Source organism: Acinetobacter sp. YH01020 (assembly GCF_013420275.1).
Lineage (GTDB): Bacteria > Pseudomonadota > Gammaproteobacteria > Pseudomonadales > Moraxellaceae > Acinetobacter > Acinetobacter amyesii.
On sequence record NZ_VOYN01000012.1, the window covers coordinates 1 to 57671 of the forward strand.

General features: G+C 40.3%; 48 protein-coding genes, 2 tRNA genes and 1 pseudogene (1 of these 51 running past the window's edge). 20 read left to right on the forward strand and 31 right to left on the reverse strand.

Translation table 11 applies throughout. The features are described 5' to 3' along the window. The first annotated feature begins 38 nt into the window (after positions 1-38). From tnpA to rsmD, 3 genes are all read left to right on the forward strand, one after another. Positions 39-437: an IS200/IS605 family transposase gene (gene tnpA / locus FTT85_RS06670; protein WP_180164054.1), complete on the forward strand. Its 399-nt coding sequence runs from the start codon at positions 39-41 to the stop codon at positions 435-437. A gap of 164 nt (positions 438-601) precedes the next feature. Further along, positions 602-2644 carry a penicillin-binding protein 2 gene (mrdA, locus tag FTT85_RS06675; protein ID WP_180183175.1) on the forward strand — a complete coding sequence of 681 codons (2043 nt, stop codon included), beginning with the start codon at positions 602-604 and terminating at the stop codon, positions 2642-2644. Positions 2645-2647: 3 nt separating this feature from the next. Further along, entirely contained in the window at positions 2648-3199 is a 552-nt protein-coding gene (rsmD, locus tag FTT85_RS06680; RefSeq protein WP_168378319.1) for a 16S rRNA (guanine(966)-N(2))-methyltransferase RsmD, read from the forward strand. A gap of 56 nt (positions 3200-3255) precedes the next feature. On the opposite strand, the gene FTT85_RS06685 is transcribed toward rsmD, so the two are convergent. Then, positions 3256-3753, reverse strand: a complete 498-nt coding sequence (locus FTT85_RS06685; RefSeq protein WP_180063480.1) for a hypothetical protein — start codon at positions 3751-3753, stop codon at positions 3256-3258. Between the two features lie 199 nt (positions 3754-3952). Between FTT85_RS06685 and FTT85_RS06690 the strand changes: the two genes are divergently transcribed. Both FTT85_RS06690 and FTT85_RS06695 read left to right on the forward strand, forming a co-directional pair. Further along, on the forward strand, positions 3953-4690 hold the full coding sequence (locus FTT85_RS06690; protein WP_180183176.1) for a sulfite exporter TauE/SafE family protein: 738 nt from the start codon (positions 3953-3955) through the stop codon (positions 4688-4690). A gap of 190 nt (positions 4691-4880) precedes the next feature. Beyond that, the gene (locus FTT85_RS06695) at positions 4881-5210 is read left to right on the forward strand and encodes a hypothetical protein (protein WP_078189873.1); all 330 of its coding nucleotides are present in this window, start codon (positions 4881-4883) and stop codon (positions 5208-5210) included. Positions 5211-5304: 94 nt separating this feature from the next. Here FTT85_RS06695 and FTT85_RS06700 read toward each other — a convergent pair whose 3' ends face one another. Further along, positions 5305-5883, reverse strand: a complete 579-nt coding sequence (locus FTT85_RS06700; protein ID WP_180183177.1) for a 1-acyl-sn-glycerol-3-phosphate acyltransferase — start codon at positions 5881-5883, stop codon at positions 5305-5307. A gap of 280 nt (positions 5884-6163) precedes the next feature. Here FTT85_RS06700 and FTT85_RS06705 point away from each other — a divergent pair, with 280 nt between their 5' ends. Beyond that, entirely contained in the window at positions 6164-6646 is a 483-nt protein-coding gene (locus FTT85_RS06705; protein WP_180183178.1) for a copper resistance protein NlpE, read from the forward strand. Between the two features lie 95 nt (positions 6647-6741). Here FTT85_RS06705 and FTT85_RS18685 read toward each other — a convergent pair whose 3' ends face one another. Next, a complete protein-coding gene (locus FTT85_RS18685) occupies positions 6742-8706 on the reverse strand; it encodes a YadA C-terminal domain-containing protein (RefSeq protein WP_257232105.1) in 1965 nt (654 codons plus the stop codon). A gap of 512 nt (positions 8707-9218) precedes the next feature. On the opposite strand from FTT85_RS18685, the gene FTT85_RS06715 reads away from it, so the two are divergent. Further along, entirely contained in the window at positions 9219-9593 is a 375-nt protein-coding gene (locus FTT85_RS06715; protein ID WP_111885656.1) for a hypothetical protein, read from the forward strand. A 427-nt stretch (positions 9594-10020) separates the two neighbouring features. Here the strand turns inward: FTT85_RS06715 and groL are convergent, their stop codons facing one another. The 4 genes from groL to FTT85_RS06735 form a co-directional block, all read right to left on the reverse strand. After that, complete coding sequence (gene groL / locus FTT85_RS06720) at positions 10021-11655, reverse strand: chaperonin GroEL (RefSeq protein ID WP_180063476.1); 1635 nt, start codon at positions 11653-11655, stop codon at positions 10021-10023. Positions 11656-11728: 73 nt separating this feature from the next. Then, entirely contained in the window at positions 11729-12019 is a 291-nt protein-coding gene (groES, locus tag FTT85_RS06725; protein ID WP_180183179.1) for a co-chaperone GroES, read from the reverse strand. Between the two features lie 183 nt (positions 12020-12202). Then, positions 12203-12988 carry a metallophosphoesterase gene (locus FTT85_RS06730; RefSeq protein WP_180026656.1) on the reverse strand — a complete coding sequence of 262 codons (786 nt, stop codon included), beginning with the start codon at positions 12986-12988 and terminating at the stop codon, positions 12203-12205. After that, positions 12969-13907 carry a diacylglycerol kinase family protein gene (locus FTT85_RS06735; RefSeq protein ID WP_180049104.1) on the reverse strand — a complete coding sequence of 313 codons (939 nt, stop codon included), beginning with the start codon at positions 13905-13907 and terminating at the stop codon, positions 12969-12971. The genes FTT85_RS06730 and FTT85_RS06735 overlap by 20 nt, the downstream gene beginning before the upstream one ends. A 412-nt stretch (positions 13908-14319) precedes the next feature. Between FTT85_RS06735 and FTT85_RS06740 the strand changes: the two genes are divergently transcribed. Next, positions 14320-16152, forward strand: coding sequence for a phosphoenolpyruvate carboxykinase (GTP) (locus tag FTT85_RS06740; protein WP_180007483.1), 1833 nt, complete (start codon positions 14320-14322; stop codon positions 16150-16152). A gap of 80 nt (positions 16153-16232) precedes the next feature. Here the strand turns inward: FTT85_RS06740 and glpD are convergent, their stop codons facing one another. After that, positions 16233-17750, reverse strand: a complete 1518-nt coding sequence (gene glpD / locus FTT85_RS06745) for a glycerol-3-phosphate dehydrogenase (RefSeq protein ID WP_180183180.1) — start codon at positions 17748-17750, stop codon at positions 16233-16235. A gap of 342 nt (positions 17751-18092) precedes the next feature. Here glpD and FTT85_RS06750 point away from each other — a divergent pair. The 3 genes and pseudogenes from FTT85_RS06750 to FTT85_RS06760 all read left to right on the forward strand — a co-directional run bounded on the left by FTT85_RS06750 (position 18093) and on the right by FTT85_RS06760 (position 21645). Then, positions 18093-19411: pseudogene (locus tag FTT85_RS06750) on the forward strand (MFS transporter). 287 nt (positions 19412-19698) lie between these two features. After that, positions 19699-21018 (forward strand): MFS transporter, encoded by a 1320-nt coding sequence (locus tag FTT85_RS06755; protein WP_180041673.1) that lies wholly within the window; start codon positions 19699-19701, stop codon positions 21016-21018. Between the two features lie 198 nt (positions 21019-21216). Beyond that, positions 21217-21645: a hypothetical protein gene (locus FTT85_RS06760; RefSeq protein WP_180183187.1), complete on the forward strand. Its 429-nt coding sequence runs from the start codon at positions 21217-21219 to the stop codon at positions 21643-21645. Between the two features lie 65 nt (positions 21646-21710). Here the strand turns inward: FTT85_RS06760 and FTT85_RS06765 are convergent, their stop codons facing one another. Continuing rightward, on the reverse strand, positions 21711-22379 hold the full coding sequence (locus FTT85_RS06765; protein ID WP_078189884.1) for a methyltransferase: 669 nt from the start codon (positions 22377-22379) through the stop codon (positions 21711-21713). 265 nt (positions 22380-22644) lie between these two features. Next, on the reverse strand, positions 22645-23493 hold the full coding sequence (folD, locus tag FTT85_RS06770; RefSeq protein ID WP_180164065.1) for a bifunctional methylenetetrahydrofolate dehydrogenase/methenyltetrahydrofolate cyclohydrolase FolD: 849 nt from the start codon (positions 23491-23493) through the stop codon (positions 22645-22647). A gap of 152 nt (positions 23494-23645) precedes the next feature. Between folD and FTT85_RS06775 the strand changes: the two genes are divergently transcribed. Next, positions 23646-23719, forward strand: a tRNA-Cys gene (locus FTT85_RS06775). A gap of 10 nt (positions 23720-23729) precedes the next feature. Further along, positions 23730-23815 (forward strand) — tRNA-Leu (locus FTT85_RS06780). 154 nt (positions 23816-23969) lie between these two features. Here the strand turns inward: FTT85_RS06780 and FTT85_RS06785 are convergent. Continuing rightward, the gene (locus FTT85_RS06785) at positions 23970-24962 is read right to left on the reverse strand and encodes an NAD(P)H-quinone oxidoreductase (protein WP_180164067.1); all 993 of its coding nucleotides are present in this window, start codon (positions 24960-24962) and stop codon (positions 23970-23972) included. 131 nt (positions 24963-25093) lie between these two features. On the opposite strand from FTT85_RS06785, the gene FTT85_RS06790 reads away from it, so the two are divergent. Then, positions 25094-25444 (forward strand): co-chaperone YbbN, encoded by a 351-nt coding sequence (locus tag FTT85_RS06790; protein WP_180109426.1) that lies wholly within the window; start codon positions 25094-25096, stop codon positions 25442-25444. Positions 25445-25457: 13 nt separating this feature from the next. Here FTT85_RS06790 and FTT85_RS06795 read toward each other — a convergent pair whose 3' ends face one another. From FTT85_RS06795 to cysD, 6 genes are all read right to left on the reverse strand, one after another. Beyond that, entirely contained in the window at positions 25458-25718 is a 261-nt protein-coding gene (locus tag FTT85_RS06795; RefSeq protein ID WP_180026651.1) for a DUF2798 domain-containing protein, read from the reverse strand. Positions 25719-25731: 13 nt separating this feature from the next. After that, complete coding sequence (locus tag FTT85_RS06800; protein WP_180183181.1) at positions 25732-26049, reverse strand: DUF3861 domain-containing protein; 318 nt, start codon at positions 26047-26049, stop codon at positions 25732-25734. Next, positions 26046-26567 carry a PadR family transcriptional regulator gene (locus FTT85_RS06805; protein ID WP_180183182.1) on the reverse strand — a complete coding sequence of 174 codons (522 nt, stop codon included), beginning with the start codon at positions 26565-26567 and terminating at the stop codon, positions 26046-26048. Before FTT85_RS06805 ends, FTT85_RS06800 begins: the two co-directional genes overlap by 4 nt. 55 nt (positions 26568-26622) lie before the next feature. Further along, positions 26623-27468, reverse strand: a complete 846-nt coding sequence (locus FTT85_RS06810) for a GIY-YIG nuclease family protein (RefSeq protein ID WP_180020673.1) — start codon at positions 27466-27468, stop codon at positions 26623-26625. A 157-nt stretch (positions 27469-27625) separates the two neighbouring features. Further along, positions 27626-29239 carry a sulfate adenylyltransferase subunit CysN gene (gene cysN, locus FTT85_RS06815; RefSeq protein ID WP_180164071.1) on the reverse strand — a complete coding sequence of 538 codons (1614 nt, stop codon included), beginning with the start codon at positions 29237-29239 and terminating at the stop codon, positions 27626-27628. Between the two features lie 166 nt (positions 29240-29405). Next, on the reverse strand, positions 29406-30320 hold the full coding sequence (gene cysD / locus FTT85_RS06820) for a sulfate adenylyltransferase subunit CysD (protein ID WP_106985716.1): 915 nt from the start codon (positions 30318-30320) through the stop codon (positions 29406-29408). Between the two features lie 320 nt (positions 30321-30640). Here cysD and FTT85_RS06825 point away from each other — a divergent pair, with 320 nt between their 5' ends. The 3 genes from FTT85_RS06825 (at position 30641) to FTT85_RS06835 (ending at position 34176) form a co-directional block, all read left to right on the forward strand. Continuing rightward, positions 30641-31183, forward strand: coding sequence for a hypothetical protein (locus tag FTT85_RS06825; protein WP_111884395.1), 543 nt, complete (start codon positions 30641-30643; stop codon positions 31181-31183). 465 nt (positions 31184-31648) lie between these two features. After that, positions 31649-32287, forward strand: a complete 639-nt coding sequence (locus tag FTT85_RS06830) for a YqiJ family protein (RefSeq protein ID WP_180164073.1) — start codon at positions 31649-31651, stop codon at positions 32285-32287. Between the two features lie 176 nt (positions 32288-32463). Beyond that, positions 32464-34176: a flotillin family protein gene (locus tag FTT85_RS06835; RefSeq protein WP_180183183.1), complete on the forward strand. Its 1713-nt coding sequence runs from the start codon at positions 32464-32466 to the stop codon at positions 34174-34176. Between the two features lie 1013 nt (positions 34177-35189). On the opposite strand, the gene sucD is transcribed toward FTT85_RS06835, so the two are convergent. The 9 genes from sucD to sdhC all read right to left on the reverse strand — a co-directional run bounded on the left by sucD (position 35190) and on the right by sdhC (position 47181). After that, complete coding sequence (sucD, locus tag FTT85_RS06840; RefSeq protein WP_168379215.1) at positions 35190-36080, reverse strand: succinate--CoA ligase subunit alpha; 891 nt, start codon at positions 36078-36080, stop codon at positions 35190-35192. 13 nt (positions 36081-36093) lie between these two features. Beyond that, the gene (gene sucC / locus FTT85_RS06845; protein WP_078192988.1) at positions 36094-37260 is read right to left on the reverse strand and encodes an ADP-forming succinate--CoA ligase subunit beta; all 1167 of its coding nucleotides are present in this window, start codon (positions 37258-37260) and stop codon (positions 36094-36096) included. Between the two features lie 181 nt (positions 37261-37441). Continuing rightward, a complete protein-coding gene (gene lpdA / locus FTT85_RS06850; RefSeq protein ID WP_078189903.1) occupies positions 37442-38872 on the reverse strand; it encodes a dihydrolipoyl dehydrogenase in 1431 nt (476 codons plus the stop codon). Positions 38873-38932: 60 nt separating this feature from the next. Next, entirely contained in the window at positions 38933-40150 is a 1218-nt protein-coding gene (gene odhB, locus FTT85_RS06855) for a 2-oxoglutarate dehydrogenase complex dihydrolipoyllysine-residue succinyltransferase (protein ID WP_078192990.1), read from the reverse strand. A 16-nt stretch (positions 40151-40166) separates the two neighbouring features. After that, on the reverse strand, positions 40167-42989 hold the full coding sequence (locus FTT85_RS06860) for a 2-oxoglutarate dehydrogenase E1 component (protein WP_180089273.1): 2823 nt from the start codon (positions 42987-42989) through the stop codon (positions 40167-40169). 795 nt (positions 42990-43784) lie between these two features. Then, complete coding sequence (locus tag FTT85_RS06865) at positions 43785-44492, reverse strand: succinate dehydrogenase iron-sulfur subunit (RefSeq protein WP_078189905.1); 708 nt, start codon at positions 44490-44492, stop codon at positions 43785-43787. A 14-nt stretch (positions 44493-44506) separates the two neighbouring features. Beyond that, positions 44507-46405: a succinate dehydrogenase flavoprotein subunit gene (gene sdhA, locus FTT85_RS06870; protein ID WP_180007470.1), complete on the reverse strand. Its 1899-nt coding sequence runs from the start codon at positions 46403-46405 to the stop codon at positions 44507-44509. 12 nt (positions 46406-46417) lie between these two features. Next, positions 46418-46783 (reverse strand): succinate dehydrogenase, hydrophobic membrane anchor protein, encoded by a 366-nt coding sequence (gene sdhD, locus FTT85_RS06875; protein WP_078189907.1) that lies wholly within the window; start codon positions 46781-46783, stop codon positions 46418-46420. Then, entirely contained in the window at positions 46783-47181 is a 399-nt protein-coding gene (sdhC, locus tag FTT85_RS06880) for a succinate dehydrogenase, cytochrome b556 subunit (RefSeq protein WP_078192993.1), read from the reverse strand. Before sdhC ends, sdhD begins: the two co-directional genes overlap by 1 nt. Positions 47182-48208: 1027 nt before the next feature. Between sdhC and gltA the strand changes: the two genes are divergently transcribed. After that, positions 48209-49486 (forward strand): citrate synthase, encoded by a 1278-nt coding sequence (gltA, locus tag FTT85_RS06885; protein ID WP_078189909.1) that lies wholly within the window; start codon positions 48209-48211, stop codon positions 49484-49486. Positions 49487-49782: 296 nt separating this feature from the next. On the opposite strand, the gene FTT85_RS06890 is transcribed toward gltA, so the two are convergent. From FTT85_RS06890 to FTT85_RS06910, 5 genes are all read right to left on the reverse strand, one after another. Beyond that, entirely contained in the window at positions 49783-51459 is a 1677-nt protein-coding gene (locus FTT85_RS06890; protein ID WP_180164079.1) for an NAD(P)/FAD-dependent oxidoreductase, read from the reverse strand. Then, positions 51456-52322 (reverse strand): SDR family NAD(P)-dependent oxidoreductase, encoded by an 867-nt coding sequence (locus FTT85_RS06895; RefSeq protein ID WP_180164081.1) that lies wholly within the window; start codon positions 52320-52322, stop codon positions 51456-51458. Before FTT85_RS06895 ends, FTT85_RS06890 begins: the two co-directional genes overlap by 4 nt. Positions 52323-52334: 12 nt before the next feature. Then, positions 52335-53291: a metal-dependent hydrolase gene (locus FTT85_RS06900; RefSeq protein WP_180113036.1), complete on the reverse strand. Its 957-nt coding sequence runs from the start codon at positions 53289-53291 to the stop codon at positions 52335-52337. A gap of 237 nt (positions 53292-53528) precedes the next feature. Beyond that, the gene (locus FTT85_RS06905) at positions 53529-54968 is read right to left on the reverse strand and encodes a VWA domain-containing protein (RefSeq protein WP_180183184.1); all 1440 of its coding nucleotides are present in this window, start codon (positions 54966-54968) and stop codon (positions 53529-53531) included. Beyond that, positions 54956-56458, reverse strand: coding sequence for an AAA family ATPase (locus FTT85_RS06910; RefSeq protein WP_180164083.1), 1503 nt, complete (start codon positions 56456-56458; stop codon positions 54956-54958). The genes FTT85_RS06905 and FTT85_RS06910 overlap by 13 nt, the downstream gene beginning before the upstream one ends. 165 nt (positions 56459-56623) lie before the next feature. Between FTT85_RS06910 and FTT85_RS06915 the strand changes: the two genes are divergently transcribed. Together FTT85_RS06915 and FTT85_RS06920 are read left to right on the forward strand one after the other, a co-directional pair. Continuing rightward, on the forward strand, positions 56624-57136 hold the full coding sequence (locus FTT85_RS06915) for a hypothetical protein (RefSeq protein WP_180164085.1): 513 nt from the start codon (positions 56624-56626) through the stop codon (positions 57134-57136). A 375-nt stretch (positions 57137-57511) separates the two neighbouring features. Further along, positions 57512-57671 carry the 5' end (the start) of an NAD+ synthase gene (locus tag FTT85_RS06920; RefSeq protein WP_180164087.1) on the forward strand. It continues 1466 nt past the right edge of the window, so only the first 160 of its 1626 coding nucleotides appear in the window; it begins with the start codon at positions 57512-57514; its stop codon lies off the right edge, out of view.

The window sequence follows — 57671 nt, forward strand, 5'->3', positions numbered from 1 at the left end:
AATATGTGATATATTATCACCGAATAAGCCATTTAACAATGACAGAAATATACAAAAACCGACATTCAGCCTTTAATTTACATGTACATTTAGTATTTATCACTAAGTACAGAAAAAAGATTTTAGGTGAATCACATCACAAATATTTTAATGAGTGTGTATCTGAAATATGTAAAGATTTTGATGCGGAATTAAAGGAATGTAATGGTGAGGCTGATCATATTCACATGCTTATCCAATACCCACCAACAGTTCAACTGAGTAAGTTGGTGAATAATCTAAAATCAGTAACAAGTAGAAGAATGCGGAATGAATTTTTAGATTTACGTGGTAGCTATGCAAAGCCTATTTTGTGGTCACGCTCATATTTTGCAGGGTCGTGTGGTGGTGCGCCTTTGGACATTATTAAAAAATACATTCAAAACCAACAAGGTTAAAACCGTGAAATTCACCTCCACCCTGACTGTCGGGTGGAGTCCTCTTTCACTTTAAGATAGACTGCAATCACAGCAGAGTCTTTTTTATTTATCAAAAAAATGTCAGTTGCGCTAGAATATGCCTCTTCCGTTATTTTAGCTCTCAGTCTTTAAGTCGAACGCGTATGAAGCAGCATTATCCTTTAAAAAATGTCCAGCAAGAAAAGCGGATTTATCGTAATCGCGTGGTGATTTCGATAGGGATTGTCTCCTTCTTTATGCTGTTGCTTGTGGCACGTTATGCATATTTGCAAATCAAGAGTTATGAGACCTTTTCAACTGCTGCAGATCAAAACCGAATTCGACTGCAACCACTTGCACCTTCTCGTGGTTATATCTATGACCGTAATGGCGTGTTATTAGCCGATAATTATCCGGTTTTCTCAGCAACCATGAGCCGTGCGGATGTTGAAGATATCGATGATACGGTAGAGCGCCTAACACCCTTATTAGAGCTTACATCTGAAGATATCGAACGCTTTAAAAGTCGAATTAAAACCTCTAAAAAGACTGAACGTGTTTCGATTAAACTGAATTTAAATGAAAATGATATCGCCCGTTTTAGTGAGGTGAAATATCAATTTCCGGGTGTCAATATAGAGACCCAAATGACTCGCTACTATCCACATGGCGAACTATTTGCCCATGTGATTGGCTACGTGGGTCGTATTAATGACAAAGAACTAAAATCGATTGATAAAGATTTATACGCTGGCTCAAACCTGATCGGTAAAATTGGCGTTGAAAAATCATATGAAGAACTTTTACATGGTATGCCGGGCAATGAGTCGGTTGAAGCCGATGCCTTTGGTAATGTGTTACGCCATTTAGGTCGTAAAGATCCGATTCGTGGTAATGACTTATATTTATCCCTAGATTATGGACTGCAAATGGTCGCTTCAGAGCAGCTTGCAGATCGACGTGGTGCGATTGTTGCGATTGACCCACGTACTGGGGAAATTCTTGCTCTCGTTTCTAGTCCAAGTTTTAACCCTAACTTATTTGTTACCGGGATTAGCAGCAAAGATTATTCTGAACTGCGTGATAGCCTCGATCAGCCATTATATAACCGTGCTGTGCAAGGGGCTTATCCACCGGGTTCAACGATTAAGCCAATGTTTGGTCTAGGTGGTATTCATTATGGTCTAGTGGATTGGAGTACAGCCATTTCCGATCCGGGCTATTTCACGCTTCCGGGTGACAGCCATCGTTTCCGTGACCACAAAAAAACTGGTCATGGCTCAGTTAATTTACACAAAGCTCAAGTCATTTCCTGCGATACCTATTTCTATGTCTTGTCCTATCGTATGGGCATTGAAAAAATGAATACTTGGATGCGTCAGTTTGGCTTCGGTGAAAAAACCGGTGTAGATTTACCAAGTGAAAGTACGGGGCTATATCCAAATCCTGAATGGAAGCTCCGCACACGGAAGTCCAACTGGCTTAAAGGTGAAACGATTTCCGTCAGTATTGGTCAGGGTGCATTTACTGCAACACCATTACAACTGGCGATGGCGACTGCTATTACCGCCAATCAAGGCTCACATGTTACACCTCACGTTTTGCGTGAAAGTAAAGGCGCTAAGGTTCATAAAGTCCATAACGCCCCGAATGGTCGCATTCAATTTAATGGTAAGCCAGATGATTGGATCAAAATGCGTGATGCCATGATTGATGTGGTTCAAACAGGGACAGGTCGTGGTATTCGTACCCCAATGTATCAAATCGCAGGTAAAACAGGGACTGCACAGGTTAAAAGTATTGCTCAAGGTAAACGCTATAACGAGTCCTTATTGACAGAGCGTCAGCTTGACCATGGTTTATTTGTTGGTTTTGCCCCTGCGGAAAAACCTGAAATTGCCATTGCCGTCGTTTGGGAAAATGGTCGTCACGGTGGTTCTGCTGCTCAAATTGCGAAACCGATGTTTGACTACTGGTTATTAACACGTAAAAAGAATCCAATTCGTCCTGCTAGCCATCAAATTAGCGGTGGTCTCATGACTGCGGGTCTAAAACCAAGTGAGTTGCCAAGTGGCTCGAATATTTTATCAGCCGATCCAAATGCGAGCCCAACTGCACAGCAGAATAATAGTGCAACTCAACAACCGAATAGTGCAAATACAACACCTCGTGCTGCCAGTGCCGCACATGCAACCGATGAGGAATAATTCATGAAAAATCAATTAAGAATCATTGGGGGTGAATGGAAACGCCGTCAATTGCCTTTTGCCAGTATTGACGGTTTACGCCCTACACCTGACCGTGTCCGCGAGACATTATTTAACTGGCTCATGTGGGATGTTCAAAATGCCAAAGTCCTCGACCTGTGTACAGGTTCAGGGGCATTATCGTTTGAAGCACTCTCACGTGGTGCAGCAGAAGCCGTTTTAATTGAACCTGATCGCACCCAAGCGAAGTTTCTCATGGACAATTTAGAACTTTTAAGAGTTAGCAAACAACGTGTGCAACTCAAAAACATGACGGCACAACAAGCCATTCCTAACTTGAAAGATCAATTTGATCTGATTTTCTTAGATCCCCCTTATAGTCTTGATTTATGGCAAGAACTTGCTGAATTGGTCGATCCGTGCATTGCAGACAATGGTTTAATTTATATCGAAGCTGACCGTGATCTTGCTCAGTTAAAGCTCCCGAGCAGTTGGCAGCAAATCAAACAAACCAAAGCAGGTACGGTACGTGCAGGCTTATATAAAAAGGCTTAATGTAAATGCACACAAAAAAGGACGTTAATGCGTCCTTTTTTATTACTTGAAAATCATTAAACCTGTGGTCGAAGTGGACGCTGGCTGTTAAATCCACCCGGGGTTTTAGCTTTATCCACGGGCGTTACTTTAGGACGTTGTTGCTGTGGTTTTTGCTGCTGGGGCTTGCTTGTATTGGGTTTAGCTGGCGTCTGAGGCTTTGCGCTTGGACGATGCACATTTGACGGATGCTGAGATGAAGGATTCTGTACATTCGGTTTATGCGCATTTGGTTTATGCACATTCGGTTTATGAGTATCGTCTGGACGGTTATTCGAATTCGATCGTGGTGAGTTTGGTCGATGTTGCGGGCTATTCACTCGACTATATGAACGGTCATAACGCTGACTTGAGTCATAGCGCTGTCCGTATGAACCATCATATTGACCTGAATAACCATATTGATTTGCATAGCCATATCGATTCGATTGGTATCGACCATCATCAAATGGCGCCACGACACACCCTGTAAATGTAACTGCAACCACAGATAGCAAAGCAACTTGTTTAAGCATGTGTAGCACTCCTCTTTGATGAAGAGCATTTTCACTTATCGAAATGAATTTAATTGGAAGTCTGTGTACATCTGCTGTATTTAAATATTCATGTTCTATTCATGATTTGATGTCCAATTTTGCTACATTTACTCAGTCAGCCACATTTATATAGAAAAATTCACTACAATAGCGCCACGTATTTCAAAGCTGTAATTTAATGACTTGGCTGATTTTTATTCTTGGTGCCATCTTTGCGGGATTCGTACAAGGATTAACAGGGTTTGCATTCGCCCTTATCGCAATGTCATTTTGGGTTTGGATACTCCCCCCGCAAATAGCCGCACCCTTGGTGGTCTGCGCTTCAGTTTATAGCCACTTCATCTCATTATCATCAGAACGTAAAAGCATTCCGATCAATAAAAAAATCATTTATCCCTATTTAATTGCAGGAATTTTAGGTGTACCGCTCGGCACCTATTTATTAGACAGCATTAATCCAGATACATTTAAATTGGTTTTGGGCGCTTTTTTAATGTTTTGGTGCCCAATTTTATTTTTTAATCCGAAATTTTCATTCATCCAAAAATCAGGGAAATGGGCGGATTCTAGTATTGGATATATTGCTGGGATCTTGGGTGGTCTCGGTGGCTTTTGTGGCGCATTACCCTCTGCATGGCTCATGCTAAAAAATACACCCAAAGCAGAACAACGCTATATTTTGCGACATTTCAATTTAGCCATTCAGCTCGTCACACTCATTAGCTATCTGCTACAAGGGATCATCCATCGTGAACATCTGACCTATTTAGCCGTGCTTTTGGTGATTATGGCTTTTCCAGTGATTTTTGGTGCCAAACTTTTTTATCGCATTTCAGAACGCCAATTTAAACATATCGTGTTAGGGCTATTATTTTCTTCAGGCTGCTTCTTGGTGACGATGAGTATCTTAAGCTGATGACTCAAAACCAAAAGATATTTATCTAGATGATTCTAGAAAATCGCCTTCTCAGTTAGATATTCACATCTTGTAACAATGACACAGTTCACATTTAAATAAAAATTAGCCAAATGGTAAAAAAGTAATTAATTTTTCTGACGAATATTAATAGAATATTGCACCTCATAATTTTGCTTAAAATAAAACCATGAAAAAGTTCATCCTGCTTGCAGGTGTGACTCTGCTTAGCGGCTGTATGTTTGGCACGTCCAGCGAAATTAAAAAAGCTGAAAAACTACTCTCCCATTTTCAATGCAATAATATTGAAAGTTCACATATGACTCATAGCTCGATTACAAGTTTTCATGAAGAAAAACTGGCATCAAGTAAACAAAAAGTCGTGTCGTATATCGACAGTTATAAAGAAGGCGAAAAATTATTTCGTATCCCGCTCATCGATGTGGTTGACCAGCAATACATTATTTATAAGGCGGCATGTCAAAATCTGGGCGGTATCCATCCCGATTTTAATGATTAATTTCAATATAAAAATCTAAACAGAAGAATCTAAATAGAAGAATCTAAACATAAAAAAGGACAGCCGATGCTGTCCTTTTTTTTGGATTGTTGGATTAGTGATAGCGTGTATCGACACTGAATTTTTCAGGAAATTTGGCATGTATTTGCGCGTAAAAATCCATGATTTCAGCCATATCTTTTTCATAATCGCCTGTAGGATAAACAATTTTACCCACCCCAGTCTTTTTCTGCGTATAGTCCATATAGGCTAAAGCAATCGGCACACCCGCTTGCATAGCAACATGGTAAAAACCAGTTTTCCACTTCTCTTGTTTGGCGCGTGTCCCTTCTGGCGTCACCAACATGACCAATTTTGGATGATGCTTGAACAAGTCAGCCATCAGCTCAACCATACTTTGACGTGCTTCACCATCTTGTTTTGGACGACGATTAATACCAATTCCGCCCATTGCACGTACAAAAGGCCCAAACGGGAATTTCATATAACTGTCTTTAATCGTGATACGAACATTTACCCCTAACGCTTTCAGGGCAAGACGTGCATAAAGTGCATCCCAATTACTGGTATGTGGCGCTGCAATCATGACACATTGGTCGATATTTAAATCCCAATGGTTATCAATTTGCCACCCCATTAAGTTCAGACTTTTTTCCGCTGTTTTTTCAAACACAATTTGCACCGACAGTTTTTTCTATGCCACAGAGTTTAACAACGCAAAATAATTATAAAAGCCTATATTGTTCAGTAATCCACCAATTAATATATAAATGTCCTTTAGCGTTCACTTTTAGGTAAATCACCAATATTTCACTATTTACGAATTTTAAAAATCAAATGTCTGCTTTGATGTATTAACCAAACACACAATTATTAACAGGAATAGGCTATTTTTCTTGAGCAATAAAAGCCACGCTTAGCATTATATTGGGTACGTACGGTGTATAAATCTCATGAAAAAACTAATCCTCGCTCTCTGTATGGTCAGTGCAACCCTAACGGCATGTTCAAAGACCAGCAATGAATCTGAAACTGCGACACCACCAGATAATAACGTCATTGCCAATACCGACGCTGCCTCAGAAAGCCCGATTGCCACAGGTGATAACACCGAAAATGCACTTGATTGGGCGGGTGAATATAAAGGGATCCTGCCCTGTCATGATTGCAAAGGAATTGAAACCGAACTTGAACTTAAACTTGATAAGAGCTATGAACTCAGCCAAGAGTTTTTAGGAAAGCCTGCAAACACTGAAAATAAAGTGAAAGGCAGTTTTAAGTTTTTGCCAGATCAACCTGGGATGATTCAACTTGATGCCCAAGGCGACAATCGAATTTATTTTGTAGGCGAAAACTTTATTGAGCTTCGTGGTGATAAAGGTGAAAAATTGGAAATGCCTGAATTTAATTTCCAGCTCACTAAAAAGCTTGATTAGCGTTTTTATTTAACATTTGTAGTCATATATTAGTCATAAAAAATCCCCGCAAAAGCGGGGATTTTTTGTTTAATCCAAATGTATCAACGGGTTAATTATTTTCCGCCAAATACATAAGAAAGACCTACACGACCACCAACTTCGCTACCGCCAGCGAAACCAAGAGCAGCACTTAGAGAAGTACGGCCATCAGCAAATACGCTTGCAACACCTAAAGCACCAGCAGACTCACCTTCATAGTGACCTACACCACCAAATACTGCGAATTGACCAGCACCGATGTTAGGAATTTGTTGTTGAGCAGCTAATGCAATTGCCACACCACGGTAAGCAGTTTTTTCTACGTCATCAACACGTGAATTTAATTGATCAACACGTGAATTTAAATTAGCAGCAGTAGTATTGAATTGAGTTAAACGAGCGTCAACTTCAACAATTTTAGTGTCTACTTCAGCAACTTTAGCATCGATAGCTTCTGTTGCTCCTGCTACAGCAGTATCAACTGAAGTTTTAATACCATCTACAATACTAACACCGCCAATTTGATAGTCAGCAGCATTGATCACGCCAGTAGTTGTAATGCCACCAGCAGTAATTGTAGTTTTCTCAACTGTTGTTTTACCATCAGCAGTTACAGTTTTGCTAACTTCAGTACCGTACTTGTTTGATTTGTCATCATTAGTACCAATTACACCAGTTGAAACTTGTTGTTTAGTTTCAGAAACTAATTCGCTGCTGTTTTGCTTACCAAATTTTTCTGTATCTGCACCTGTACTAGATGTAACACTTGCATCAATACGATCTTCTTTAGTCGTAACAACTGATTCTTTATAAGTAACATTTTTATTTGTTACAGTATTATGCACAGATGCATTGTTAACTAGACCAGTTGTGAAGTTAGCTGTACCAGTTTTATCGTGCGTACCGACTGCTGGAGTTGCACCTGCGTATGCAACTAACTGATTATTAGCACCGACTTCATACCATTGTGTAGTAAAATCTGTACCTGGTACGTCGTTATATACTTCTACTAATTTTTTACCATCAAAGTTATAACTACGTGTTTTTTGTGATACTGAAGTTTCACCACTACGGCTATTTACAAGCACACTTCCGTCAGTCTGTAATATTCCACTATTTAAATCAGCTAAAGCAATACCATTACCAGTCATCATCACAACATTATTGTTGTCACGAGCACTTACACCATAGATGTTTTTTGCTGGATCTAGGTAAGGATCTGCACCGTTAATACCATTTTTGTAATCGCCAGTATTTGCAATGATACCCGACTGTACATAACGAAGATCATTTGAAACAACGCCGTTAACTCCATCGAATACAGCTTCAACTGGTTGATTATTCGCAGTCGGTGTTACAACGTTACCTTGTGCTTGACCAGCAATTTTACCTGTTTGACCTTGGTAACCGTAAAGTACGTGCTCACCATTGATTACTTTATTTTCATAACCAGTATTAGTTGTGAAATCACTACCTTGTAACTGACCACCACGCTCTAGCGACCAAATTGATTTATCTTGAATTGCTTCAGCACTAATTTGATTATTAGCAACTAATACATTGCTTGCATTTAACGTAAATGTACCAGGTACATATTGTTGTGATTCAACTTGTTGCAAACGGTAGACAGTAGTGCCATCTTTACTTGTATATTTAAATACGTCGTATTTAAAATCAGTTCTACCTGCTTCACCAGTAACTGCCTTTGAACCTAAATCAATACCAACCAATTCATTTGCACGATTGGTTATATCGCTTAGAAGTGGTAAATAGTCAGAAGTAATTTTATTAGTACCTTGTGTATTAGTATTATAAGTAGAAGCTAATTCACTGTGTACTGGAGCATATACTAGGTTTGAATTTGCAATTCTGGCACCAGTACTATCTTCAAAAAAATTATCACTGTTGACAAACTTATTATCGACAAGATTTTCAGTTACTTGAACAGGTTTTGCTTCTTGAACAACGACTGCTGCATTTACGGTTGATACTGCTGCTACTGCTAAGCTTGCTGCTAGAAGTGATTTCTGAAATTTCATACAAATTCCTTCAATTTTTATAAAAAGACTGGTAGACCCTAGGATGATGTTTACCAGCGAAACTTTTACGAATGCGTACTTATCGTCTGGAGAATCCGCAATTCATAGCCAACCGCCCCTGCGGTTCTGTGGCAATAATATACAAAATGAAACATTAATATCAATCAAAATTTGATTTATTTTTAAATAAAAAATACTTCAATTCTTTTTTTTATACAAAAAATACTATAATTTATTGTTTTTTTTGATATTTTTTATATAATACAATTAATATTAAAGAATTATATTTCCTTTAACTTTTACTCTTTAATCAATCAATATTTGATTGCTCGTAAACACGTATCGTTTATCCTCCTTACAAAAAATTACTCTTATTTATCAATAATTAGACGAAAAATGATTGTTATTTATTTGGCTATTTCCTACAATCAACATTTAAAATTTACCGAACTCTTATCGACATTCTGTTACATTTGAGAGTCCTTAATTATTGTAAGCAGAATCAATGAAATATGAGTAATCTACAAGAAAAGTTAGCTTTTAGTGAACGCTTGAAACAGGCACTAATAGATTCAAATCACCCTATTAGCCCAACTTATTTATCAAAAGAGTTTAATCATAGATATGATGGCACTCCTGTTTCAGTGCAATCGGCAAATAATTGGTTATTAGGTAAAGCGATTCCAAATCAAGATAAACTGGCTATTCTTTCTATTTGGCTCAATGTCACTAGCCAGTGGTTACGCTTTGGCGACAACACATTAGGATCATCCAATCTTGAGTCAAATGATCAATCAGAACTTGATTATTTTTTAAAATTTCGGACATTGAATGCGAGTCAAAAACAAATCATCAAAGATTTAATTGACCAATTCATTCAGAGATAGAACTATCCTTATTCAACAATTTTAAATATTTTTTATTTTCAAGTTCGTAAAAATTAATTCTCTCTTCATAGTCACGTATTGTCTTATAAAGCATCTGTAACTCTTTTTTACTCACGAGAATTTTTTCACAATTGGGATCGAATACTTTTGAATGTTTATTCATACATTTTATTCGCTTACCGTCTTGATTTATCATTGCTATTCTTATAAAGAACATGTTGATAAAATCATAAATTAAAATTTTAAATATTCCAATATATAAATCATACAAATCAATAACAATTTCTTATTCTCAATATAAAGAATAAAAATGATCACATGTTTTATATTAATTTACCCCATATTATTCAGATTAACACAAAATTACAACATACATCACAAAAAAAACCCTGCAAAATGCAGGGTTTTTTATTTAGTAGTAATTAGCTTACATCATACCGCCCATGCCACCCATACCGCCCATATCAGGCATAGCAGGTTTGTCTTCTGGGATTTCAGTAATCATACATTCAGTTGTAAGCATTAAGCCCGCAACAGATGCAGCATGCTCAAGCGCAGAACGTGTTACTTTCGCTGGGTCAAGAATACCCATTTCAAGCATATCGCCATACTCTGAAGTTGCAGCGTTATAACCAAAGTTACCTTCACCGTTTTTCACAGCATTGATTACAACTGATGGCTCATCACCAGAGTTTGCAACGATTTGACGAAGCGGCGCTTCAATCGCACGACGTAAAATGTTGATACCAACATTTTGGTCATCGTTAGCACCAGACACACCTTCAAGTGCTTTTGCAGCACGTACAAGTGCAACACCACCACCTGCTACAACACCTTCTTCAACTGCAGCACGAGTTGCATGAAGTGCATCGTCAACGCGATCTTTCTTCTCTTTCATTTCAACTTCAGTTGCAGCGCCGATTTTGATTACAGCAACACCGCCTGCCAATTTAGCAACGCGTTCTTGAAGTTTTTCTTTGTCGTATTCTGAAGTAGATTCTTCAATTTGCGCACGGATTTGAGTTACACGCTCAGCGATTTGGGCAGCATTACCAGCACCATCAACAATCACGGTGTTTTCTTTAGAAACAGTCACTTTATGAGCTGTACCTAAATCTTGAAGAGACGCTTGTTCAAGTGACATGCCTACTTCTTCAGAAATCACAGTTGCGCCAGTTAAAATCGCGATATCTTGAAGCATCGCTTTACGACGATCACCAAAACCAGGTGCTTTAACAGCACAAACTTTGATAATGCCACGCATGTTGTTTACAACAAGAGTTGCAAGTGCTTCACCTTCAACATCTTCAGCAATGATAAGAAGCGGTTTACCTGTTTTAGCAACAGCTTCAAGTACAGCAATTAATTCGCGGATGTTGCTGATTTTTTTATCAACAAGAAGAATGTATGGGTTTTCAAGTTCAGCTGTTAGTGTATCTTGTTTGTTTGCAAAGTAAGGGCTGATGTAACCACGGTCAAACTGCATACCCTCTACAACATCTAGAGAATCTTCAAAGCCTGAACCTTCTTCAACAGTAATTACACCTTCTTTACCGACTTTTTCCATTGCTTGAGCAATAAGTTTACCAACAGTGGTGTCAGAGTTCGCAGAAATAGAACCAACTTGTTCAATCGCTTTAGAGTCAGATGCAGGTTTTGCAGTCGCTTTAATTTCAGCAACTACGGCTTTAACCGCGATGTCGATACCGCGCTTAAGATCCATTGGGTTCATACCCGCAGTTACTGATTTAATCCCTTCATTAAGAATTGCTTGTGCAAGAACAGTTGCAGTTGTTGTACCGTCACCCGCAATATCGTTGGTTTTTGAAGACACTTCACGAACTAGCTGAGCGCCCATGTTTTCAAACTTGTCTTTTAACGTGATTTCTTTAGCAACAGAAACACCATCTTTAGTGATGTGCGGCGCACCGAAAGAACGGTCGATGACAACGTTACGGCCTTTAGGACCTAAAGTCACTTTTACAGCATCTGCAAGTACATTTACACCCGCGATCATTTTTGAACGCGCTGAATCACCAAATTTTACGTCTTTAGCTGACATGTCTAACTCCGAATCTTTTTAAATTTTTTAACAATTTATGATGAATAAAAGGGTCTAAATGCGTGTACGAAACTTAAGCTTCAAGTACCGCTAAGATGTCAGACTCTTTCATAATAAGAAGCTCTTCGCCTGCTACTTTTACTTTTGTACCGGCATAAGTGCCAAACAATACGTTGTCACCAACTTTAACGTCTAATGCACGTACGCCATTGTCAGTTAGTTTGCCATTACCTACAGCGATTACTTCGCCTTGAGCAGGTTGTTCAGCTGCTGAAGTACTTAAAATAAGACCACCAGCAGTTTTAGTTTCCTTTTCAACACGGCGAATCACAACGTTGTCATGCAAAGGACGAATATTGCTCATAGTTAACTCCAGACTAAGTCTATTTACTAGATAAAAGACGATGACATTTTGATTTCCATAAGCCATCGACAAAAAATAATTTAGATGACACTTTTGTGGGGATGGAATAAAACGCTTCAAGGGCAAATTCTAAATTTTTTCATCTTTTTGTATTTTTTTTCTTCAAAATTTAAATTTAAAGGATTAAAGCTCATCCAAAACATGAGTGCTGAGATTTTCTTCAAATATTTTTAACTTTGAATGATAAAAATAATGTCGCACATTCATCTGCTCATCAATGACATTAAAACTGTTGGCAAGGTTCTCATGTAGGCGATATGACGTCGCTGTGCCTGCATGAATATCCCAAACGGGATGATCAACGCCTAAAGCATAAATTTGATTGAGGTCATAGCTGGCTGGAACATGTAAATGTCCATGCAATAAACCATTCAAACCGTGTTGACTCCACTGTTCGAGCGCCAAACGCCCTTGAACAGGACAATCTTTCACACCATGCGGGTCATTGGGCGGCGTATAAAAAGGTTGATGCGCTATGATTAATTTCACTTTATTGGGCGGCGCATGTTTAAGTAACTCGTCGACATAATGTATTTGCTCGAGCGACACATGCCCTCGCGTATGGTAACGACGACGAATACTATTGATCCCAATTAAGTAGAAATGCTCGGTTTCCAGTACATTTTCCATGGCACCAAAAAATAGTTGATAACGTGCAAAAGGACTAAAAACACGGTTCCATAAATGATACAGTGGAATATCATGATTCCCCGGCACAACGATATATGGCAGCTTTAAGCTTTCTAAAAATTGCTTACATGCATAAAACTGACGATAGCGCGCACGTTGGGTCAAGTCTCCACTGGCAACCACGGCCTCGATACGCTGTTCACGACAAAATTGCTGAATAGCGCGCATACACTCTGGCTTTTCAGTGCCAAAATGCAGATCAGACAGATGCAGTATCATGTGGCACCCGTATCTTTAAGGCTTGTTTTTGCACTCGAATTTTAAGCGGTGGTTTCATTTCTACAATCTCACCATCCACAGCAACGGTCATTTTCTTTCGTTGGGTATGTATCGTGACTTCATCAGCAGCAAAACTATACACATCTGGTGCATTGTCGATATTGCCACGGATCAACTGCCATAAAATTTTAAATAAAGTTTTCTTATCACTTTTTGCAACCACCACACCTGCAACTTTACCTGCCTCTGCATCCTTAGCAATTTGCAAATTTAAATCGGCCAATTGCAATTGGTTATTGCCAAAAAAGATCAAAGGCGTTTTGACTGGATAAATATGATGATCGACTTCAATTTCCAATTTCAGCTCTTTACGATCTCGAATCAGTACATCCAAACCCGAGGTATAAGCATGTAATGGGAAACGACCAAACTTTTGATTATAAAACTCTCTTTTTTGTATAAATAAAGGATACAAGCCCAAACTGGCATTGTTTAAATAGATATGTTCGTTGATTTGCGCCACATGCACCTGTCGATTATTGCCTGTCGCAATCACCTGTGCCGCTTGAATTAAATCGAGAGGAATATTGAGTACGCGCGCCACATAATTAAATGTGCCCAAAGGTAAAATCCCCATTGGAATATCGGTATGCATCAAACGGTGAGCAACTGCATTTAAGGTTCCGTCCCCGCCTGCCGCAACGACAACGCCCAAATTATCGGGGTCTTGGTGGCGTGCAAACACCTTGCTCATTAAAGTATCAAAACTGGCTTCTTGCCCAAGCTCAAATGACTGTATTTCGAAATCATGATCGGATAATATCCGCACAAGTTCCTCATAGACTTCATCTTTGTTTGCAGCATGAAATCCTGATTTTTTATTATAAATAATAGATAAAGGCTTGGCTTGTTTAATCACTTTTTATACATCTTGGCCGCTTAGTTTTGTATTTTGTCGAATTTAACAGCAAATAATAGCGCCTTTATGTAAAAATCGAATTACCACCATTTATTTAATCAATAATAATTCTCAAATATCAAATACATGCAACTTTTTGTTTTTATTAAAAATAACTATATAAAATATTGTCCATCACATTAATAAATAAAGTTAAAATTCGCCATAAAATATAGTAAGTTATTGTATTTTATTTATATTTAACTTAAATAGCATTAACTACCAAAAAAAATCTACCACTTCTTTAGTCTTATTTTTTTTATGATTTTATGCTTTAATACAGCCACTTTTTTTCATCTTTTATCTGCATGATGTATCCCATAATGCAGATTATACTTTGTACGGTTAGTACATTTTTGAGATAGGCCTCACCATGACCCAAGTGAACGCACCAGAATTCGTTCGTCACCCTAAGCTCATTGCTTGGGTGGAAGAAATTGCCAAATTAACCAAACCAGCAAAAATCGAATGGTGTGACGGTAGCGCAGAAGAATATCAACGTTATATCGACTTGATGATCGCTAACGGCACTATGCAAGAACTTAACCAAGAAAAACATCCTGGTTCTTACCTTGCTAATTCTGATCCTTCTGACGTTGCTCGTGTTGAAGGTCGTACTTACATCTGTTCTGAAAAACAAGAAGATGCAGGCGCAACAAACAACTGGGAAGCTCCAGCTGAAATGCGTGCTCGTCTGAATGGTTTATTTGACGGTTCAATGAAAGGCCGTACTTTGTACGTAGTTCCTTTCTCTATGGGTCCTTTAGGTTCTCATATTGCTCACATCGGTATCGAACTTACTGATTCTCCTTACGTTGCTGTAAGCATGTCTAAAATGGCTCGTATGGGTAAAGCTGTTTATGACGTACTTGGTACTGACGGTGACTTCATTCCTTGCGTACACACTGTTGGTGCTCCGCTTGAAGAAGGTCAAAAAGACGTTGCTTGGCCTTGCAACCCTGAAAAATACATCGTTCATTACCCAGAAACTCGTGAAATCTGGTCTTACGGTTCTGGTTACGGCGGTAACGCATTGTTGGGTAAAAAATGCCTAGCTTTACGTATTGCATCTTCTATGGGTCGTCAACAAGGTTGGTTAGCTGAACACATGCTCATCCTTGGCGTGACAAACCCACAAGGCGAAAAACACTACATCGCAGCTGCATTCCCTTCTGCGTGTGGTAAAACAAACTTCGCGATGTTGATTCCACCAGCGGGTTACGAAGGTTGGAAAATTGAAACTGTAGGTGACGATATTGCTTGGATCAAACCAGGTGAAGATGGTCGTTTATATGCAATCAACCCTGAAGCTGGTTTCTTCGGTGTAGCACCTGGTACAAATACCAAGACTAACCCGAACTGTATGGCGACTCTTCATAAAGACGTAATCTATACCAACGTTGCTGTAACTGACGAAGGTGAAGTATGGTGGGAAGGTCTGACTAAAGAAGCGCCTGCTAACTTGACTAACTGGAAAGGTCAACCACACACCGGCGAAGAAAAAGCAGCTCATCCAAATGCTCGTTTCACTGTTTCAGCTGGTCAATGTCCTTCTATTGATGCCGACTGGGAAAATCCAGCAGGTGTTCCAATTTCTGCGTTCATCTTCGGTGGTCGTCGTGCAGACACAGTGCCTCTAATTTCAGAAGCATTTGACTGGGTTGACGGTGTTTACAAAGCTGCAACTATGGGCTCTGAAACAACTGCTGCTGCTGTTGGTCAACAAGGTATCGTTCGTCGTGACCCATTCGCAATGCTTCCATTTGCGGGTTACAACATGGCTGACTACTTCTCTCACTGGTTAGAACTTGGTGAAGAAGTTGCTGCTAAAGCTAAAGCTGCTGGCAATAAACTTCCTGGTATCTACAACGTGAACTGGTTCCGTCGTGATGCTGAAGGTAACTTTGTATGGCCTGGTTTCGGTCAAAACATGCGTGTTCTTGAGTGGATCATTGACCGTTGTGAAGGTCGTGCAGACGCTGTTGAAACACCTATCGGCCTTGTTCCAACATACGAACAATTGAACTGGACTGGTTCAGACTTCACTAAAGAGCAATTCGAGCTTGTAACTTCTCAAGATAAAGATCAATGGATCAAAGAACTTGAAAGCCACACTGAATTGTTCAACAAACTTGGTGATCGCTTACCAAAAGCACTTAAAGTACGTCAAGACGAACTTTTAGAAGCTGTAAAAAAATCTGCTTAATCCGCCTTTAATTTCCCTCCTTTAAAAGAGGGATTAAGAAAGATTTAAAAGACCGCCTTGCGCGGTCTTTTTTATATCCACTAAGCCACATCTTGAGCTTTTTGTTTTATTCGTATTGCCATTAAGTATTCATCCAAAACATCAACTTCAGCCGCGCTGAATTGCAAATATAACTTTGTGCGTCTTTGCAAAATATCTTCAGAACTTCTCACCCACTCCTGTTCAACCAAATAATCTACTTCTTGAGCATACAAGCCATGCCCGAAGTTTTGCCCAAGCTCATCAATCGAAGTTAAATGATTTAGCAATATCCAGACACGTGTACCATAAGCATGCGCCCAACGACTTGCTAGACTGCTTGAAACACCTTTAACATTTTGTTGGACTTCAACTATCAACTGCTCGATTGATTCTAAATTTTCCGCACCAGGTAATGCTGTATCAGCAGTCCAAGGCTTGGATCGATGATGAAAAACAGTTTTAAGCTGATCTAGCGCCGCTTCTGCGAGTTTTCGATAGGTGGTGAGCTTGCCACCAAAAATTGATAGCAATGCTGCACCTTCTACATCTGTCAGTGCCAAAGTATAATCTCGCGTGACTGCTGCTGGATTATCTGATTCATCATCACACAGCGGACGCACACCTGAATAGGTTGAAATGATGTCCGTTTGCGTCAATTGAGTTTTAAAGTGATCATTTGACACATCAAGCAAGTAATCGATTTCTTCCTGGCTTATCTTTACTCGATTTGGGTCTGCATGATATTCACGATCTGTCGTGCCGATCAAGGTAAATTGTTCTAAATATGGGATCGCAAAGACAATGCGATGATCATCATTTTGCATAATAAAAGCTTTATCGCCGTCAAAGAGCTTTGGAACAATGATATGGCTACCCTGTATCAGCCGTATACTATAAGGTGACTCTTGCTTTAAACCCTGTTTTATAAAGTCAGCAACCCAAGGACCTGCCGCATTCACCAATACTTTAGCCTGCACATTTTGCAAACCCTTGGCATTTTTCAAACACACCTGCCAAATGCCACCTTTACTATATGCATTTAAACATTCTGTTCGAGTCAGAATCTGTGCACCATGTTCTCGTGCTTGTATTGCATTGAGTACAACCAAGCGTGCATCATCCACAACGCAGTCGGAATATTCAAACCCTCGAGTAAATCTGAGTGCTAAAGGACTAACTTTCACATCAAATTCAATACCATTGGAGCCAGCAAGCTGTTCTCGCTTACCCAAATAATCATAAAAGAATAATCCAGTCCGAATTAGCCAAGCCGGACGTAAGTGCGGTTCATGTGGCATGATAAAACGCATAGGCCGAATAATATGAGGGGCTTTTTTAAGCAGAACTTCGCGTTCTGCAAGCGCTTCACGTACTAAACGAAATTCTTTATGCTCTAAATAGCGAAGACCACCATGAATTAACTTGCTACTTGCAGATGAAGTATGGCTCGCGAGATCGTCTTTTTCGCAAAGCAAAACACTTAAACCACGCCCCGCTGCATCACAAGCAATACCAACACCATTGATTCCACCACCAATGACCACCATGTCATATATTGATTGTTGTTGTGTATTCATCGCTCCCTCCCACTATATCTTTTTATTCAACAATGCTTCGTTTTCTTTGCTTTATTATTTTTCTCATTGATCATCATTTTTTGATCAAGACACCTATTTTGGTCACGATATCCTTACACTGAGTTTTTGTATCCTTTATTAAATGAGAAGTTATATTTTAAATGTACGTTTAAAAGCCTGCTGGCTCAAGTATGAAATCAATCATTTTAAGGCCCAAGCCATTATTCAAAGCAAAATTCATGACAAGTTGTTGATTTGTACACTTTTTAAACAAAACCTCTTTTTTAGTTTACATTTCATGCTTTTCGATACGCATAAGATATTTTCACACAATAAAAAAAGATGGATTTTCAAATGACGGAAAAAATTGTTACTCAATCAAATTTAGATACAAAGACCCGAGTAAAATCCATTCTCAGTGGTTCAGCCGGTAATCTTGTTGAATGGTACGATTGGTATGTCTATGCAGCATTCACCCTCTATTTCGCCCATGCTTTTTTCCCTCAAGGTAGCCAGACTGCACAGCTTCTCCAAGCTGCGGCCATCTTTGCAGTCGGTTTCCTCATGCGACCCATTGGTGCATGGATTATGGGGATCTATTCAGACAAAAAAGGTCGAAAGTCAGGTTTAACCCTCTCCGTCACACTCATGTGTATCGGCTCATTGATGATTGCCATTTCTCCAACGCATGACCAAATTGGTATTTTAGCGCCGATTATTCTTGTGGTAGCTCGACTGATTCAAGGCTTAAGTGTCGGCGGTGAATATGGCGCCAGTGCTACCTACCTCAGTGAAATGGCTGACCGCGACCGTCGTGGTTTTTTTCAAGCTTTCAATATGTGACACTGATTGCAGGTCAGTTGACTGCACTGTGCGTACTACTTATTTTGCAATGGTTGCTGACAGAAGAACAATTGCATGATTGGGGCTGGCGTATTCCGTTCTTTATTGGTGCGTGCTTAGCGGTAGTGGTTTTCCGTATTCGACGTGGCCTGCTAGAAACCCAGTCCTTCAAAAATGCACAAGAGCAAAAGGACCAGCCTGAATCAGGCTTATTTTCTCTATTTAAGCATTATCCGAAAGAAGCATTCACGGTGTTATTTTTAACAGCTGGGGGTACATTGGCTTTTTATACCTACACCACCTATTTGCAAAAATATCTGGTCAATACCTCTGGCTTTAGTAAACCTGAGGCCACGCAAATCACCACCTTAGCGCTGTTTATTTTTATATGCCTACAACCACTAGCAGGTGGTCTATCCGATTAAATTGGTCGTAAGCCTTTAATGATCGCTTTTGGGATCTTAGGGGTGCTGTTCACCTATGTTCTATTCAGCGCCTTAGGACAAACTCAAGATTATTGGACTGCATTTTGGCTCTGTCTCGCAGGTCTAGTGATTGTCACGGGATACACCTCGATCAATGCGGTTGTAAAAGCAGAAATGTTCCCTGCGCATATTCGCGCATTGGGTGTTGCACTGCCTTATGCTCTTGCAAATACCATCTTTGGTGGTACGGCAGAATTCTTCGCGCTGAGTTTTAAAGAAGCTGGTCACGAGTCATGGTTCTTTATCTATGTGACCATCATGATTTTTATTTCGTTATTGGTCTACGTCTTTATGAAAGACTCCAAACACCATTCCAAAATTCAGGAGCATTGATCAGGGTTATTTGAAGATGAGTTATTAATCAATCTGATCAAAAACAGCATGTTTTCCCCATCAAAGCCTCAGTCTATGAGGCTTTGTTTTTTTCATTTAGTCGTGAAAAATGTATCTGGTCAAAAATATCGCATTTTATAGACTAAAGTCGCATGATTTTCTGCGACAACAGGAGTATAAATTAAATAAATATAGTTCCATCTCCCATTTCGACAAAATATATTGATTTAAACTTTTCCCAAAGAGTTTAAATGGATATGTTTTGCATTCATTCCTTGGAGAATGATGTGTCAAACTCATCTGAGCCAGTTGTTCCTGAACAATTGGATAGAAAAACTCGTGTCAAATCTATCCTCGGCGGATCTGCCGGCAACCTCGTTGAATGGTACGACTGGTATGTCTACGCTGCCTTTACCCTTTACTTTGCACCGCAATTTTTCCCTGATGGTGACAATACTGTAAAACTCTTACAAGCGGCTGCAGTCTTTGCACTCGGTTTCTTAATGCGTCCAATCGGCGCATGGGTCATGGGTATTTATGCTGACCGTAAAGGTCGTAAAGCAGGTTTAACACTGTCTGTATCGTTGATGTGTGTCGGCTCACTGATGATCGCATGTGCACCAACCTATGATTCTGTAGGCATGCTCGCACCCGCTATTCTACTTTTAGCGCGTTTACTCCAAGGCTTAAGTGTTGGTGGTGAATATGGTTCTAGTGCGACCTATTTGACTGAAATGGCAGGTAAAAACCATCGTGGTTTCTTCTCAAGTTTCCAATATGTCACACTGATTTCAGGTCAGCTATTGGCACTTTGCGTTTTAATTATCTTGCAACGCAATTTCTCAGAACAAGCTTTAACTGAATGGGGCTGGCGTGTTCCGTTCTTCATCGGTGCGTTGCTCGCTATAGTGGTGTTCTGGATTCGTCGCGGTTTAGTTGAAACTCAATCCTCTAAAGAAGCTCAAGAACAAGCTAAAAATGGTGGTCCAAAATCAGGTGCTTTAGCGTTATTTACCAAATACCCTAAACAAGCCTTCACTGTGATCATGTTGACTGCCGGTGGTACTTTAGCGTTCAACACCTTTACCACTTATTTACAAAAGTATTTGGTCAACACATCTGGCTTTGAAAAAACCACAGCTACTGAAATTACCACTGCTGCAATTTTCATCTTCATGCTTTTACAACCTGCTATCGGTGCGCTTTCAGACAAAATTGGTCGTAAGCCAATTATGATCGCCTTTGGTGTGCTTGGTGTGCTGTTTACCATTCCAATTTTCAACGGTATCGGTTCTACGACTAGCCCAACCACAGCATTTATGCTTTGCATGAGTGGTATGGTGATTGTCACTGGTTATACTGCGATTAATGCTGTAGTAAAAGCTGAGTTGTTCCCTGCACACATCCGTGCCCTAGGTGTTGCATTGCCTTATGCCATCGCGAACACACTCTTTGGTGGTACCGCAGAACTTGTAGCTTTGAGCTTCAAAAATGCAGGCCATGAAAACTACTTCTTCTACTACATTACATTCATGATTGGTTTATCTTTAATTACCTATGTCTTCATGAAAGATACTAAAAAACATAGCATGATCACTGACGATTAATTCGCTCAGCCCTGCTATTCCACTTAAGCTCATCAAAGCCTATTTTGATGAGCTTTTTTTATCTCCATTTCCATCTATTCATCGTTTCGGCAGTATCAAAGATTTAATCAAACTTCTTTTGCTTTCTTGGTTTTCGCCATCGAGTCGACAGACGGACTATGGCATACTGATCATACAAATACACACGGCGAATGAATGATGAAAAATATTTACAAAGTTTTAAGTTTGGGTATTGTCGCAATGTCGATGGCTGCTTGCCAAAGCACTCCACGTGCTTTTAATGGTCAAACGGGCTTTCAAATAGAGTCCAAATCTGCAGATAGCGCAACACTTGCATATACTTTAGCGGGTCGCCAAAACCAACAACTGGATGCCAATAAATTACAACGTGCTTGCCAAAAAGTATTAAATACGCAAAAGACCTATAAATTACAAATCTTAAGCGTGAACGAAATTGCAAATCCTGCTTTGGAAAATACCCAGTACGGCCGTCAAATTGGTAATACACGTGCGAACTTCGGTCTGTCAAATACCCCAGACCTTCGTAACTCTGAAAACTTAGGCGCACGCAATGCACTCGATGCTCGCCCTGCCACCTTACGTGTGGTTCGTTATACTTGTTCTTAATCAAATTTGCTGTTCAAAAGACAAAAAAAAGACGCTTTGAGCGTCTTTTTTTATGGGTTCAATATTTATAGGGTTTTATAAAAACTCACATTTCGAAACTCAGGTGATTCATCCAAATCAGGCCATGTCGTCGCGCTTCGTTCATCGAGTTTTTCATATTTAGGATGACTAAAGTTTTTCACACGACTGTCTGCCACCCACACTTCTGGAGCAAACTTTAAAAATTCATCCAAAAAGAAACGGTTGCATTGGTCATATAGCACATCGGCAGCCAATAAAATATCGACTTGTTCGGCTTTATACAGATCATCCAAATATTCAAGTTCGACATTATTCAACTCTGCATTGGCACGGCAGGCATCTAGGCTCACTTGGTCGATGTCACAGCAGATCACGCGTTTCGCCCCTGCCATTTTTGCTGCAATCGCCACCACGCCTGAACCTGCACCAAAGTCCAACACCACTTTATCTTTGACATGATGCGGCTCAGCCAATAGCCACTGCGCCATAGCAAGCCCTGAAGCCCAGCAGAAAATCCAATACGGCGTATCATTCCATATACGACGAATGACTTCATCATCCAATTTATCGGTTGGAAATACCGGTGGAATCAACCATAGAGAAATAGGTGTTTCAGGCAACTGTTGAGCATGCAATTCACAATGCGGAATGACTTCATGCAGTGCTTTCAGTAAATGTTCAGGGGCTTTGGGAAATTGGAAAGTACAGCTCATATTAAGCCTTGGAGATGATTTTATTTGAATTTATAAACGTATCAGATACGCGACATCGTCATCTGCTGCTGTGCGAGACAGACCTTAATCGAATGAACACTGTTTCTGCGACACCATTAATCAAAAAGCTGATTATGTCGAGTTCAGCAGATGACAAATGGTTTTGGTTACTTTTGCCGAAACAAAAGTAACATACGAGCTTCTTACATTTATAAGTCACAACGGTAAGACTCCGTTGTGACTTTAAGATCTTTTTATTAAAAGATTAACCCAACGCTTTTTCAGCAGCTTCAACAGTTTGACGAATCAACGTTGTAATGGTCATTGGGCCTACACCACCCGGAACAGGTGTATACGCAGAAGCAATTTCTTCAATACCTACCAATTGAATATCACCCACACCACCGCCATCACGTGGATGGAAACCAGCATCAACAACTACAGCGCCTTGTTTGATCCAATCTTTTTGAATCAATTCAGCTTTACCTACCGCACCCACAATAATGTCAGCTTGTTTAACAAAGTCAGCCAAGTTTTGAGTACGTGAGTGGCAAGTAGTCACTGTCGCATTTGCTTCAAGTAACATTGCAGACATTGGTTTACCCAAAATTGCAGAACGTCCCACAACAACCGCATGTTTACCTGCGATTTCAATGTTGTTTTCTTTTAAAATGGTCATGATACCTGCAGGAGTCGCAGAACCATACGCAGCTTCACCCATTGCCATACGACCAAAACCTAAGCAAGTTACGCCATCTACGTCTTTTTCAAGAGAGATCGCATCGAAACATGCACGCTCATCAATTTGATCAGGTACGGGGTGTTGTAACAAAATACCGTGAACATCTGGGTTTGCATTCAATTTTTCAATTTCAGCAAGCAATTGCTCAGTTGTAGTTTCTTTAGGAAGCTCAACTTTTAATGAATCCATACCAACACGGCGGCAAGCATTCCCTTTCATACGTACATAAGTTGCAGATGCACCATCGTCACCTACCAAAATAGTCGCAAGAATTGGGGTACGACCAGTTTTCTCTTTTAGCGCTTCTACGCGAGTCAACAAGTCAGCTTCAATTTTCTTCGCCAATGCACGACCATCTAAAACTAATGCCACGGCACTTCTCCAAGTGATGATATGAATCAATTTTGCACATAATACATGATTATTTTAAATTTTTTACCTTGTATGCTGCTTTTATGCTCATACAGATGAATCTGCTATTGTTTTTTTTTCAGAGCTTGCTAATATACGCATCAACAAGACATGGCGGGGTGGCAGAGTGGTCATGCAGCGGACTGCAACTCCGTGTACGCCGGTTCGATTCCGACCTCCGCCTCCAATCTTGTTAAGCCCGAGTGGTGAAATCGGTAGACACAGGGGATTTAAAATCCCCCGCCCACAAAGCGTGCCAGTTCGAGTCTGGCCTCGGGCACCATTCTTCTACTACTGAAGATGGTGTAATAAAGAACCCAGCGATAAGCTGGTTTTTTTATGCCTAAAGTTTAGTAAGACAATAAAAAAGAGGGACATTGCCCTCCTTAATTATTTTAAAACACCCTACAAATACAGCGTGTTTTAAAAAGAAAACTTTAGATCACTTCAACCACAATCTTACCCACATGGTCGCCTGTATCCATGGCTGCATGTGCTTCTTGAATTTGGTCAAACTTAAATGTTTTGTAAATCATTGGCAGGCATTCACCTTTAGACCATAACGGAACAACATTTTCCTGAATGCCTTTGGCAATCTCTGCTTTTTCTGCAGTATTACGCGCACGCATGGTTGAGCCTGTAATGGTCAAACGCTTCATCATGATTTGACCCAGTTTTACTTCTTTGGCTTTTGCACCACCTAAGAAGGCTATATAGACCAAACGACCATCACGACGTAATAGATTTAAGTTCTGTGCTAAATACGGTGCGCCAACGATATCTAAAATAACATCTACACCTTGCTCATTGGTCGCTTCATTAATCACTTGCTCAAAGTCTTGAGTCTTGTAGTTAATCGCATGCGTGATATCAGAGATCGCTACCACTTTTTCATCTGAACCGACTGTTGCAAAGGTTTTCATGCCTAAGGCATTACACAGCATGATTGCCGTGGTTCCAATACCACTGGTTCCACCATGTATCAGCACCGTTTCACCTGCTTTGGCTTTACCCATTTGGAATACATTCGCCCATACGGTAAAGAACGTTTCAGGAATCGCTGCTGCTTGAATAAAGCTTACACCTTCAGGAATACGAATGGTTTGGCTTTCAGGCACCACGCAATATTCTGCATAACCGCCACCATTGGTCAGACCGCAGACTTTATCACCTACTTGGAATAAAGTAACCTCTGCACCGACAGCAACCACTTCACCCGCCACTTCCAGACCCGGTACTGGTGTTACCCCTTTCGGCATTGGGTACAAGCCTTGGCGCTGTAAAATGTCTGGACGGTTAATACCAAAGGCATGCACTTTAACCAACACTTCATCCGCTTTCGCATCTGGGATGGCAACGCTTTCATAGGCCAGTTTATCTACACCGCCTGGCTCAGTAATAATGACCTGCTGCATGCTTTGCTGTGACATTGTTTTTCCTTTTCAATTATTGACTATTCATCTATCTCTGCACTATTTGAACATAGAAATGCCGCAGAATGAATAAACATGGACTTATGTATAATCTGTACTGTATTTCATAAATGAATAATAGGCCAAGCATGTCTCAGATCGTTGAATACAATGAAGATAACGCTAGCGACTATGAATGGTTCGATGGTTTTGCCGTGATTCGCTTCTATGCAGATTGGTGCGCGCCCTGTGTGCAGAACTTCCCTGTATTTGAGCAGTGTGCAAAGCAAATATCTACGCAGCATGCACGGCTCAAATTTGGCAAGGTAAATATTGATTCCTCACCGATACTGACTTTGCGCTATAACGTTTATGGACTGCCTTCAACCTTGCTGTTTTATCGCGGGCAAGTGATTCAACGTATTGCAGGTGTCAAATCACTGACTGAATTAACAACCATCATTCAAGATGCGATGCAGTCACACTCAGACGATGACTAAGAAAATTTTCCTTTTATTTGGATGCAGGCTCATTCGGCAGGCGTACAAACTTCATTAGCGTATTACGCACCAATGGCAACACGATCAAAATGAGCGGAAAGGCCATCATCCACGACATGCTCCATGCGCGAAGCCAAATACCAAGAAAACCTTCAACCAAGCCTTTATTCATCAGCATGTTAAAGCAAGAAATTGAACCGCTCATAATGCCGGACAAGATTAAGGGCATCAGCCAAGTCATGTGTTTGGGATGAAATTTTGGGAGTTGATTCATCTGTAAATACCTATTATTCGTCTTGGGCTGCGTTCTGGGCTTTTACGGTTTGTTTTAGTGTATTCATAAACTGACCAAAATACGGCATGAAATCTTTAAATAAAGGATGGTCTTTATTTTCCAACAAAGTTTCACCAAATAGTTTCAGACCCACGGCAAAGGCTTTGGTCTTTTCATCATCTAATAATTGCGCTTTGGTCAAATGCTCCAGCACCTTAAACAGGTCATCATGGTTGTAGGCATTAAACTTTAAAGCTTCGGTATAGGTCGATGGATTGCCCTGTGCATCGGCAATGTGCTTGAGCGTAATTTCATATTGATGCTGTTTCATTGCGTCACCTCCATACGGCTGATTTCGACTGCCGCCTGATCGATTTTTTCTGCAATGGCATACACCTGTTCGGGTGTCAGTTCACAATGCTGAATTTTGATGCGTAGTGATGCTTTTAGGTTTTCCATCGCACGTTTGATATCAACGTATTGTTCATTGTTATGAATTTGCTTGCGGGTATCAAAACGGCAGAGGATTTTCTCTACAGTGGCTTTTTCTGCATCTAGATGTACTAAGCCTGACTGCGTAACGCTGTATTGTTTACGGTCTTCGGCATTAAGTTCTGCGTGTATGTATTGCTGTTCTTCTAGGTAATTCAGCGTTGGGTAAATTGTTCCTGTGCTTGGGCTGTAGCCACCGCCTACGATTGCGCCGACATCTTTGATAATGTCATAGCTGAACTTAGGCGCTTGGGAGATCAGATGCAGCACCAATAGTTTCATGTGCCCTGCTTCAAACAGGCGTTTTCGGGTTTTAACTGGACTATCGCTTACGTCCAAAAGGTCTGAATTTGACATTGCAAAGATACACCTTAAGATTAATTAAGATATATCTTAATACAATTGAATTATATTAACCTACTTTTTTAATTCTTATTTTGTTTGGAGCTTCAATTAAAATATTAACTACTTCCATCGGTTTACAATTTTCACTAAACCAGAATTGTAATTTTTTACCCTTAAATGGCCTTATCCTAACTGATCCATTTTTATTAGCATTTCGATCTATTTTAGCTATATCTAGCGGAATAGCACCATCACCAACATAAATATCCATTTGACTTTCATGCGTACCTAAGTAGCTAGAATATGAAATTCCAAAGTTAATACAGCTCCAATTAAAATACGTATCATGCAAAGTCAACTTATATATTGGCATTTCATTAATTTCATTGATTTCATTGATTTCATTGATTTCATTGATTTCATTGATTTCATTGATTTCATTGATTTCATTGATTTCATTGATTTCATTGATTTCATTGATTTCATTGATTTCATTGATTTCATTGATTTTGAACCTATTTCCATTCCACTTAGGTTTCAATTCTTTTATCAAACTATCTTCCAAACCAGCAGCTAGATTAAGCTTAAACCCTCCATATTCCATTAATCCAACATCTTCAAATAACCAAATTTCAATGACCTTGCCCATGCTAATCAATCTAGTTAATTCAAAATTATTTCGAATATTTGTAGTTTGGGTACGACCTGGCTTTAGATAACCTTTAAACCTATTATCTAAATTTTGTGTAGTTTTACCAATATAGAGCAATTCATTATTCTCTATAAACGCATACAGTATATTTTCTACACCAGATGAATAATTTAACTTATAAATTAATTCCTTACTGCTCCCAATATTCCAGAACCCCACATTTTTAAAACCAACATCAATAAGTTTTTGCCTAATATTCATACAACCCTTTTGATTTTATATTGTTTATTTACAATAGATTACCACGAAATAATATTTGTTTTTTTGATTAAAACATAAGCACTTTTTAAATTATATATTCATTTCCTAATAAAAAAACCCGCCTTTCGGCGGGTCTTTTTTAAATTAATTCAATCTATTACAGACGAACCAACTCAACAATTTTCTCAGCAACTTCTTCAGCAGCATCGAAGGCATAAGTCACATCAGTACCTTCAGCAGTATCTGTAATCACAACCACACCAGTTTCACGTACAAGCGCGACTTGCTCTACAGTTAAACCAGCTTTCGCAATCGCAACCACACCTTGTTGAATCAACAAACTTTCAATCGCTTGCGCATTTTCAAGGGCTTTCGCAGTCACAGTTACCGCAGCAGGTTTTTGACCTAAACGTGCAGCACGCGCTTCAGCAGTTACAGGCTCGTTGTGTGCAGTCCATTCAACCGCAGATTCAACCATACCCGCACCAACAGTCACGTTGCTTAAACGGTCAATAAAGATGAATGAACCTGTGTAACGACTGTCTTGGTAACGGTCAAATACCACTGGCGCATCAAACTCAATCGTTACATCTGCAATCGCATTCAATTCAAGCTGTTCAACTTCCGTTTTTTCCAGTGTGTTCACATTGGTACGATAGTTAATTTTCGTAACTTTCGCAGGAATAGTTTGTGTACCAAACTTCACGTTATACAGCTTGCCAACTACTAAAGGCGCATCTGTCATCCATACCACAGAGGCACGTGCAGAACGTGAAATGAGTGGCTGTTCGCCCGCTTTAACCAACACGTTACCGCGTGAAATATCAATTTCATCGTTCAGTGTTAAAGTCACCGCTTGACCTGCAACAGCATGGTCTAAGTTACCGTCAAAAGTTACGATTTCTTTAACAGTCGAAGACTTACCAGATGGTAATGCAGTAATGGTATCGCCAACTTTCACTTCACCAAGTGCAATCGTACCGCAGAAACCACGGAAGTCGAGGTTCGGACGGTTTACATATTGAACAGGGAAACGGAATTCGTGCTTGCTCGTATCATGCGAAATTTCAACAGTTTCCAAAGTCTCCATTAAAGTCTGACCTTGGTACCACGGCGTATTTGGCGATTTGTTTACAACGTTATCACCATTCAACGCAGAAATAGGCGTGAAGATGATATTCGCAGGTTTACGGTCGCCTAATTGGTTCACGAACTCGTTGTATTCAGCTTGAATCTCATTGAAGCGTGCTTCAGAGAATTCAACCAAGTCCATTTTGTTCACTGCAACCACAATATTACGAATACCTAAAAGGCTCGCAATAAATGAGTGACGACGCGTTTGAGTTTGTACGCCATAACGCGCATCAATCAAGATGATCGCTAAATCAGCAGTCGACGCACCAGTTGCCATGTTACGTGTGTACTGCTCATGCCCTGGGGTGTCAGCAATAATGAACTTACGTTTTTCAGTAGAGAAATAACGGTAAGCCACGTCAATGGTAATACCCTGCTCACGTTCCGCTTGTAGACCATCTACAAGTAAAGCCAAGTCAGGTGCATCACCCGTAGTACCGACTTTTTTAGAGTCACGTGTTACGGCTTGCAATTGATCTTCATAAATCAATTTTGAATCGTAAAGCAAACGACCAATTAAAGTCGATTTACCATCATCCACGTTACCGCAAGTGAGGAAACGTAGAAGGTCTTTATTTTCGTGTTGTTTTAAATACGCCAAGATGTCTTGGCTAATTAAATCTGATTGATGAGACATTGCTCAAAGCTCCACATATTCTTTTGAAATCGGTTTCTGAATCTTTTTAATCCCTCTAAATCTCCCTTTAAGAAAGGGAGACTTGGCTCCGTTCTTTCTTGGGAGTACCCCTCTTTAGTAAAGAGGGTGAGCAGCACTGCTGCGCAAGGGAGATTTCTTAAGATTCTTAGAAATAACCTTCCTGCTTTTTCTTTTCCATCGAACCTGCTTCGTCATGGTCGATCATACGGCCTTGACGTTCAGATGTTGTGGCTAAAAGCATCTCTTGGATAATTTCCGGTAAAGTTGTTGCAGTTGATTCAACCGCACCTGTAAGTGGGTAACAACCTAAGGTACGGAAACGCACCGATTTCATTTGTGGCACTTCACCTTCGTTCAAACGCATACGCTCATCATCAACCATGATCAGTGTACCGCTACGCTCAACCACTGGACGTTCAGCAGCCAAGTACAAAGGAACCAATTTAATATTTTCAAGGTAGATGTATTGCCAAATATCCAACTCAGTCCAGTTAGACAATGGGAACACACGAATACTTTCGCCTTTGTTCACTTTACCGTTGTAAAGATTCCAAAGTTCAGGACGTTGGTTTTTAGGGTCCCAACGGTGTTTAGTATCACGGAATGAGTAAACACGCTCTTTGGCACGAGATTTCTCTTCGTCACGGCGCGCACCACCGAAAGCCGCATCAAACTGATATTTATCAAGTGCTTGTTTTAAGCCTTGAGTTTTCATAATGTCAGTATATTTTGAGCTACCGTAATCGAACGGATTCACGCCTGCGTCTTTACCTTCTTTGTTTTGATGCACGATCAAATCAAAGCCATGCTCTTTTGCCATGTTGTCACGGAAAGTAATCATGTCTTTAAATTTCCAACCCGTGTCTACATGCAGTAGTGGGAATGGAAGTTTGGCAGGATAGAATGCTTTTAAAGCAAGATGCAGCATGACCGCTGAATCTTTACCGATTGAATACAGCATGACTGGGTTTTCGAACTCAGCAGCAACTTCACGGATGATATGAATACTCTCAGCTTCAAGCTGTTTAAGATGAGTAAGTCTTTCCTCATTTAATGACATGGACAACACCAGCTTAGAATATGTGTACTTATTACACTTTAAAGATATATATACATTATAGTGATTAAGCTTTCATAACGATTGCTTGTTTTGTGATATTGATATTCTTATTCGTCATATACAAATTGTCTGATACTGCTTATCAATTTTAATTAATTTAATACGATAGACTTATCAATTTCAGTATTATTCTAGTCCGAGATCCGTAATTTTACGCAATTTTTTATCAATTAACTAATCGCTAAATCCTCTAAACAATCGGTATTCAAACTCGCTCAAACTACCTAAAGTAGCTATATCACTCTCCAATAGTTATTGATATGCCATATAGTCACTATACGCTTGAAACCTTAAAGTCGCTGATTGAAGCCGCAGGTCTTGCTGGCTATATTTATCAGCATTCTTCACACATGCTCGTGCTCCAAGAAGCCTTAAATGATGACGGCAGCCCGCTGAATAACTTTATCCAACATGAGCTGAGTGCTGACCAAATTGGCCTTCAGTTCGGCCTACGACTTTTGGACAATAAACTCGAATTTTTGATTGGGGTGACTCACAGTAACCAAGATCGCGGCTACGAAATTGGCGCTGGCAATTTAAAGGCCGATCAACGCGCATTTAATCTGCTCTATGCTTTTTATAATTTTCCCAAAGCATTTCACTTAATCCATTTCCCGCTCGCAGCCAATAGCACCCAGTTAGAAGAAGAGATCGAAAAGCAATTGTTTCAACTTGAAAGCATGGGCTTTTTAGACACTGCGATTAAAACCAATCCGATGGGCGAACAAGTGAAGTGGATGAAAACCTTTATTGTTCAAGCGGCTTTAGATATGAAAGTACGCATTCAAACTTCATTGTTATAAAAAGGGTTAAAGCCACCTAAAAAGCGCTCTATTGAACGCCAGTTCAAATCTTCATATGACATCGAAAGTCACGGCAAAGCCCTCAGCACTGCTGTGACGCTTATAAATTTACATTTCCTAACATTGTTTTCTGTGCCGTTTAACAGGCCATTTCTCTCCCTTGAGCACGACCACTTATATATCTGCAATTAGACTGAAAATTTGATTGATCACAATGACTTAAATCTTAAATGGGTAAAGTAGAAGTGCTATTCATTTTAGATTTAGATAATCCTGATTTAATTGATCAACTATTTTTAAAGAAAAACTTAGTAATAGCTCACATAAAAGCCGACTTTTTGTTAATCTGATCTGTAATTTTTTTACACAATTTCGACAGATAATGTTATTTTATTTACTGAAAAAAAATTCGGCTAGAATTATTTTTTTTGATTTTTTATAAGCATAAATATAGAGATAAATATAATGTGGGAATTGTTTACTCACCCGTCTAATATCATGTTTAGCATCAGTCTCTGCTTAATGTTTTTGTTTGGACTTTTTGAGATTGTGTTAACAATTTTAGGGGGTGGTTCTCAAGGCTTCTTAGATCAATTCCTACCTGAGGATGTTGGTCATAATGCAGAGCTAGGTGTAGATGCCGATGCAGGTATCGTGACACGTGTGCTCGATTGGTTGTATTTGGGTCGTATTCCACTGTTTGTATGGCTCATCATTTTCTTATGTGTCTATAGTTTGTTGGGCTTTGCTATTCAAGCCATCGTTAACCAAATGACCAGTATGATGTTCAGTGCATGGATTATTGCACCAGCCTGTATTTTTCTGTGCATGCCCTTCGTACGTTTTAGCGCAATGCTCATTGCCCGTATTTTACCCCAAGATGAAACCACTGCCATTTATAGTGATGAATTGATCGGTAGAACGGCCACGATCATTTTGGGTGATGCACGACCACAGTCTCCTGCTCAAGCCAAAGTCAAAGATCAACACGGATTGACCCATTATATTTTGGTTGAACCTGAACAAGATGAAATTTTCAGCCAAGGTCAATCAGTGGTTTTAACCCAAAAAACAAATGTAGGCTTTCAAGCCACCATGCTCTAAATTTTGAATGAATTGATGCTCGATCAGTTCTTCAAACACCATATAAATACATTTAACGCGTCATACCTTCTGCAAATCTCGAAGTGATGATGAGTCAACAAAATACTGATTTTTAAATCAAACTTGTTAGCACTTTAGAGGGTTAACTTGAACTACAACAAAAGAGATAAACGTCCATGTTAGACATTATTCCAAGCGGTATCCTTGTAACAGTCGGGATAATTTTTGCCGCACTTATTTTTATTGGTTTTATTATTGCTCGACTTTATCGTCGCTCAAGTAAAGAGATTTCATTTGTGCGTACAGGCTTCGGCGGTGAAAAAGTGATTTTAGGTGGCGGTGCTATTGTGCTTCCTGTGCTGCATGAAATTATTCCAGTCAATATGAACACCCTACGTCTTGAAGTACGCCGTGCAGATGACCAAGCGCTGATTACACGTGACCGTATGCGTGTCGATGTGATGGCGGAGTTCTATGTCCGTGTGAAACCAACCGCAGATTCGATTGCTACCGCAGCACAAACGTTAGGTCAAAAGACCATGTCACCAAATGAGCTTAAAAATTTGGTCGAAGGTAAATTCGTTGACTCTCTACGTGCAGTTGCCGCAGAAATGGCGATGGAAGAATTGCATGAAAAACGTGTCGACTTCGTTCAAAAAGTTCAGCAAGTGGTGTCTGAAGATTTACATAAAAACGGTTTGGAACTTGAAACCGTTTCATTAACTGGCTTAGACCAAACAGGCTTTAAATACTTCAACCCACAAAATGCGTTCGATGCTGAAGGTTTAACTAAACTGACAGAAACCATTGAAGACCGTCGTCGTAAACGTAATGCGATTGAGCAAGATGCAGATCTTGCAATCAAGACCAAGAACTTAGAAGCAGAACAAGCACGTCTACAAATTTTGCGTGAAGAAGAATATGCAAAACTGCAACAAGAACGTGAAATTTCAGTTCGTCGTGCAGAACAGCTTGCAGAAATTGCATCACAAGAAGCTTCGAAAAAACGTGAAGCCGAAGAAGCGCGTATTGCTGCTGAACGTGAAGTTGACTTAAAGCGTATTACTGCTGCACGTGACGTTGAAAATCAAAATATTCAAAAGTCACAAATTATTCAGCAAGCCCAAGTGGAACAAAAGAAAACCATTGAGTTGGCTGAGCAAGACCGTGCCATTGCTATTGCAGAAAAATCTCGTGCTGAATCTGAAGCTAAAGCGCATGCCGATCAAGCCCGTGCTCAAGCGGTAAAAGCCGAAGAAGAAGTCATTACCGTTCGTCAAATCCAACAAGCTGAACGTCAAAAAGCTGTTGAATTGGTCTCTGCGAAAGAAAAAGCGGAGAAAGATGCGATTGCCATTACTGTCGCGGCAGAAGCAGGTAAACAAGCAGCAGCAGATGATGCAGAAGCTATCCGTATTGCAGCTGAAGCCGAAGCTGAAAAAGTTCGCTTAAAAGCCAAAGGTGAAGCTGACGCAAAAGTTCTGTTGGCTCAGGCGATGGAAAAACAATACCAAGTTGATGCTGAAGGTACACGTGCAGTGAACGAAGCAAACAACGTATTGTCATCTGAACAGGTTGAAATGCAAATTCGTTTAGCGATGCTGAAATACTTACCTGAAATCATTCGCGAAAGTGTGAAACCAATGGAAAACATTGATGACATTAAGATTTTGCAAGTAAATGGTCTAAATGGTGGTCATGCAGGTTCTTGCCAAGGTGATGCTCACCACGAAGGCAGTGGCAATGTTGCCTTGTCAGACCAAGTGGTGAATAGTGCCCTACGCTACCGCAGCCAGGCCCCACTGATTGATAGCTTGATGAGTGAGCTTGGTATCCAAGGTGGCGATATTAACGGTTTAACTCAGAGCTTAAAAACCAGCAAAAACTAAGTTTTTGATTGAGATAGGGCTCCATCAAATCTCTTTATTCAGAAGTGATTGCTTGAGCAACACATTCTAAATGAATTAAAAAAGCAGTGTCCGCACTGCTTTTTTTATGGCTTAGATACTTGTACTTATGGGCATACAATCTCCCAAAGAAATGAACAACATTTTCTGTCTTATCAGAGCGCTTTTAATGGTTTCTGACATTTATATTTCGCATCACAGCCTGATGTTAAATCAATGAACAAATGGCGTATTTCATAAAAATACTCATTTAGAAGCTATAGAGCAAACAGCATAAAATTATGAAACAAAATATTTAAAATCAATTAATTGATATATCCTTCTCATCTTACAGAATAAGATATTTACTTCTATATATTCAGCTCGATAACATTTTGTTCTATCTATTGTTTTTATAAAACTTGGAAATTGCTTATTAAATTGAAAATAGGGCCTAACAAGGTATTTGCACTTCAAACCATCAACTAAAAAATAATAGCTGACTATAGATGTATATGCTCATGTAGATTTTCTTAAAAAAATTTCATCACTGAGATAGCAAATTTCACCAATTTTAAAGCTCCCCCTTCTCATATTCCTGATCTACCATCCTTTGTATAAGGCTTGAGAAAATTACAAATAAAATAATTTCTATTGAAAATATTAGGCTTCATCCAAGTAAAAAAGCTCTTTAATGATAAAGATCCATTAAAAATCTCAATTAAATTAGTTATTTTCCCTAAAATCAATATACTGCACGCTATACGAAATTATTTTTAAAAATCATAAACCTATGACCATCCCCGCAATCATCACATATTCGGATTATTATGTGTTCTTTACATTTCATAGTTATTGAACAACCAATATTCCATCCGTTTATGCAGCGTCACTGCACCCCAAAGCAGAACACATAGCCATGCCCTTATGGCTTTTGCATAGCGGCTGAAATACGCTTTTTTTTGCGTAAAAAAAAGAGAATCCGAAGATTCTCTTTTGATGTTTAAGTATGGCGATTAAACCAAACCTTTGCCTTTCAGCACTTCGTACATGGTCGAACCTAATTCAGCAGGACTACGGGTATAAGCCATACCCGCTTTTTCAAAGGCAGCGAATTTCTCTTCAGCTGTGCCTTTACCGCCCGAAATGATTGCCCCTGCATGCCCCATACGTTTACCTTTAGGTGCAGTTACACCCGCGATATAACCAACAACAGGCTTTGTAACATTCGACTGGATATATTCAGCTGCTTCTTCTTCTGCTGTACCACCAATCTCACCAATCATGATGATCGCTTCAGTTTGCGGGTCGTCTTGGAACAGCTTTAAGCAATCAATTTGGTTCATACCCGGAATTGGATCTCCCCCAATACCGATACACGTCGACTGACCTAGACCCAGCTTGGTGGTTTGCGCTACAGCTTCATAGGTCAGAGTCCCTGATCGCGAGATAATGCCGATTTTACCCGGCTGATGAATATGCCCCGGCATAATACCGATCTTACATTCACCCGGAGTAATAATCCCTGGACAGTTCGGACCAATTAGACGTGCATTATTACCATAGGTTTCTAGGTAACGTTTAGCTTTTAGCATATCGAGTGTAGGCACACCTTCCGTAATCACAACGATCAGCTCAACACCTGAATCAATCGATTCAATAATTGAATCTAGGACAAATGGTGCCGGTACATAAATCGAGGTTGCCGTTGCACCCGTTTCACGTACCGCTTCTTTCATGGTATTGAATACGGGCAGATTCAAATGTTGTGTACCGCCTTTACCCGGCGTCACACCACCGACCACTTTTGTGCCGTAAGCAATAGATTGTTCTGAATGAAATGTGCCGTTTTTACCGGTAAAACCTTGTACCAATACTTTAGTGTCTTTATTAACTAATACGCTCATGATCTCTACTCCCTTAGCCTTTTACCGCAGCAACAATTTTTTCTGCAGCATCAGCCAAGCCATTTGCAGAAATCAATTTCAAACCTGATTCATCAAGTAATTTTGCACCCAACTCTGCATTGTTCCCTTCTAAACGAACAACCACAGGTACAGTCACATTTACTTCTTGAACCGCTGCAATAATTGCTTCAGCAATCATGTCACAACGTACAATCCCACCAAAAATATTAATTAATACACCCTGCACAGAACTATCCGCCAAAATGATTTTAAAGGCTTCAATTACGCGTTCTTTGGTCGCGCCACCGCCGACATCTAGGAAGTTTGCAGGTTGACCACCATATAGCTTGATGATGTCCATGGTTGCCATCGCTAGACCAGCACCATTCACCATACAGCCAATATTGCCTTCTAAGGCAACATAGTTCAGATCAAACTCAGAGGCTTTCAGCTCACGCTCATTTTCTTGCGTTTTATCGCGTAGTGCTGCGATTTCTGGTAAGCGATATAAAGCATTTGAGTCGATACCAATTTTTGCATCCACACATAAAATCTCGCCATTTTCACGTACGGATAACGGGTTAATTTCAAATAAGGCAAAGTCATTTTCAATGAATGCTTGATACGCAGCAGACATGATTTTGACAAATTGATTCACTTGACCATCTTTTAGGTTTAAAGCAAATGCCACTTCACGCGCTTGGAATGGTAATAAACCTACTAAAGGATCAACTTCAACTTTAATAATTTTTTCTGGGGTTTCTTCTGCAACTTTTTCAATTTCCACACCGCCTTCAGTCGATGCCATAAAGGTCACACGGCGGCTAGAACGGTCAACCACAGCACCTAGGTACAATTCACGCTCTACAGGATAGACATCTTCAGACACCAAAATACCACTGACTGGCTGACCTAATGCATCTGTTTGATAAGTAACTAAGCGTGAACCGACCATTTGGTTCACATAATCAGTGGCTTCTTGCGCAGATTTTACCACTTTCACGCCGCCCGCTTTACCACGACCACCTGCATGGACTTGGGCTTTTAAAACTGCAAACTTACCACCCAGTTGCTCAAAAGCTTTGACTGCTTCTTCTGCGGTTGTTACAAATACGCCTTCTTGGACTGGCATACCATATTTTTTTAATAACGCTTTAGCTTGATATTCGTGTAGATTCATTGAACAACCTTTTACTCTTTTTTCGCTTTGTTATGACCCATTAAAGCCCAGACATCCGTCAAAGCAGCTTTAACCTTTTTTAAATCTTAAAATATTTCTTATCTTTATTTTTAGATGATTATTCAAATTAAAACAACCATCAGAAACAAAAAAGAGCGGCCTAAGCCGCTCTTTTTACATCTTATTTACGTTTACGTTGAATCGCGTGAATCGCACGTCCATCGACTGCAAGCGCAGCTTCGTGAACGACTTCAGAGAATGTCGGGTGACCGAAAGTCATTAACTGAAGGTCTTCAACACTTGATACAAACTCAAGTGCAATCATACCTTGGTGTACGATATCAGACGCTGCAGGTCCAATGACATGCATACCAAGTAGACGATCCGTTTTTGCATCAGCAACAAACTTAACAAAGCCTGCGTTTTCACCAGCAGCCATTGCACGACCATTCGCAGCAAAGCCAAATTGACCAGTCTTCACTTCATGGCCTTTTTCTTTCGCTTGCTCTTCTGTTAAACCAACCCACGCCGCTTCTGGGTGTGTGTAGATTACAGAGATGATTGTGTCGTAGTTCACTTGAGCAGCGTGACCGTGCATACGTTCAACAGCCATTACGCCTTCTTCCATTGCTTTATGTGCAAGCATTGGACCACGTACCAAGTCACCAATTGCGTATACGCCTTCAACCGAAGTTGCACACCAATCGTTTACTTCAACTAGACCGCGTTCAGTGAGTTTAATGCCTGAATCTTCAGCCAATAAACCTTCTGCATATGCTTTACGGCCAACACAAACGATCAATTTATCGAAAGTTTGAGTTTTGTCTTCGCCACCTTGCGTATACTTAACAGTAACTTCACGGCCATTTACTTCTGTACCAGCAACTTTAGCGCCAACACGGATATCAAGACCTTGTTTAGTCAATACTTTTTGGTAGTCTTTTGCCAAAGCTTTATCAGCCATTGGTAAGAATGCATCCATTGCTTCAAATACAACAACTTCAGCACCTAGACGACGCCAAACAGAACCAAGCTCTAGACCAATGACACCCGCGCCAATTACGCCAAGACGTTTAGGCACTTCTGGGAACTCAAGCGCACCAGTAGAGTCAACAATAATGTCTTGGTCTACAGGAGCAACAGGAATATTTACCGGTACAGAACCCGATGCAAGGATTACATATTTAGGTTCTAAAATTTGAGTTTCACCTTCGTGAGATACAAACTCAACTTTCTTACCTGCAAGTAATTTACCTGTACCTTTTAACCATTCGATACCATTGCCTTTAAGTAGGCCATCAATACCCATCGTCAATTGGTTAACAATTTTGTCTTTACGATCAAGCAGTTTTGCAAGATCAAATTTCACTTCACCTGTTGTAATACCGTGGTCATCTAAGTGATGAACGGTATCTTCATAACGGTGCGATGAATCAAGTAATGCTTTAGATGGGATACAACCCACGTTTAAGCAAGTACCACCTAAAGATGGTTTACCTTTATGAATACGTTTTTCAATACAAGCTACTTTAAAGCCTAATTGAGCAGCGCGGATAGCAGCCTCATAACCACCAGGACCGCCACCAATAACAACTAAATCAAATTGAGACATGTGTATCTCCAAAAATGGGCTTAGAGGATCGCTCTAAGCCCATTGCATTATTCTGAAGTATTAAAGATCAAGGATTAGCTTAGCTGGTTCTTCTAACAATTCTTTGATTGTTACAAGGAAGCCGACTGCTTCTTTACCATCGATTAGACGGTGGTCATAAGAAAGCGCTAAGTACATCATTGGCAAGATTTCAACTTGACCATTTACAGCCATAGGACGTTCTTGGATTTTATGCATACCCAAAATCGCAGTTTGCGGCGTATTTAGGATAGGTGTAGAAAGCAATGAACCAAAAGTACCACCATTAGTAATAGTGAAAGTACCGCCAGTCATATCTTCAATACCCAATTTACCATCACGCGCTTTACCAGCGTATGCACGGATACCGTTTTCAACTTCAGCATAGTTCATGCGGTCAGTATCACGAAGAACTGGAACCACTAGACCACGGTCGCTTGATACAGCAACACCGATGTCGTAGAAACCGTGGTAAACGATGTCATTGCCATCAATCGAAGCGTTTACAGCTGGGTAGCGTTTAAGTGCTTCAGTTGCCGCTTTAACGAAGAATGACATGAAGCCAAGACGTGCACCATGACGCTTTTCAAAAGCATCTTTGTATTGCGCACGCATTTCCATGATTGGTTTCATGTTTACTTCGTTGAACGTAGTCAACATTGCAGTTTCTTGAGTTGCAGCAAGTAAACGTTCAGCAACACGCTTACGAAGACGAGTCATAGGAACACGTTTTTCGATACGTTCACCAACAGCAACGCTTAATGGCGCAGCAGCAGGAGCAGCTGGTTTAGCTTGATGGTTTGCAACATCTTCTTTAGTGATGCGACCGCCACGGCCAGTGCCAGCAACGTCAGCAGCAGCAATGCCAGACTCAGTCAATGCTTTACGCACTGCAGGAGCTTGATCAGCAACAGGTTGAGCACGTTCAACAACAGGAGCAGCGCCCGCTTGAGTTTGCGCAGCAGCTTGTTCTACTTTCTCTTCTGATTGAACAGCTTGAGTTTGAGCAGCGCCAGAAGCAGCACCTTCTTCAAAAGTCGCAATCACTTCGTTCGATAAAACTGTATCGCCTTCGTTTTTAACGATTGCAGAAATCGTACCGTCAGCAGGAGCTACAACTTCTAAAACAACTTTATCTGTTTCAATATCACAAATCACTTCGTCACGTGATACTGCTTCACCTGGTTGTTTGTGCCAAGTTGCAACTGTACCGTCAGCAACTGACTCTGGGAATACCGGTGCTTTAATTTCGGTTGCCATTATTAAGAATCTCCTGTTATTCAGCTACGATAGCTAAAGCATCATTTACGAGCTGAGCTTGTTGTTTTGCGTGCAAATATGGTGAACCACAAGCCGGTGCAGCAGAAGCTTCACGACCTGCATAACTAATACGAACTTGTTTGCCCGCTTTCATCACGTCGTCATACAGACGCGGAGCGATGAATAACCATGCACCTTGGTTCTTCGGTTCTTCTTGAGCCCAAACCAATTCTTTAACGTTTGGATATTGTGCAAGAACTTCAGCAAGACGTGCTTCTGGGTACGGATACAATTGTTCAATACGAACGATTGCTGTGTTGTTCAATTCTTTTTCACGACGTTTTTCAAGTAAGTCGTAGTAAACCTTACCACCACAAAGCACTAGACGAGTTACGTCTGATTTGTTGATGTTGTCGATTTCATCAATCACAGTTTGGAATGAACCATTTGCAAGTTCTTCTAATGTAGAGGTTGCAAGTTTGTGACGAAGAAGAGACTTCGGTGAAGTCACGATCATTGGTTTACGGATTGGACGAAGTGCTTGACGACGCATCGCATGGTAAATCTGCGCTGGTGTAGTCGGTGTGATCACTTGCATGTTTTCTTCAGCACATAGCTGTAAGAAACGCTCTAAACGAGCTGATGAATGCTCAGGACCTTGACCTTCAAAGCCGTGTGGAAGAAGCATAGTCAGACCGCATACACGTTCCCATTTCGTTTCGCCAGACGCGATGAACTGATCGATTACAACCTGTGCACAGTTTGCGAAGTCACCAAATTGCGCTTCCCAAATGACAAGGCTCTTCGGAAGAGTCGTTGCATAACCGTATTCGAATGCAAGAACCGCCATTTCTGACAATAAAGAGTCATAAATTGCAGTACGCGGTTGGTTTTCTTTCAAGTTACATAATGGAATGTAAGTTGAACCATCTACTTGGTTATGAAGTTTTGCATGACGGTGTGAGAATGTACCACGACCAACGTCTTCACCTGTTAAACGAACAAGGAAACCTTCATCTAGAAGAGACGCGTAAGCTAATGTTTCAGCAGCACCCCAGTTCAATGGCATTTCACCAGTCTGCATTTTCAGACGGTCATCAATCACTTTAGCAACCTGACGTTGCATCACGAAGCCTTCAGGAAGCTCGCGCATTTTCGCACCAAGCTCTTTTAGACGTTCGATTGGGAAAGTCGTATCCCATTTGTCTGTGTATTCGTGGCCTAGGTAAGGTTTCCAGTCCACAAACATTTTTGTATTTGGCTCAAGTACCAACGCATTTGCAACGTGTTTTCCTGCTTCAAGGTCAGAACGATACTGTTCAACCATTGCATCAGCAGAAGCACGATCAAGAACGCCTTCTTGTACAAGTTTGTCAGCATAAAGCGTACGAGTAGTCGCTTTTTTATTGATGATTTGATACATCATTGGCTGAGTTGCAGCTGGCTCGTCGGCTTCGTTATGACCACGACGACGGTAGCAGAACATATCGATTACAACGTCTTTACGGAATGTATGACGGAAATCGTGTGCCAATTGAGAAACAAATAATACAGATTCAGGATCATCACCGTTCACATGGAAGATCGGTGCTTGGATCATTTTCGCGATGTCAGTACAGTATTCTGTAGAACGCGCATCACGTGGGTCAGACGTTGTAAAACCAACTTGGTTGTTCACGACGATATGAACTGTACCACCCACGGTATAACCGCGAGTTTGTGACATTTGGAAAGTTTCTTGGTTTACACCTTGACCTGCAAATGCAGCATCACCGTGAACAATGATTGGTAATACATCATCACCACCGATATCTTTACGACGTACTTGACGTGCGCGTACAGAACCTTCTACTACAGGTCCAACGATTTCTAAGTGTGATGGGTTAAACGCTAATGCCAAGTGAACTTCGCCACCCGGAGTCATGACGTTTGAAGAGAAACCTTGGTGGTATTTAACGTCACCAGAGCCTTTTTTATGCAGAGATTTACCTTCGAACTCACCAAATAGGTCAGCTGGGTTTTTACCCATGATGTTTACAAGAAGGTTTAAACGGCCACGGTGAGGCATACCGATAACCACTTCTTTACAACCTACTGAACCCGCGCGTTGAATAAGTTCATTCACCATAGGAATGAAAGATTCACCACCTTCAACACCGAAACGTTTCGCACCAACGAATTTGTTACCAAGGTATTTTTCTAGGCCTTCAGCTGCAGTTAGACGTTCAAGGACGTGTTTCTTTTGGTCTGCAGTGTAGCCGAATTGACCACGAGTACCTTCAAGGCGTTGTTGAATCCAACGTTTTTCTTTGGTATCAACAATGTGCATGTATTCAACACCAATCGAAGCAGTATAAGTTGCTTCCATTGCTTGAACCATTTCACCAAGAGTTGCTTCAGATTTACCGATTGCAAGGTTACCTGTATTAAATACAGTGTCTAAGTCAGACTGAGTTAAACCGTGCGCAGCAAGATCTAGATCAGGTACGATTTCACGTTTTGCAAGACCTAGTGGATCTAATTTTGCGTTTTGATGACCACGGTTACGGTATGCAGCGATCAACTGTAATACACCGATTTGACGGCGTTCATGCTCAGAACTTACTGCACTTTGCACTACTGGCTGAACACGGCTTGAATTACGGCCTAATAATAGGAATTGCTCACGTACATTGCTGTGTGGTTGATCACCTTTCGGGAATTTATCGAAGTATTCACGCCAATCAGCCTCTACTGAGTCTGGAGCCGTTAGATACTGCTCATAAAGTTCTTCAATATACGCTGCACTGTCAGCGCTAAGTTCAGTGTCAAGACGCAGTGCGTCAGCAACTTCTTGCATTTGTGGACCCATTTCCTATTGCAAAACATTTCAGGATGCTTTTTAAGCGAACCCATGATTAGTAATGTCAAATTGGTAATATGACATTAGTCCCCATTAGGCTTAAGCCTTGAGGCGTTATCACTACATTAGGATTACCCAATGTGATTAATGAACAATAACGCCCTCAGCGGCATCATTACTCATTGAGAAATACCCGACATAAATCGGGCAATTTTTGCAAATCGTCTTAGAAAAAATAAAATTTGCACCATTATCTTTTCTAAAGCGACTTTATTAACATTTATATACCGTCTACAGCGCTTAAATTGTAGAAAAAATGTACCTAATTCAAAGTCATTTTTTACATATAGTGATGCTTTAAATGCTAACACGTTCGAGCATTTTCAATTGATTTTTTTGACACATACCTCTCATAAATTAGCGAAATACACTGTTTGTATTTTCATCTATGATATGGTGCTACATATAAAATGATCTTTCAATTAAGACAAAAGTCTACGTTCGATTTTTCCCTCATCTCATATACAAAAACAAAAGAGAGCTGACATTCCTATCCTCTCTCTTTTTACTACGTTACATAATAACATCTTCTAATCCTTTTGACAGACTTGAACGAGCGTTTCATCAATAAATAACCATTTATCTATCGCTTTATACCTTTAATTCACTACGTTTCTATTAAATCCATTTAAAGCAGTCAGCAATGACAGTGAATAACTTTCACTATCATCACTTTTATATATGACAAAAAAAGCGCACCCAATGGTGCGCTTCTTTTAACTGCTAAATCTATTAACCTAGATCTAAAAGCATATTACGGATGTGACCGATTGCTTTAGTTGGGTTAAGACCCTTAGGACATACAGATACACAGTTCATGATACCTTTACAACGGAACAATGAGAATGGGTCGTCAAGACGAGCCAAACGCTCTTGAGTTGCTGTATCACGAGAGTCAATGATGAAGCGATATGCGTTCAACAATGCTGATGGACCCAAGAACTTGTCTGGGTTCCACCAGAATGATGGGCATGAAGTTGAACAACATGCACAAAGAATACATTCGTACAAACCATCTAAGTGTTCACGCTCTTCAGGAGACTGCAAACGCTCTTTAGGAGGCGCAGGCTGATTGTTGATTAGGAACGGATGGATTTTATTGTACTGATCGTAGAACTGATTCATATCTACAACCAAGTCTTTAATAACTGGAAGACCTGGAAGTGGACGAATTGTAATCACTTCTGGTAAGTCGTTTAGGTTCCAAAGACACGCTAAACCATTTTTACCATTGATGTTTACACCATCAGAACCACAAATACCTTCACGACATGAACGACGGAATGTTAATGATTCGTCTTGTACTTTTAATGCTAGAAGCGCATCAAGCAACATACGGTGCTTGTCAGTCAACTCTAGTTTAAAAGTTTGCATGTACGGAGCTGCATCCTTATCAGGATCGTAGCGGTAGATATTAAATGTACGAGTACCTCTACTCATCTTACTTCTCCCAATTAGAATGTACGTGGTTTAGGCGGAATAGCATCTACAGATAAAGGCTTGTAACGTACTGGCTTGTACTCAAGACGGTTATCTACAGAGAACCATAAAGTGTGTTTCATCCACTCATCATCACGACGACCGTATGGGTAGTCAGCATGATCAGGTGGTAATTCAAAATCTACCACTGTATGCGCACCACGACATTCTTTACGTGCAGCCGCAGAAATCAGTGTCGCTTTCGCAACTTCATACAGGTTTTCAACTTCTAGAGCTTCAACACGCGCTGTGTTAAATACTTTAGATTTGTCTTTCAAGTGAATGTTACGTACACGTGGTTCGATCGCAAGAATCTGTTTCACACCCTCTTCAAGAAGTGCAGATGTACGGAATACACCAGCGTGATCTTGAACGATGTCACGGATTGCATCTGCAACTTCTTGAGCATTTTCACCAGAAGTTGATTCATCAAGATGACGAACACGATTCAAAGTTTTTTCAAGAACAGTTGTAGGAAGCGGTGCATATTCATCACCGTGGTGTTTAGTTACATAGTCAACAATATGTTCACCAGCAGCTTTACCAAATACAACCAAGTCAAGCAATGAGTTTGTACCTAGACGGTTAGCACCGTGTACAGATACACATGAACATTCACCAATTGCATAGAAACCTTTCACTGGTTTAGTGAAATCACGGTCACCCGCATTGTGTGAGTACACACCAGTTTCTTTATTGTAGTTCGCAACCAAAGCTTCAGTTTCACGAGATACAGGAACAACCACTTGACCATGAATATTTGTAGGAATACCACCCATTTGGTAATGGATTGTAGGTACTACAGGAATTGGCTCTTTAGTGATGTCAACGTTCGCGAATTTCTTACCAATCTCAAATACAGATGGAAGACGTTTCATGATTGTTTCAGCACCAAGATGCGTCATATCAAGCAAGATGTAGTCTTTCTTAGGACCACAGCCACGACCTTCTTTAATTTCTTGGTCCATTGAACGTGATACGAAGTCACGAGGTGCCAAGTCTTTAAGTGTCGGAGCATAACGTTCCATGAACGGCTCACCAGCATCGTTACGAAGGATCGCACCTTCACCACGACAACCTTCTGTCAACAATACGCCTGCGCCCGCAACACCTGTTGGGTGGAATTGCCAGAATTCCATATCTTGCAATGGAATACCTGCACGAGCTGCCATACCAAGACCGTCACCAGTATTGATATAAGCGTTAGTAGATGCACGGTAAACACGACCAGCACCACCAGTAGCGAACAATGTTGCTTTACCTTGGAATACTGCAATTTTACCTGTTTCTTGGTCAATTGCTGTCACACCAAGCACATCACCCTCTTCATTACGGATCAAATCAAGTGCGATCCATTCAACGAAGAATTGAGTACCCATTTTCACGTTGCTTTGATAAAGCGTGTGAAGAAGTGCGTGACCTGTACGATCGGCAGCAGCACATGCACGTGGAACTGGTTTTTCACCATAGTTCGCAGCATGACCACCAAACGGACGTTGGTAAATTGTACCGTCAGCATTACGGTCAAATGGCATACCTAGGTGTTCAAGTTCATATACAACTTGAGGCGCTTCACGAGTCATGAACTCAATTGCGTCTTGGTCACCTAACCAGTCAGAACCTTTAACTGTGTCGTAGAAGTGGTAGTGCCAGTTATCTTCTTGCATATTACCAAGAGATGCACCAATACCACCCTGCGCTGCAACAGTGTGCGAACGAGTTGGGAATACTTTAGTCAGTACAGCAACTTTCAAACCAGCTTGAGCAAGTTGGTAAGAAGCACGCATACCTGAACCACCACCACCAACGATGACTGCATCGAAAGTTTGGTGTGGAATATTTGTGTAATCTTCTTTAGGGGTTATAGCGCCCATGATATTTTCCTATCAATTTGCCCAAAAAATCTGGATCGCCCAGATCGCGTATGCAAATACTGCAACAATCACTGCAGAAGTCAGCACTAAACGCAGACCGTTTGCTGAAGGACCCATTTGACGAGTAGTCACATAGTCAGTGAATACTTGCCACATACCAATCCAAGCATGCGCAACAAGAGATAAGACAGACAATAAAGATAAAATCTTCATTGGTGTTGTCATCATAAAGCCATACCATTGCTCAAAAGTGAATCCGCTATTGCAAAGGATCCAGCCCAGCACAACAATAGTATAAACAGCCAATACAACGGCACTTACACGTTGGATAAACCAATCGCGCGAACCTGATCCTGTTAAACCTGTAGCACTTTTCATTAGAGAACAATCCATACAAATGCTGCAACAATACCGATTGCAGACAAGATCAATGAAATAGTAGCTGCGATACGACCACTTTGAAGTTCTTCAGCAACGCCAAGATCTGCAAATAGATGCTTGATACCACCGATAAGGTGATAAATTAAGCCGGCTACAAATACCCATACGACAAAACGCACAATAAAGCTGTCAAATACAGCCTGAACTTGCGCAAAACCTTCAGGTGAAGATAAAGATTTGTCTAAAATCCAAAGAAGGACCGGTACGAGTAAAAATACGATAACACCTGATAGACGGTGTAAAATTGATGCAATAGCCACAGGGGATTTTAAGTTTACGTCTAAAACTTGACCCATGGACAAATTGACAGGTCTGTTGCTTTTCACAGCGGGCATCCTGTAAGTAAAAACTCCATCCGGAGTTTGTTGGAATTAATTCGTAGGAAAGCTAGCATAGTCAGACATTACAATATAATAAACTCTGCAGCTGTCTGATCTTATAAACGACAGGGAATTATAAAACGTGAACTTTCAAAACACAAACGAAGACAATTAGGAATTTTGCAAAATATCCTTAAATAAGAATCATTAACAATAACTTTTCTAAAAACAAATACCTTATTTATCTAAGAAAATCATACTATGTTGTTGGTTTTAATCAGTTAAATGTAAATTTCACTTATTGTTTTTGTGTGTATATGGCGATTTAAACTTTTAGACTAAAGATGAACAAATCTAAATCTTTCTTTTCCCACTACATTTTAAAATCTTCCAGCACATTCGCCAAGCCATAATCATAAAAATAAATGTGCATCATTTTCTCAAATAATAAAATTCAAAGATCATGAAACGAAATAAGTACTTAGTCTGTGCATAAAAATCTTAGCAACAGCAAATCTGTTTAATAAAACGCCATTTTTTACCTTTCCAATGACAAAAATGCTCATTTATTGATCCTTTAAAGGCGTTTAATTAACTATTTTTTAACCAAACGAACTTTTTTTTAAGTACGATTAAGTCGTTTTAATTATGAATAAGAAAAAAGCAATTTAGAGCCACAGATGTATGTAAGTTACGAAAATTATAATAATTTAATGAAATAGCGGTCTTGTAATTCATATTTGTTTCAGAGTTTTTAAGAATTAAAAATTGCTTACAATTAAGGCAATAGGCTTTTTTTAATCTGCACCTCCCCTGCAAATTGACTTATTATACTGCGTCGGCACTGTGATTTTACTCATTTTTTAAGCGGATGAATTGTGCTTCATTTCAATGAATGATCCTCAATTTATATCCATAAGTATAATTGACAAAATTTCAGTTCCCTCTAATCTTAGAGCAAATTTTTGATCCGTCTGATTCTCGCATTAAAAGATTAGTACTGAGTCAGATAAAACATTCACCAGGACAGGAGATCTATTGAATGTCTGAAGCAACTGGCAAAAAAGCCGTTTTACAGCTTGATGGCAAAGAAATTGACTTACCAATTTACAGTGGCACTCTAGGCCCAGATGTAATTGACGTTAAAGATGTGTTGGCCGCAGGTCACTTTACTTTTGATCCTGGTTTTGTCTCAACGGCTGCTTGTGAATCTAAAATCACTTTCATTGACGGCGGTAAAGGTGTTCTTCTACACCGTGGCTACCCAATCGACCAGCTTGCTACTAAAGCAGACTACTTAGAAACTTGCTACCTTCTTTTGAACGGCGAGCTTCCTACTGCTGAACAAAAACAAGAATTCGATGCTAAAGTTCGTAACCACACTATGGTTCACGATCAAGTTGGCCGTTTCTTCAATGGTTTCCGTCGTGACGCTCACCCTATGGCGATCATGTGTGGTGTTGTTGGTGCGCTTTCTGCGTTCTATCACAACGGTTTCGATGTTGAAAACATTGACCACCGCGAAATCACTGCTATTCGCTTAATCGCTAAAGTTCCTACTTTAGCTGCTTGGACTTACAAATATACTGTAGGCCAACCATTCGTTTACCCACGTAACGATTTAAGCTACGCAGAAAACTTCTTGTACATGATGTTTGCTACTCCTGCAGACCGTGATTACAAAGTTGACCCTATTCTTGCTAAAGCAATGGACCGTATCTTCACGCTTCATGCTGACCACGAACAAAACGCGTCTACTTCTACAGTACGTCTTGCTGGTTCTACTGGCGCTAACCCATACGCATGTATCGCTGCGGGTATCGCGGCTCTATGGGGACCTGCTCACGGCGGCGCGAACGAAGCTGTTCTTAAGATGCTTGATGAAATCGGCACTGTAGAAAACGTTGCTCCGTTCATGGAAAAAGTGAAAACTAAAGAAGTTAAACTTATGGGCTTTGGTCACCGAGTTTACAAAAACTTCGATCCACGTGCGAAAGTAATGAAAGAGACTTGTGACGAAGTGTTAACTGCACTTGGTATCAACGATCCACAACTTGCTTTGGCTATGGAACTTGAACGTATTGCGCTTTCTGACGAATACTTCATCAAACGTAACCTATACCCTAACGTAGACTTCTACTCAGGTATCATCCTTAAAGCGATTGGTATCCCAACAGAAATGTTTACAGTAATCTTCGCTCTTGCACGTACTGTTGGTTGGATCAGCCACTGGTTAGAAATGCACAGCGCACCTTACAAAATCGGTCGTCCTCGTCAGCTTTACACTGGCGAAACTCAACGCGATATCCAAGGTCGTTAATTCGAAAGAATTGTGCGAATCTAAAAACCGTCCCTTTGGGGCGGTTTTTTTATGCAGCTAGATTTATTTTGCACTTTAAAACAGACCCATCTGACTGATTTTTCAACTCAATCATTAGATAAAACGATGCCTCACAAGTTATAAAGTATGCTGTTTATTGCTGAATGTATTTTAAATCGCCATTTTCTAGAAAATCTCACACTGCTTCATCAGATATCGTCATAAAAAAGCCTAATTCCACGTAGAAATTAGGCTGTAAACAAAAGGTTTAAATATTGATGATGCTTTATTTTAGCTTATAAAGTTAAGTAACTTTTATTAAGCAACCTTCTCCAAGCAACCGACTCATAGTCTGTCAAGTCCACCTGTTTAAGACGCTGCTTTAACTGTTTCAGTGACCACGGCCAAGCTGCAAAATTGCGTCCATTGGCATCTAAGTAATAGCTCTTACAGCCGCCACTATTAAAGACTGTAGTCTGTAAATGTGTCTGTACTTTTGCATTGTGATAGGCCAATACATTTGGCTTAATTTCAAGCCGCTGTATCTTCTCTTGTTTCATTTTTACCAAGGCATCGACGATATACCCAACCTGTGCTTCTGCAATCCCAATAAATGAGTCATAAACCAAAATATTTGGCCCAAGCACCAAGAAGGCATTAGGTACTTGCGCGATACTGGTACCCAAAAACGCTTCAGGAGAACTGTTTTTCCAAAGTTCTGACAATAACTCCCCTTTGGCATTTTTTACACGTTGCCCAATCGGCGGATGAGAAACTTCAAAACCTGTGCCCCAAATAATGACATCGACTTCATGACGTTCACCATTCGCAGCAATAACAGTATTACCTTCTATTTCAACTAAACCATGTGGTACAAGTTCGACATTGGCTTGCTGCAAAGCAGGATAATAGTTATTGGCAAATAAAAGACGCTTACAACCAATAGAAAAGTTTGGTGTAACTTTTTCACGTAATTCAGGATCTTGAATTTGTGTTTTTAACAACTGACGACCCAAATAATTCACAGGCTCTAAAAGCGAAGGATTACGTAGTCCTAAATTAATACCATTTAATATACCGGCCACACTTTTGCGCCAAGTTTCTTGAACAGTCGGAAAACGGGTAATGATGCCTTTCGCACGGTCATTCAGTGGTAAATCTGCTTTTGGTAATACCCATGGCGCAGTCCGTTGAAACACCACCACATTTTTGGCAATAGGTTGAATCTGAGGAATAAACTGAATCGTAGATGCCCCCGTACCAATCACTGCAATACGTTTATCTTTTAAGTCATAGGCATGGTTCCATCGCGCAGAATGGAACATTTCACCTTCAAAGCTTTCAATACCTTTAATTTTTGGAATTTGAGGTTCAGTAATCGGCCCAGTGGAAAAGATCACTGTTCTCGCCGCATACTTACCTTTGCTCGTCTCCAATTGCCATTGCTTTAATTCCTCATTCCATTCCGCTGCCATTAATTCACAGTTGAACTGAATGTTGCGATACAGCGCATGCTGCTCCGCAACATCTTCTAAATAGTTCAGAATCTCAGGTTGCTTGGCAAATAAATGACTCCATTTATGACTCGGTGCAAATGAAAAAGAATACAAAGCCGAAGGAACATCACATCCACAGCCTGGATAGGTGTTGTCGCGCCATGTACCTCCCACGCGATTGGCTTTTTCCAAAACCACATAATCGGTATAACCTCGTTCATTCATTTGATGAGCTGCAGCTAAACCTGATATCCCCGCACCAATCACAATGGTATCGTAGACACGCACTTGATTTTCTACGCTAGGTTTTTCTAGGCTAGGTTCTGACTCTGATTGATCTCGTACTGCTTTTTTTGCTTTGGCAGAAGACGTTACAGGACGACGTGCATTAGTTTGCGTTGTTGCCTTTTTAGTTTGAGTTTTCTCTTGATGTAATGCTTTTACATCTTCGTCATGTAATTGTGTCGGCATGTTCATGCTTTTGCTCCCGACTTTTTAATATAGTTGTTAAATAAGGGATAACCCACCCCCAATAAGCGGGTATAGGTTTGCGGGGATAGACGCTTTAACCACCAAAATAATTTGGCATCAGGTTGCGGAATGGTATACAACTTTCCTGCATCTAAATTATTCAATGTCAAATCGACGACATCGTGGCTCGTCGTAAATGCATGATTCATCAGCAGTTGATCAGCCAAGCCTGAATATCGATTGGGCAAGCGACCATTTTTCATAATATTGGTTGGCACCAAGGTTGGGCACAGCACATTCACACGGATATTTGCCGATCTGAGCTCAGCCGATAAAGTTTCAGACAAAGCCAACACACTCGACTTCGTCACGTTATATGCTGTCATTTCTGGTGCAGCAGTATATGCCGCAGCAGAAGCAACATTAATAATCGCGCCACCCTGCTTATTTTGTTTCAACTTGGGTACAAAATAATGGCAGCCATGCACCACACCCCACAAATTGACATGCATACACCACTGCCAGTCGTCTAAACTCAGTTCATCAAATTTACCACCCAGCCCGACGCCTGCATTGTTGATCACCAATGTCACAGCATGCCCCATCAACTGCTCAGCTTGCTCTGACAGTGCTTTTACTTCTTCAGCCTTACCTACATCACACTGCACTGCATAAGCATTTGATGAGGTCATAGAATGAATTTGATCCACCGTTTCTTGCGCTGCTTCTAGATGAATATCGGCACAGACCACTGTCCCACCACGACGTGCCAACTCCAAAGCAAAGCTTCTTCCTATACCACTGCCTGCACCAGTAACCACCGCGTAGGCGTTTTCACTTGGCTTATTCTTTTTTCCAAATAGACCCATGGTTGTGTCCTTTTATCGTTTTAATGCTGGGGTAAATTCTTTGACAAAATAAGGTGTTAACACGCCATCAACAGGGTTCAGCAAACGCTTTTTGTAATATTCAAGAAATGCAGAAGTGTCATGATCATTCGGATGAAAACTTGGTCGTAGATAGTCAAAAATATGCCCGAGGCTGCTGCCATAAACACCATCTCTTAGCCCAAAAATCAGTTGGAAACTGCGCGGAACATCTTTCCAGTAGCTTAGGCTAATCAAATTTGATGGCTTTCTGTAGAAAGGGACAATCGATGCACCAATTGAAATCAAACCCAAAATGGTAATTAATGCAGGGAAAAAGCCAGCAATACGTAAAGCATAATTACCTGATAATTCTTGATAAACATCATAGGCAATGTCTTTGTGTTCAGACTCTTCCAACATATGCCACATCCAAATAGCGCGCTGCTTTTCATCTATTGAATTAAAAAAGATTTCTTCATGATTCATCATGTATTCCGCAAGCACTGCGGTGAAATGCTCAATTGCTGCCATTAAGGATAACTTCATTGGCTGTGGCATACGTTCAAAACCATAGGCAAAGACGTAGTGTTCTAACTTTCTAAAAAATTGCACAGGCAGATTTCTTGCGCGATACGCTTCATTCATTTCTTCATGCATACGTGAATGAATGGCCTCTTGCCCAATCAACGACGTGACACGTTGTCTTAATACAGGATCTTGAATAAAGTCGCGATGATATCGAGCAGTATCAATCACCAAATCTTCGCCACGGGTTAAGAAAATAGATAAAGATGCAAAATAGGCACTGGCCAATTCTGCATTCATATAAAATTTTGGATCAATTTTTTCTGGTTCGAAATCAAATTTCATATGACGAATAGGAACAACGGCAGACTGTTTTGTTGGGTTAAAGACAGGGCCTGCAAATACGCGTGCTAAAGTTTTTTTTATCGGTTGAAAAGCGCTCATGATTTTGCTCTCAATTTGGGTGTTTCCCCTTCATTGACTTCATGTCGATTGAAGGAAAAACACATAGATTGAGGATCAAATTAAGTGAGATAGATCACTAGACCATTAGCAAAACCGACCTCTCGATTTGCAAAAATGCTCAAATATTTTCTTTGTCAGACAATCTTTAAAACATCAATGCTGCATGGCTCAAAAGCTTGTCATTAAAGGTCATGGCGTATTTTTTGTGAGGGACGATTATTGGATTTTTTGCATTTCACCAGTCGCAGATTGATACACCCATTGATGATCAAACAGGCTTTCGTCTAAATGATCCAGTTTAAAATTACCGATAGCCACAGCATAGAATCCATTGCCCTGCTGCTTCAAATGTGTGATCTCTTGCATGAGTTCTTCAGTCAGTTGACCCATTATAAAGTCGGAAATCACCACCACATCGGCATGTACAAAATTCGGTTGTTTCAGCATGTCCACGGCATGATTCATCGCAGGGATAATATCTGTTCCCCCATGAAATGACTGCCCTAAAAAGTGAATGACATCATCCAAAGCACTATTATGTTGTAAATTCAGCGCGGTTAAATTGGTCGAGAAATTTACCAAATACATCGCTCGCTTTTCTTTTAGCGCTCGAATCGATAAATATAGACAAATCGCTTTGGAAATCAGTTCAGGTTGCCCATTCATTGAGCCACTGGTATCTAAGCAGACAATCATCGGGCCTTTTTGTCCGACTCGACGCTGCGTATGGCGTGGGTCTTCGATCACCCTTCCCTGTTGCTGCCCTTCTCGATTAAAACTCATCAGGTTAGATTCTAAATATTTCAAATCAAATAAAACCTGCAAGTCTGGATCGGCTAATAGCGCCAACTCGCTAGGTAAAGCCATACTGATTTCTTGTGCCAATTTAATTCCAGTAATTTCCTCTTGCGCCATCGGGGTGTGAATAAGCTGCTGTGGTTCTTGTTCTAACTGAGCAGAAATCCGCTTACGTGGCATATTCGGCTGTGCGCTTCCGATCATTTGACATAGACGTTTAAGCGCCCGATCTTGCTCGAGATAATTCGCCCATTGCTCAAAGTTCTGTACATCGTGCTCTGTTAATTGTCCTTTGGAATAGTCTAGAAAAATCCCAGTTTCAAACCCGACACTGTCATGGTGCTTGACCATTTTCGACAATGTCGCGAGAAAATCTTTGATTTCATCTAAAAAGGCATCTCGTTGTAAACGGAGCTGCTCAAACTCCCAATGTGCAATGGCTTCGGTCAATTTGCGCTGCCATTTGCCTTTGAATAGCTCTATTTGTAATTGACGCTGCTGCTTGGTCAGCAATGGCTGTTGGCTCTGTTGCCACATTTCAGTGAATTCTGGAATCCCTAAGGTTTGCATAAAGGCGGCATATTCAGCACGGAATTGAACAAAATCACCCTGTTCCCAATGCTTTAACGCAAGCCAATATTCCAATTGCTGCTGGGCCGTTGCATAGGGATGCTGCTGATCTAAACTCGACTTTGCCTGAAAGGCCCATTCCTGAATTTTTTGATCGAGCTTTTTTGCAACTTTATGATCTTTCAACCAATGTTTTAAGCTGGATTGTTTTAATTCATCATAAAGCTGCGAACTTAATTCATCGAGCGCCGATTGGGTTTGTTGTCGTGTCGGTTTTAATTGCGACATAACTGTTCCAAGCGCTCACAATCTTGCAACTGCAATCGATATCTTGCCAATTGCTGCTCAATAGATTGAAATAAATGTTGAATATCCTGTTCAGTGACAAAGACAGAATTGAACTGATGCTTCTGGCTATTAAAGCGTTCCGTCAACAGATCCAATTCTGTTTGAAAATGTGCTTTGATCTGTTGAACTTCGTGTAATAGCTCATATTGGCTTTGTGCTGAAAGTGCGCTACGTGGACTGCCTTTGGTATGTTTTATATACGGCGTCACCACTTCTTCTAGGCCATAATAGCCACCTTTTAACGTACACACTCTTGAACCATTAAAATTACATACGATGCCACGCACTTCTTCACCGGTATCATCTAAGGCAAAGAAGTCCTTTTTCGTATCCATTTTATCCAGTTCGAGATACAACACTTTATCTTTATAGTGTCGATCTAGATTGGTCACTGCACGCAAGTAGTCAGTGCCATGAATTAAATAACTCTCATACACATCATCGGTATAATAAAAATGATTGAGCACCCGCTGTTCAAGTGTATCCTTCTCTGCCACATGTTGTTCGAATTGCAAACCGTAATTTAAGCCATTTTCAGCCAATACTTCATCTATCTGCTGCGAAACAAAAGCAATGTCTTCAGGCTGATTCCATAAGCAATGTTTTAAAATTAATAGATCACTCAAAATCACTGATGGACGATCATTTAAAAATGCACAGGCTTTGACTAAATAAGCCACACGTTGCCAACGACGGTCAGAGACATAGACCACGTGATCTTCAAAGTTATGATTGAGTCGTGTTTTAAGTTGATCAAATAGATTTAAAATCGATTCGGGTAAATCTACCTGATAAATCTGTTCCCGCCAATCTTGCAACTCGGCTTTTTTTATTTTTAAGGTCGCATCGACTTCAACACTGACTTGACTCGGCTTGGCCTGTAATAGTGCATGAAAGTTTTCTGCAACAGCAATCGGCGGCACTTCTAAGCGCAAAATAAAACGATCATACAAGGCATCTAGACCTTGATTTGGTTCGGGAATTTCATTCGATGCACTGACCAAAACATTCAATGGAACTTTTTGGACAATGTCACCATTTTTAAAACTCCGCTCATTCACCAAGGTCAGTAAAGTATTTAAAATCGCAGGGCTGGCTTTCCAAATTTCATCTAAAAATGCAAAATCTGCCCGTGGTAAATAATGTTCTGTTTTACGAATATATTGATCTTCTTTTAAGGCTTTAATTGATACCGGTCCAAAAATTTCTTCCGGCGTACTGAAACGATTCATCAAATATTCAAAGTAGTCATGGACTTCAAAAGCCGAGGCGATTCGACGCGAAATCAAACTTTTTGCTGTACCGGGCAAACCATATAAAAAGGTATTCATGCCCGCAACACCTGCCAATAAACTCAAAGCAATAATCTGCTCACGTTCATACATATTTTTGCTGATTTCAGAAATTAAAGTATTGATCCGTGCTTGCATCTGACTATCTGTTTGACCGAAAACTAAATTGTAACGCCCTAACCGATTTTTCGCTGTAGCAGATGCAAAAATATCGCTCTTTAAATACAGCGCAACAGCGTGATATTGTATTTTCAGGTTATAGTAAAACTACACATCCCTTTGGAACAATAAACACTTTTCATCATGTTGCCTTTCTTTCACACACTCATTCGGCTGCTAAAACTTGAAGGTTTTAAATATCGATCACTTACGGCAGGTGAAATATCCATGTGTCGCAGTGTGTTTGGGGATTTGATTCAATATGAACAAGTGAAAGTGATGAATCACCCTTTTTTGCCTTGGCAATCGGCACATGTGGTCATGGCGCCGCAGGGGTATATTCATGCACGAAATTTACTGTTTAAAGCGGACTATGCCAAAGCGTCTTTAGGATATCGTGCCCTGTTTATTCATGAGATGGCCCATGTTTATCAATACCAGCAGCAGATCAATGTTTTGGGTCGGGGTGCTATTTTACAGATGGCGTATTTCTTCAGTTTTAAAAAATATAACCCTTACCGCTATACCCTCAAACCACACAAAGCATTTTTTGACTACAACATTGAGCAACAAGGCGACATTGCTCGTGACATCTATTTAAAGCGAATTAAAAATATTATTTTATATCCAGAACTTGTTCATCAAATTGAGCTATAAAGCTTCCATGCTCTATAGCGAATATTTTTAGATAAAATTGAATATCGCCTGATCATTCTATTTCACACTATTGCTCGACCATTGACGCTATTTTAAGTACAAAAAAACAGCATTAATATTTACTTTATGGCACATAATCTCAGCTAGGCTTTTAAAAGCTATGAATACCTCTAGTATCTCGCTTAAATTCAGATAAAATAGGCTCACCTTATTTTTTTGCTTTGCATCAAAACAAGTGAATTATCATACGATGATGGTGTTTTGTTTTCGCCTTTCGGCAGTATTTTTCGTATCTAAATACACTCGCTGAATAATCACAATAATACAAATCAGTGTGTTAAGTGTATTCACCTATAGGAATAGGATTTAGTTGGAATGAATAGTTTTAAAATTGCACTTGCTCAGTTCTCTCCGCATATTGGTAACCTAGAATCTAACGCAGCAAAAATGCTTAAACAAGTCAATGCTGCAAAAGAACAGAACGCAGATATTATTGTTTTTCCGGAACTTTCTACAGTTGGTTATCCTGCTGAAG

Bases quoted from the DNA above. Each gene is read 5' to 3' on its own strand.
- cysD (WP_106985716.1), bottom strand. From the start codon at position 30,320: ATGTCATTAAATGAGGAAAGACTTACTCATCTTAAACAGCTTGAAGCT.
- FTT85_RS06830 (WP_180164073.1), top strand. From the start codon at position 31,649: ATGTGGGAATTGTTTACTCACCCGTCTAATATCATGTTTAGCATCAGT.
- FTT85_RS06765 (WP_078189884.1), bottom strand. From the start codon at position 22,379: ATGAGCTGTACTTTCCAATTTCCCAAAGCCCCTGAACATTTACTGAAA.
- sdhD (WP_078189907.1), bottom strand. From the start codon at position 46,783: ATGAAAAGTGCTACAGGTTTAACAGGATCAGGTTCGCGCGATTGGTTT.
- FTT85_RS06865 (WP_078189905.1), bottom strand. From the start codon at position 44,492: ATGAGTAGAGGTACTCGTACATTTAATATCTACCGCTACGATCCTGAT.
- FTT85_RS06860 (WP_180089273.1), bottom strand. From the start codon at position 42,989: ATGCAAGAAGTTGCTGACGCACTGCGTCTTGACACTGAACTTAGCGCT.
- sucC (WP_078192988.1), bottom strand. From the start codon at position 37,260: ATGAATCTACACGAATATCAAGCTAAAGCGTTATTAAAAAAATATGGT.
- FTT85_RS06900 (WP_180113036.1), bottom strand. From the start codon at position 53,291: ATGAGCGCTTTTCAACCGATAAAAAAAACTTTAGCACGCGTATTTGCA.
- cysN (WP_180164071.1), bottom strand. From the start codon at position 29,239: ATGTCTCATCAATCAGATTTAATTAGCCAAGACATCTTGGCGTATTTA.
- FTT85_RS06695 (WP_078189873.1), top strand. From the start codon at position 4,881: ATGAAAAAGTTCATCCTGCTTGCAGGTGTGACTCTGCTTAGCGGCTGT.
- groES (WP_180183179.1), bottom strand. From the start codon at position 12,019: ATGAGCAATATTCGTCCTTTGCATGACAACGTTGTGATTCGCCGTGTT.
- FTT85_RS06800 (WP_180183181.1), bottom strand. From the start codon at position 26,049: ATGAAACAGCATCAATATGAAATTACGCTCAAGCACATTGCCGATGCA.
- FTT85_RS06825 (WP_111884395.1), top strand. From the start codon at position 30,641: ATGCCATATAGTCACTATACGCTTGAAACCTTAAAGTCGCTGATTGAA.
- FTT85_RS06740 (WP_180007483.1), top strand. From the start codon at position 14,320: ATGACCCAAGTGAACGCACCAGAATTCGTTCGTCACCCTAAGCTCATT.
- odhB (WP_078192990.1), bottom strand. From the start codon at position 40,150: ATGGCAACCGAAATTAAAGCACCGGTATTCCCAGAGTCAGTTGCTGAC.
- rsmD (WP_168378319.1), top strand. From the start codon at position 2,648: ATGAAAAATCAATTAAGAATCATTGGGGGTGAATGGAAACGCCGTCAA.
- FTT85_RS06835 (WP_180183183.1), top strand. From the start codon at position 32,464: ATGTTAGACATTATTCCAAGCGGTATCCTTGTAACAGTCGGGATAATT.
- FTT85_RS06895 (WP_180164081.1), bottom strand. From the start codon at position 52,322: ATGGGTCTATTTGGAAAAAAGAATAAGCCAAGTGAAAACGCCTACGCG.
- FTT85_RS06685 (WP_180063480.1), bottom strand. From the start codon at position 3,753: ATGCTTAAACAAGTTGCTTTGCTATCTGTGGTTGCAGTTACATTTACA.
- groL (WP_180063476.1), bottom strand. From the start codon at position 11,655: ATGTCAGCTAAAGACGTAAAATTTGGTGATTCAGCGCGTTCAAAAATG.
- FTT85_RS06690 (WP_180183176.1), top strand. From the start codon at position 3,953: ATGACTTGGCTGATTTTTATTCTTGGTGCCATCTTTGCGGGATTCGTA.
- FTT85_RS06715 (WP_111885656.1), top strand. From the start codon at position 9,219: ATGAGTAATCTACAAGAAAAGTTAGCTTTTAGTGAACGCTTGAAACAG.
- FTT85_RS06905 (WP_180183184.1), bottom strand. From the start codon at position 54,968: ATGTCGCAATTAAAACCGACACGACAACAAACCCAATCGGCGCTCGAT.
- FTT85_RS06790 (WP_180109426.1), top strand. From the start codon at position 25,094: ATGTCTCAGATCGTTGAATACAATGAAGATAACGCTAGCGACTATGAA.
- FTT85_RS06915 (WP_180164085.1), top strand. From the start codon at position 56,624: ATGTTGCCTTTCTTTCACACACTCATTCGGCTGCTAAAACTTGAAGGT.
- FTT85_RS18685 (WP_257232105.1), bottom strand. From the start codon at position 8,706: ATGAAATTTCAGAAATCACTTCTAGCAGCAAGCTTAGCAGTAGCAGCA.
- FTT85_RS06910 (WP_180164083.1), bottom strand. From the start codon at position 56,458: ATGCAAGCACGGATCAATACTTTAATTTCTGAAATCAGCAAAAATATG.
- FTT85_RS06705 (WP_180183178.1), top strand. From the start codon at position 6,164: ATGAAAAAACTAATCCTCGCTCTCTGTATGGTCAGTGCAACCCTAACG.
- lpdA (WP_078189903.1), bottom strand. From the start codon at position 38,872: ATGTCTCAATTTGATTTAGTTGTTATTGGTGGCGGTCCTGGTGGTTAT.
- FTT85_RS06730 (WP_180026656.1), bottom strand. From the start codon at position 12,988: ATGATACTGCATCTGTCTGATCTGCATTTTGGCACTGAAAAGCCAGAG.
- FTT85_RS06810 (WP_180020673.1), bottom strand. From the start codon at position 27,468: ATGAATATTAGGCAAAAACTTATTGATGTTGGTTTTAAAAATGTGGGG.
- tnpA (WP_180164054.1), top strand. From the start codon at position 39: ATGACAGAAATATACAAAAACCGACATTCAGCCTTTAATTTACATGTA.
- FTT85_RS06805 (WP_180183182.1), bottom strand. From the start codon at position 26,567: ATGTCAAATTCAGACCTTTTGGACGTAAGCGATAGTCCAGTTAAAACC.
- sucD (WP_168379215.1), bottom strand. From the start codon at position 36,080: ATGAGCGTATTAGTTAATAAAGACACTAAAGTATTGGTACAAGGTTTT.
- sdhA (WP_180007470.1), bottom strand. From the start codon at position 46,405: ATGGGCGCTATAACCCCTAAAGAAGATTACACAAATATTCCACACCAA.
- FTT85_RS06760 (WP_180183187.1), top strand. From the start codon at position 21,217: ATGAAAAATATTTACAAAGTTTTAAGTTTGGGTATTGTCGCAATGTCG.
- sdhC (WP_078192993.1), bottom strand. From the start codon at position 47,181: ATGCCCGCTGTGAAAAGCAACAGACCTGTCAATTTGTCCATGGGTCAA.
- FTT85_RS06795 (WP_180026651.1), bottom strand. From the start codon at position 25,718: ATGAATCAACTCCCAAAATTTCATCCCAAACACATGACTTGGCTGATG.
- FTT85_RS06785 (WP_180164067.1), bottom strand. From the start codon at position 24,962: ATGTCACAGCAAAGCATGCAGCAGGTCATTATTACTGAGCCAGGCGGT.
- gltA (WP_078189909.1), top strand. From the start codon at position 48,209: ATGTCTGAAGCAACTGGCAAAAAAGCCGTTTTACAGCTTGATGGCAAA.
- FTT85_RS06890 (WP_180164079.1), bottom strand. From the start codon at position 51,459: ATGAACATGCCGACACAATTACATGACGAAGATGTAAAAGCATTACAT.
- mrdA (WP_180183175.1), top strand. From the start codon at position 602: ATGAAGCAGCATTATCCTTTAAAAAATGTCCAGCAAGAAAAGCGGATT.
- glpD (WP_180183180.1), bottom strand. From the start codon at position 17,750: ATGAATACACAACAACAATCAATATATGACATGGTGGTCATTGGTGGT.